The sequence below is a fragment of the Clostridioides sp. LIBA-6622 genome, assembly GCF_056716095.1.
The window spans coordinates 1,805,314-1,862,984 of record NZ_CP196998.1 but is presented as its reverse complement, the minus strand read 5'-3'; the positions used below and the strand labels follow the sequence as shown (position 1 = coordinate 1,862,984).

The window sequence follows — 57,671 nt, the reverse complement described above, 5'->3', positions numbered from 1 at the left end:
AAAATCATGTCCCCATTGAGACACGCAATGTGCCTCATCTATTGCAATTTGGCTTATGTTATTATTGTTTATTAGTTCAATAAACTCATGCGCATCTAATCTCTCTGGAGCAATATAGAGTATTTTATAATTATGTTTTCTAATATTACTTAATATCTCATTAAATTCTTTGCTACTCAGTGAACTATTTATAAATGCAGCATTAATTCCCATAGCCTTTAAAGCATCTACTTGGTCTTTCATAAGAGATATAAGTGGAGAAATTACTATTGTCATTCCATCCAATATCAACGCTGGAAGTTGATAACATATTGATTTACCACCTCCAGTTGGCATTATAGCTAATACGTCTTTCTCGCTCAAAATAGAATTTATTATAGATTCTTGACCTTTTCTAAAACTTGTATATCCATAGTATTTTGATAATATTTCTAAAAGTTTTTCATTCATATATTTCTCTCCTAATTTAAATTAATTAGACCTCTTTCCTGATTATGTTCAAATTTTTATTTTTATATTCACAATCGCAGTATTCCAAAGTTTATAGATGTTCTATATTATATATTAACATATATTTTGAAAAAAATTGTTTGCAAAGTAAAATAATTTATGATACATTCTAAATATAAATTTAATACTTAATCTTCGGGGTAGGGTGAAATTCCCAATCGGCGGTACAGCCCGCGAGCCAAGGTAAAACTTGGTTGATTTGGTTAAATTCCAAAGCCGACAGTAAAGTCTGGATGGAAGAAGATATGTTTAATGAGTTTTTTTGTAGAGCTATTTTATTGTATTCTCATTAAACATTTATTGTAGATTATTCTAAACCCTGAGTTAATTCTCAGGGTTTTTTGTTTGAAAATTATCTAATTAAACAGGAGGTGTATATATCTTGAATTTTGTTAATCAAAAGGAGAAAGACATTTACTATATGAAAAAAGCTCTTGAATTAGCTAAAAAAGGAGAAGGTTTTACAAATCCAAATCCACTGGTTGGGTGTGTAATTGTTAAAGATAGTGAGATAATAGGCAAAGGATATCACAAAAAATTCGGCTCTAATCATGCTGAAGTAAATGCTATAAACAGTACTAAACAAAGTTTAAAAGACGCTACTCTTTATGTCAATTTAGAACCATGCTCTCATTATGGAAAAACACCACCTTGTGTTGATAAGATTATTCAAAATAAAATTAAAAGAGTTGTCATATCCACACTAGACCCAAACCCACTTGTTTGTGGTAATGGAGTAAAAAAATTAAAAGATAACAATATTGATGTTACTGTAGGAATATTAGAAGAAGAAGCAGGAGAATTAAATGAAATATTCTTTTATTACATAAAAAATAAAAGACCTCTTTGTATTGTAAAATCAGCAGTAAGTCTAGATGGTAAAATTGCTACAAAATCACTAGAATCAAAATGGATATCTAATGAGTCATCAAGATACCTAACTCATAAATACAGAAATAAGTATCATAGCATAATGGTTGGTATAAACACAGTTTTAAATGATAATCCCTTACTAACTTGTAGACTTAATCAAGATGAGATATCTAATCCTACAAGAATAGTAATAGATACAAATCTAAAATTACCAATTAATAGTAATTTAGTTAAAGATAAAACTAGCAAAACTATAGTTTTCACATGTTGTGAAGACAATAAAAAATCATCAACATTAAAAGAAAATAATGTTGAAGTCATAATTTCTCCTAAGAAAAATAACTTGGTTGATTTAGAATTTGTAATGTATAAATTAGGAGAATTAAGCATTGATTCTGTACTAGTTGAAGGAGGTTCCACACTTAATGACAGTCTATTTAGAAACAACTTAGTTGATAAGGTCAAATTATTTTTATCACCTAAAATTATAGGTGGTAAAGACGCACCTACATTTGTTTCTGGAGAAGGAATAACTCATCTAGTGGATTCAACACAACTAGTAATTAATAATGTGACTTTAATAGATGGAGATGTCTTGATAGAGTCTGATGTTTTAAAATAAATTTTATGAATACACATATAAAGGAGGTCATAATGTTTACTGGCATAATAGAAGAAGTTGGAATACTTAGAAGAATTACTGCTAATGGCAAAAGCGGACAAGTAACCATACTATCAAACAAAATATTAGATGGTACAAACCTTGGAGATAGTATTGCTGTAAATGGAGTTTGTCTAACCGTTTCAAAGCTAGGAAAAAATGAGTTTACAGCAGATGTTATGATGGAGACAATTCGTTCTACAAATTTAGGCTCCTTAAATGCAAATGACAAAGTAAACCTTGAAAGAGCAATGAGCCTCTCATCAAGATTTGGAGGTCATATAGTAACAGGTCATGTTGATGGTAAAGGTGCTATTTGTAAATTTGAGAAAGATGAAAATGCAGTTCTAGTAAGCATACGACCAGATAAAAAACTTTTGTCATCAATGATACTTAAAGGTTCTGTTGCCATTGATGGTGTGAGTTTAACTATATCATATTTAGATGATGAAATATTCAAAGTTTCTGTTATACCTCATACTAAATTGAACACTACTCTCTTAACAAAAAATATTGGAGACTTTATTAATTTAGAAAGTGATGTAATTGGAAAGTATGTTAATAATTTTATGATTAATAACTACAAGGAATTAAATTCTAATAGTAATGATTATAAATCAAATATAGATAAAGATTTTTTATTTAAAAATGGTTTTTAAAAATAATAAAGGAGTGAATTACATGTTTAATACTATTGAAGAAGCTATAAAAGATATAAAAAATGGGAAAATGATAATCGTTGTTGATGATGAAAGTAGAGAAAACGAAGGAGATTTACTGATGGCAGCTGAGATGGCTACCCCTGAATCAATAAATTTTATGGCTACATATGGTAGAGGTCTAATTTGTTTACCTGCGACTGAAAAAAAATTTAAAAGTTTAAATATACCTCTTATGGTTAGGGAAAATACAGATACATTCCAAACAGCATTTACTGTTACTATAGATGGTGCAGATACGCTAACTGGTATATCTGCCTATGAAAGGGCTGAAACTGTAAAATTATTCTGTGATGAGAATTCTACAAGTAAAGATTTTAAAACTCCTGGACATATTTTTCCTCTAATAGCAAAAACTGGTGGAGTACTTGTTAGAGATGGACATACAGAGGCTTCTGTAGACTTAGCTAGACTTGCGGGTTTTAAAGAAGTTGGCCTTATCTGTGAAATAATGAAAGATGATGGTACAATGGCAAGAGTTGATGATTTAATGATTTTTAAAGAAAAACATAATTTAAAAATCATTACTATAAAAGACCTTATAGAGTATCGTAAAATAAATGAAACTACTATAGAAAAGGTATCTAGTGCTTTCCTTCCAACAAAATATGGTAATTTTGAAATCATAGGATACAAAGATACCTATTCAAATGAAGAACATATTGCCCTTACTTATGGAGATATAAATAAAGAACATACTCTAGTTAGACTTCATTCTGAATGTTTAACAGGCGATGTGTTCCACTCTTTAAAATGTGATTGTGGATTGCAATTAGAATCATCTATGAAGAAAATCGTAGAAAATGGAAATGGTGTTTTAATTTATATGAAGCAAGAAGGTAGAGGTATTGGTCTCTTAAATAAAATTAAAGCTTATAAACTTCAGGAAGAAGGTTATGATACTGTAGAAGCAAATCTAATGCTTGGATTTGAAGAAGATATGAGAGATTTCTATATGGCTGCTCAAATATTAAAAAATCTAAATATAAAAAGTATAAGTCTTTTAAGTAATAACCCTGATAAAATAAATCAGTTAGAGAAATATGGGATAAAAATAGAAAATAGAGTTCCTATTAATGAAGAGATTAATGACTTTAACAAGTTATATCTAAAAACTAAAAAAGATAAAATGGGACATCTGTTGGATATTATATAAGTTATTAATATAAAGTTTTTTTCTACTAAGTAATTATTTGCAATTAATATTAAAGATTTCTATAAATATAAATCTACAACATAAATAAAATTGGAGGAAATAAAAAATGATATATGAAGGAAAACTTATTGGAAAAGATTTAAAAATAGGTATAATAAATTCTCGTTTTAATGAATTTATAACATCAAAACTTTTATCAGGAGCTGAAGATTGCCTTTTAAGACACGATGTTTCTCCAGAAAACATCGAAATAGCTTGGGTACCTGGAGCTTTTGAGATTCCTCTTGTCGCTCAAAAAATGTCTAAAAGTGGTAAGTATGATGCTATAATCTGTTTAGGATGTGTTATAAGAGGAGCTACATCTCATTATGATTATGTATGTAGCGAAGTATCTAAAGGGATAGCAAAAGTATCTTTAGACAATGAATTACCTGTTATATTTGGAATCGTAACTACAGAAAATATTGAACAAGCTATTGAAAGAGCAGGTACAAAGGCTGGAAATAAAGGTTATGATTGTGCTATGAGTGCATTAGAGATGGTAAATTTATTTAAATCGTTAGATTAAATAGTAGTATTTATTAAATATTAAAATCTGTCTAAATAACATAAAATACTAAGTACCAAAAGGACAAAATATATTTGTTCTTTTGGTACTCAATAATTTCAAATATAATATATATCTAAAATCTTACCTATTAGAGTATATAAAACCTGTATACTTTTAGATACTAACAAATTCTATCTTGATGTATTTTTTTCAATATATAGTTTTTTGAAATTATTTATAATATCATCTACCTGAACTATCTTACCAATATTTTCATAATTATTAGAACTTCCCATATTATTCACATATATTTTTAAATCAGAATACACACAATCATTATGTAAGTTTTTAATGATATAAGATAGATTCTTAAAGTCAAATTCATTGTAATCAAAAAAATCTAATGCTTCAGCTCCTCCATTTTTTACATACGAAATAGCAACTGCTCTACTTGTAAAGGATATTGAAATATAATTTTCTTCACAATTACTCAAAACAATATTTTGTTTAGAAAAAATTATTTTTCGACATCCTAATTGCATAAAAAATTCTTGCAATATTTTTATATCTATACTTAATGCATCATCTGGAATTAATATATACAAAGCTGATTTCTTAATAGAAACTTTTGTTTGTATATCCCTAATAAATTTTTCAGTCTCTCCTTCAAATAGATAGTGATAAAAAGGCACATTTGGAATAGGTTGTATTGAAAATGATACACACTCTTTTAAGTCATTATCTTTATTATAAAATACAAAACAATCACGGCATACTACAACAATATATTCCTTCTTATTGAACAATTTACATACCCCCTCCAAACCTCTAAAATATAAATTAATCATCAAGGTTACTTTAAAAATATTAAAATAATTATAAATACGATTCTAAATATAAAATACCACAAAAATATATATATTACTATTGAAGCTATTGTTTTTATTTATAACATATATTAATACTATACTAATTATCTATTTTATTATTTTTTTAATATACAATACAATATAATTAAGAGTAAGTGACAATAAAATATTATGATTTAATATGTGCTTATTAAATATTTATGAGGAGAATAAATTATGAAAACATATTCAATACAAGATTTAACACTAGATAAACGCAACCTTATAAGAAAATATTCTCTTACTTTAAATGAGAATTTGATTTGGGAGTTTAAACATGATAAATATCACACTATAAAATACTTCACACACAAGTTTGCAGTTAAAGAATCTGTCCTGGCTCTTTTGTTCAACATACACAAATTGTGCTACGCTAAAATAAAATACTTTGAATCAAATTTTTCAAAATATGAACCTTACAAGTACAGTTATCAATATGGATTTGTTAAATGTGAACTATATGATATGAGTTTTATGTTGCATAAATATAGTAATATAATGATAGATTTGAGAAATTTACAAGAAATCAAAACAATAGAAGAATTTAGATCATTTTGTAATTACTTAGAAAGTTTTGAAGACAATTTACAAGACTTAATTATATAACATTTTAAAGAAAATAAATCTTAGGATAAAGTTTATAGTAAGTAAACTATTTTAAGAAATAAAAACTTTTGATAAGAAATAAACTATATAACAAAAAAATATTACTGGAATTAAAAATTCCAGTAATATAAATTAATTAAACATTTTATTCATATAACTTACATATATTCTAATCTATCAAAATAGTTTCATGATTTTTATCCTAAATGTTCCTCTGGTAATTCATTGTGCCACTCTGATACATTTTCTAGACCTTCTATTTCATCTGCAATAAATACAGGGTCTTTTATTCCAGATTTTTTTTGACTTGTATAATCTTTTAAAGCAATGAAGGCATACTTTCCTAAAAGCGTGATTGCAATTAAGTTTATTATAGCCATCAATGCCATAAATAAATCTGCTAGATTCCAAACTACTTCTACTTGAGTAAGAGAACCAAATAAAACCATACCAACAACGAAAACTCTAAATATATTAAGTTTAGTCTTACTTCCACTCATAAATTCCATATTTGATTCACCATAATAGTAATTACCTACTATAGAACTAAATGCAAATAAGAATATACAAACTGCTATAAATATGTTCCCCATTGGTCCAATATGATGAGTTAAAGCTTCTTGAGCCAACTCAATTCCAGTTGCTCCACTACTAGCATAATCTGAATATAATAATACCATAAATGCTGTACAGCTACATATGATTATAGTATCAGTAAAAACACCTAAAGATTGAATTAGACCTTGTTTTACTGGATGAGTTACATGTGCTGTTGCAGCAGCATTAGGAGCACTACCCATACCTGCTTCATTAGAGAATAGACCTCTCTTCACTCCAGTCATTACAACTCCCATAAAAGTACCAATTGCCATTCCTTTAAAATCAAATGCACTTTCAACTATCAATGCTATAATTTTTGGTATCTCTGTTATATTCATTCCAACTATAGCTAGAGCGACTAATATATATAATCCTGCAAACACAGGAACTATTATCTCAGAAACTTTTGCAACTCTATGTACTCCACCAAAAATAACTATTGTAGTTAAAATTCCAAGACCTATTCCCATAGCCATTTTACTTATTCCAAATGCATTATTAAATGCAAGCGAAACAGTATTAGCTTGAACTGCATTGAATACAAAACCATAACATATAGTTATAAGTATTGAAAATAAAACACCCATCCATTTCTTATTTAGACCTTGCTCCATATAATATGCTGGTCCACCTCTAAAAGCCTGACCATTTTTAACTTTGTAAATCTGAGCTAATGTACTCTCAACAAAACTTGAAGCAGAGCCAATTAATGCTATAAGCCACATCCAAAATACAGCACCAGGACCACCTGCTACTACTGCAATTGCTATTCCAGCTATATTTCCAGTACCAACTCTTGAAGATGTACTTATACAAAACGCTTGGAATGAAGATATTTTTCCTTCCTTTTTTGCATTTTTATTTGCTGTACCATCACCCAGAAGCCTAAACATTTCTATAAAATATCTGAATTGTACAAAATTTGTTTTAATAGTAAAGTAAATACCAATTACAACCAGCATTATAATTAAAATATAAGACCATAAGTAATTGTTTACAAATACTACCGTATTATTAATACCTGTTAAAATACCATTTAAAAAATCCATTATATTAATTACCCCCTATTTAGTTTTGTTTTCTTAATAAATCTTAAAATCAAAAAAATGAATAATTCCTTGTTAAAAATTCATTAATTTAATTATAATATTTATAAAATCAAATTACAAGGTTTGAAATGAATAATTTTTTTAATATATTGCAGTTTTATATTCAAAATCAAATTTTTTTTATTATTTCTATAATATAGATATATTTAATATTTTATAATTACTATTAAATACAATAAATTCTATCTTTAAGAGTATATTTTTTTGTTTGTCGTTTAATATTATTAGTAATGAAGTTGTTTTAAAATTTATTTAAATAGCAGAAATTTTCTTTAAATTCTGTCAATTTTTCAGAAACTTTGTTAAATAATATACTTTTATGCATCCATTGAAAAAACAATAAAAAAGTAATACTATATATAGTACTAGCATTAGGCACAAAATAATACAAATGGAGGTACTTATATTATGGAATTTCAACAAATAATAGCTATATGTATATTTTTAATAGTTATGGCAGCTATTATTACAGAAAAGGTAAACCGCTCTGTAGCAGCTGTTGGTGGTGCACTATTAATGATAATATTCAATATACTTACACTTGATGAAGGATTGAGCCATATAGATTTCAATACTATTGGTGTATTAGTTGGTATGATGCTATTTGTCGCTGTTGTCAAAAACTCAGGGCTATTTGAATACATAGCTATCTGGACTGCAAAAAAAGCCAAAGGAGACCCGTGGAAAATAATGATTTGTTTTGCTATTATAACAGCTATTTTATCTGCTGTGTTAGATAATGTTACCACTGTCTTACTTATTGGTCCAATGACTATAGTTATTACACAAATATTGGGACTTAATCCAGTTCCTTTTTTAATAACACAAATTTTAGCTTCCAATATAGGAGGAACATCTACTCTTATAGGTGACCCTCCAAACATTATGATTGGTAGTGCTGCTAATCTTAGTTTCATGGATTTTGTAATAAATTTAGGTCCTGCTGTTATAGTAATACTTGTTGTAACTATAATATGCTTCAAATTTATTTATGGCAAACAACTTATTGTAGATGAGAAAGCTAAAAATGCAATATTAAAACTTGATGAAAAAAAATCTGTAAAAGACAAACCATTACTTATAAAAAGTCTTATATTAATAACATTTATACTTTTTGGTTTCATGTTTCACAGCACAATCCACATAGACTCTTCTGTTGTTGCGCTAGCAGGAGCATCTATAATGCTTCTTATAGGAAAACAAGATGTAGATGAAATTATGGCAGGTATTGAATGGTCTACAATTTTATTCTTCATGGGATTGTTTGTAGTAGTTGGTGGATTAGTAGAAGTTGGCATAATAAACAAATTAGCTCAAGCATTGATTGGACTTACAGAAGGCCATATTGTATTTACAATGTTATTAATATTATGGTTATCAGCAATAGTTTCTTCTTTCTTAGATAATATTCCATTTGTTGCAACATTGATTCCTCTTATTTTGACTATGCAAGCTGAAGGAATTGATGTCATGCCATTATGGTGGGCAACATCTCTTGGAGCTTGTCTTGGAGGAAATGGTACACTAATAGGAGCATCTGCTAATGTTGTATTAGCAGGTATAGGTAATAAACATGGGCATCCTATATCTTTTAAAGAGTATTTTAAGATAGGTTTTCCACTTATGATTATATCTATTATTATATCTACTGTTTATTTAATTATAAAATTTTAAAAAATATAGTATAATAATACTAAAGGGGATGTGTATATATGAATATTAATACTGTTCAAGGAGATTCAATTGAAGTTCTTTTAAGGCAACTTGGAGCCACAAAAATATCAAAAGTAAGTAGTACATTGTATTTTATCAAGTTTGATTTAGGAGACGATTGGGAAATATCTTACACTTATAATATTAATGCTAAAGATCAATATTTTTTACAAAGAATTGAACCATATCCTATTGGTAGAGGTCTGTTTAACGATGAATATGAAATAGTATCATTTATATCAAAGGATTTAAACAAATTTTTAAACGCTAAGAATAGTAGTAACTTTAAAACATTTGTTGAAGTTACTAGAAAAGTTAATTCTATCATTGATAATGTAGAGGAACTATTTTTAAACTACAATGTGGATGGTGATGATTTAAAAACTCTTAACAAAGAACTTAATGACATACTAAATGATATTAACTATATAGAACAACATACAAAAAAAATCTAACTTAGTGTACTTATAAATTTTAGAATCTACCAAAAATCATGAGAGCTTAAATTTTAGTATTGAAAATGCAAAACTTTATTTATTAAAAAAAGAAAATGGCTGATGAAGCATATGCTTCATCAGCTATTTTCTTTTTAATGATGTCCACATCCATCATGTGAACAAGTATGATTTGATGGAAACTCTACTAATTTTCCATTTTTAAGTAAGTCTAGATTAGCACTTATAGTATCTGCTTCAGCTCTATAAACTTTGATTCCCATACCATTCAATTTAACTATAGCACCTTGTCCTATTCCTCCAACTACTACTGCATCCACAACTGTACCTGATAATGCTTTTAGAGGTTGACACTTTCCATGCTCATGACCTAAATCTCCATTATCTAGAGATTTAACTTCTCCACTTTCTAAATCACACACAACAAAAATTGGAGCAGAGCCAAAATGACCATATGGTTTACTATCCAATCCTTTATTTTCTTCTACTGGTATACATACTTTCATTATTATTTCTCCCTTCTCTTGCAACATTTTTTAATAGATTTACATTCTTTACTGCATCCTAGATGTATTGTATTCATATCAAATACATCTATAAAGCTTTCACTAGAATTGCTTAACATAGAGTTTATAAAATCTACACATATATTAAATGATTCTTTATTAATGTGATATAAAACGTAGTATCCTTCTTTATGCCCTGTTATTATTCCAACATCCTTTAATATTTTTATATGTTGTGAAACAGCAGAATCTGAAATTCCTAGATATTTAGAAATTCCTTTTTGGCAAATGTTTCTCTTAGATACTAATATAAGTATGTTAAGCCTAGTTTCATCACTCAATGCTTTAAATATTTTAACCAAGTTTTCCATAAATACCTCTTTTTGATTAAGTAATTACTTAATTAAATTATAGTACTCTTAATTAGATTTTTCAACCATTATTTTATAATTTTGGAATTTATTATAAATAACCTAGATATTTACTATTATAACTTTAGAAATTTTTCAAATGAATATACTTAAAAATACATTAAAATAGTTTAAATAGGAGTAATTAACAAACAAAAAACTGTCTTAAAATAATAAAATTATTTTAAGACAGTTTTTATAAATATGTTTAAAAAGTTACTCAATATAAATATTAAATTCTCTTTAATTTATCTAAATAATAAACAGCATTTAAAGCTGCTATTTGTCCTTGACCAGCTGCTTTTATATAAGAATATGGTTTTCCAACACAATCTCCAGCAGCAAAGCATCCATCTATACTAGTCTTCATATTATTGTCAACTTTAATATGGATACCTTCAATTTCTATACCAGGAATCAATGCACTTGGAGCTGTACTATCTTTTATAACAAATACTCCATCAACTTCAATGTGGTTTTCTTTAAAAGATATTTTGTTTACAAGTTTATCTCCATCTATTTGTACTGGTCTGTCATGTATAACTTCAATAGAGTCATCCAAATTATCTGAACCTCTCATAAGATTCTCTTTTTTGTACATAGGTATAAAATAAGTTTTTGAAGTTAGTTCACTTAAAAAATTTGCTTCTTCTTTAGATTCTTCATTATATCCTATAACTGCCACTTTCTTGTTTCTATAAAGTGGTGCATCACATGTAGCACAATACCCTACTCCTCTTCCTAGAAATTCTTCTTCGCCTTTAATTGGTCTAGTGTATTCCACACCAGTGGCAAGAATCACAGTAGTAGCTTCATACATATCATTTCCAGACATTATTGCAAAGTATTCTCCCATAGCATAAATATTATTTATTCTTTTATTTTCAATTGAAATATCCATACTATCTATATGTGATTTAAACTTGTCTTTTAATTCATCTCCACTTATATCATAAAAACCTAAATAATTATCTATTGAAGGAGCTTTAACAAGCTTATTACTTAAATTATCACTACCAAACATGATAATTGTCTTATTTCTTATTTTCGCATTTATAGCAGCAGATAATCCAGCAGGACCACTGCCTATTATAGCTATATCATATCTCATAATATTCACCCATTTTTTATAAATATGATTTTACTTTCATTTCAATTTTGTTCTTTGGCATAAATCCAATTAGTGTTTCTACTGGTTCTCCATCTTTAAATATAATCATAGTTGGTACTGTAGATACACTAAATTGTTGAGCTATTTCTAAACTCTCATCTATATCAACTTTTACAAATCTAGCTTCATTTTTCATTTCTTCACCTAATTCTGCAAATACTGGTCCTAACATGTTACAAGGTCCACACCAAGTTGCAAAGAAATCCACTACAACTACTCCTTTACTACCTTCAACACTACTTCTAAATTCAGATGTATTTATAACTTTTGCCATTTTTTTAATCCTCCTATAAACTTTAATTATCCCTATACAATTATACTATGAAATTCATAAATATAATTTTACTTTTATAGGGTCTTTTTATATTTTATTTTATACTAATTAGTATACCCATTCTTTATTTCTAAAAACAGATTTTTATATTTTTATTATTTTAACTTTTGTGGTATTGATAATTCAAATGTAGTTCCAATGCCTATCTCTGAAGTTACATTTATTTCAATAAACAAATTTAAACTAATCATACGAGCTATCGAAAGACCTATTCCAGAACCTTCCAAGTCTTTATTTCTTACGTTTTCACTTCTGAAAAATCTATCAAATATAAGAGGTATTTCTTCTTTTTTTATTCCTATACCAGTATCACTTATAAGTAAAATAACCTCATCTTCTATATCTTCTTTTAATTCTAATACTATTTCATCACCTTGTCTTGTGTATTTAAAAGCATTATCAATAAAAATTAATATAAGTTGTCTTAATTTATTTTTATCAGTTATTATAACTTTATTCTTAAGTTCAGAGTTAAATATAAATTTCTTTTCCTGAAATTCAGCAATATCAATATAATCTTCTGATATTTCCTCTAGCAATCTTTCTAAATCTACTTCTTCTAAGTTAACTTTAACAATAGAATCTTCTTTAGTAAGAGACAACAAATCTGTTATCATTTTTTTAAGCCTTCTAGTCTCTTTCATTGCAGTGGCTATTGTTTCAACTTCATCATTTACTGTGCTTTCTGGGGATTTTAACATACTTTCTAACTTTGACGAAACTATTGTTATTGGTGTTCTTAATTCATGAGAAGCATCTTGTATAAACTTAGCTTGGTTTCTCCATGCAGTTTCTATTGGAATTAAAGCTTTTCTAGTAAGATATACAGCAACAAAGTAAGTAATTATTACAGAAATCAGTATTCCAATTATAAGAACAGATGTAAGTTGCTTTAAAGAATTCATCTCAGAGTCTATATTTCTAATTATCTGTATTTGATATCGTCCTACATCGACATTTAATTCCCTAAAGGTATATCCATTTTCTGTATATTTAAAAAATGAATTTTTCTTATCCAATCTTCTATTTGGAAGTAACTCATCAAAATACTCATTTTGAGTATAGTAACTTATTCTACCATCTTCATATACATATACCATATCTTTTGGGTCTTTAAGTCTTATTGGATTCAAAAACGAGGTTCTTTTAAATTGAGAAACTATATATTCAAGTTCATCATTTATCTCACTATCAATTCCACTATATGTCAACCCTCTAAAATATGAGTATATAAATATAGAAAATATTATTAAAAAGCTACCTACTACTACAATATACATTTTTATTAGATGATTTTTAGTACTAGTGAATACATTCTTATTTATCATCGAATATATATCCTACCTTACGCTTAGTTTTAATATATTTATCATACCCATATTTACTGAGTTTTTTCCTTAGATTACTTACATATACTTCAACTATCTCAATGGTTGCATCTGAATCAATTCCCCATATTCTATCATAAATCTGTTCTTTTAATAAAATTGAACCCTTGTTTAACACAAAATATTCAAGCAAGTTAAACTGCTTATTTTGTAACTTTATTTCTTCTTTTTCAATATACACTCTTTTTTCTAATGTATCCAAATATAAAGATTTAAATTCTATTCCATTTCTTTCTTTTATTTTTCCATTAGTTCTTAATATAGCATACACTCTTGCTACCAATTCTTCCATATAAAAAGGTTTTGTCAAATAATCGTTAGCTCCTATAGTAAATGCTTCTACTTTATCATCTAATGCTTCTTTGGCTGTCAATATAAGTACAGGTGTATCTATATTATTAACTCTCATCTTCTTTAAAATATCAATTCCATTTATGCTAGGCAGCATTAAATCTAAAATAACTAAATCGTATATATTTTGATTAACTAAGTATAAGGCTTCTTCTCCATCTTCACATTTTTCAGTTTCAAAATGCTTACTAAGTTCTTCTACTACACTTTCTAAAAGTACCTTATTATCTTCAACTACCAAAACCTTCATAAATATCCCCTGCCTTTATTTGTCTATCTTAACTTTATGAGATTTTAAGTCAATATCTACATTGGCTTTTTCTTTTATATCATCATATGTATATCCTACTATCTCAACACTTTTTGCTTTTGTTGAACATAGTATATCTATATCTGTCTCTTCTGAAGCCTTTAAAATTTTATATGATGGTACACGATTTACCACTAAATATTCTCCATTTTCATTAACTTCTGCTGTCTTAAGAATAATATTTCCTAAGTCTTTTGATGATGAATTTTTTACTTTTATTTGATATGTGATTCCTTCTTTTGATTCATTTACTTTTTTAAGTTCTGATGTAGATAATACCTCATACTGACTACTATTTTCTAGCTTAATATTGTTATTTCTTATATCAATAGTATTTTCTTTTAAATTAACATATACAATCTTACCCTCTGCTTCATACTCATATGCATAAACTTCTACACTTTTTGTAAAAGTTTTATGCCCACACTCTACATAAGCAACTTTGCCAGGCATTAAAGTCATATCTAACAAGGCTTTACTGTCTGAGGAAATAATTTTTTTATTCTCATCATATTCATTATATATCAGTTCAACATTTGATATATTAAATGTTGAATTATTTTCTACCTTTGTGGATGTGTCTACTTTATCACCCTCATCTACATCTATAATCTCTGATTTCCCTATATTCAATACTTTTGCATTTGTCTCATCTATTCTTACCTCATTTTTATCTTCAACTTGGATACCAGCTGAATCGTCTTTATCTTCAGATTGAATATCGGCTGAGTCAGATTGTTCATCTTTTTCACATGCTGTAAGTGTAAAAATAAATATTGTTAATATAATCATTAAAAAAATTGATTTTTTTACTATCTTATTCATATTAAGCACCTCATATAGTAATATTTTATAGTAGATTTTTATATTTTTTCATAAATTCTTTCAACGCTTGTGTAAGTATTTGATGTTTTTCAAAATTTGAATTACTACAAAGCCTTTCAAAATCATTCCATATTTCTTTATCTATACGTATTCTTGTTGTTTTTAATTCCTCTATGGATTCATTATCTATATGTACATCTTTTTTATTAGATATTTTTTTTGGCTTTATATTATAATCTTTTACCTCTAAATACCAATCATATACTTCACAAAGCTTATCTAAGTCTTCTTGAGTTATATTTATTTTTCTATCTTTTTTAGGCTTAACATTTTTTTTTGATTTTGTGTTCTTTAAATCAGTTTCATTAAACTTTATTTGTTCAATGTCTTTGTTCAAAACCTTTTCATTAGAATTCTTTTTTTTGGTGCTTACTTTTTTTCTATTACTTATACTTTTTTTATTTTTTTCTTCTTCCAAGTCTATCTTATCCAAATTTTCATTATAATTTAATTCGTCTTTTAATATGTATTTACCTTTTTCTGATTTATATCCTTTTTTATTTAAAAAATTTCTTAAAGTACTTTGACTAATTTTTAGATTTTGAGCTATTTCTGTAAACTCAATTCCCTTGCTTTGAAGCTCTAAAAATTTATCAATTCTTTCCTCGTTGTTATTCATTAATACTCCTCCGTCAATATCTTCTTGTCTTTCTCTTCATACCTCTTATTATATTTTTCTTTTCTGAATCTACTCTAGTAGACTCTATTATTTTTTGCAACATTTTATTATAAGTAAAATCGTCTAAGTTATTGTTTTTTATATAGAAAAATGTTTCTTTTTCATATTTAATAAAACAACTTGATAGCAACCACGCCACACCCATTTTAACATAATATTCTTCACTTTGTATATTATTACAGTATTCAAAGATTTCTTTAATATGTTTATCATCAACATAATATATTAAAAACATAACTAATGCAAATCTAATTTCCCATGGATTTTCTGAATAAACATATTTTTTAAGTATATCATACATGTTTTCTTTATATTTTTTTGTATGTTTCAAACCACAACAAAATCCATCACAAACTGACCAATTATTAATTTTAGGTATAAACCTTTCTATATAATATAGAGTTTCTTCAAAGGTATTATTTATATTACCTATTACCATACCTTGTAATACTGTTTCTTCATAATATGTATCCTCTGCTATATCTAAAAATTCCTTCCAATTTCCCTTACTTATTTCTTTGGATATCTCTCTTAAATTAGGAACCCTGATACCTATTATATTTTCTGCATTTGGTATGAGCTTTTTATTAAAGTCTCTATATTCGCTATCTTGTATAGATTTCATATATTCCAGGAGTTTTTTATAATCTAATTTACTCCATTTTTCCCTACTAAATATCATTTAGTTACTCCTTAATTCCTTTTTTCTTATTGTAACATAAAAATCCATAAAAAAAAGCTTCCAAGTATCAGAAGCCTTTTTAAAAACAAACTAAATTTTTTAAGCTAAAATTTAAACTGAATTAATATTTACTACAATATAACACATTCTTAAAACTTTACTAATCTCCAACACCAAAATCTGTATTGTTGTATAAAATCTCTATATTTGGATTTTCGTCTAAATATTTATACTTATTAGTGAACCACTTAACTAACTCTTCATCTCTTTTAACACTAGAAGAATTATTTATAAAAACATTCACAGTTGCTTTTTCAAACTCATTTAATATAATCTCTATATCTCTATCTATCATCTCTTTTGTTTGCCCTTCAATTCCTACCATAATACAAGGTGAATCAAAATAGTCTTTTACCTCTTGTGGTGTTTTAAATTTTGCATTTTTATTTAAAACAGTATTTCTAAAATCATTGTCAAAGGTCTCAACTCCAATTTTAAATACTATAGGAATTCCAAAATAGTCTCTCATCTCTTTAATCCTATTTTTATAAGACCAATGACTTTCTAAAAACATTTTTTTTATTTTCTTTTCTTTTATAATACATTTTATTTCTGATAGAGTATCTTTAGGTAGCTCAAAACAGCTACCAGAGTTTATAACTTCAAGAACTCCATATTTTCCAGTTATATTTTTCAAAACCGCTATATTTAATCTATTCATTTCTTCTTCCAAGTTAGAATTATCATCTATATAATCGCAAAAAGAACATTTTCCCCACACACAAGGAAATCCTTTAAGCAAAACAATTTCTCTTTGATTTTTATTTGTTATTTCACTATATCTATCCATTTTTCTCCTATCTTCCTCCAGTCAATGATAGTTTCAAAGTTTTTGGAACTGCATTTAATCCCAAATTCACTAAAACAACTGCTACCAATTTATCTGCATAATCGGTGAATACTTGAGTTACAAATACACTAAATACATCTCCTAACCCTAACACTTTTAAAATTTGTACTATATAGGAAGAACCTGATGATGTCATACCACCAAATAGAAACGCTGAAATTATTGAACTTACTATGGATGTTGGAATAGCAAATAACAATACCCCTAATGGAGTTTTTAATCCTGTTAAAAAGTTCTTTTTAAAGGCTATTCCAGCAAGCAAACCTGTTGATATTTGAACTGGCGCAAAGTAAAGAGAATACACATCAAATGTAATTCCACTTATTAAACTTCCAAACACACCTGTAATTACAGCATATTTAGGACCTAAAAGTGATGCTATCATTATAGTTCCTATCGAATCTAAGTATATAGGTAATCTTAATCCCATAGCTATAAATGCCCCTATTATATTTATAGAGATACCAAAAGCTATAAGTGTAATAGTTTTTACACAGATTTTTCTTTTCACACTATATCACTCCTTCCACAGAGTCTATAATGTCTTCATAACCTTTGAAAAGCCTCTTCAAAAACATATACATAAACTTCTTTTCATCAACTTCATTTAGAACAATTGCATTAGGACATTTTTTATAGAAATCAAAAGAATCAACTATAGATTGGCCCATAGCTACACCATCTTCTACAACTTCTACATATGATTCAAACCCTTTACAGATACTTCTATCTATAAAGTAAGCTACTGCTAGAGGGTCATTTATCACACACCCAATTATTCCTTCCTGCTCCCAATGGAAATCAATATAAAATCTAGTTATTTCAATTATATACTTTGCCATTTTTTCATCAAGTCTATTTATAAACTCAATAATATTGGGAGTAAGTACAATTTTTCTAGTTACATCCAAACCTACCATGTGAATTTTTTTAGATAAATTCTTGTAAACATAATCTGCTCCATGTGGGTCTACCCAATAGTTAAACTCTGCTACTGGAGAGCAGTTTCCGTGAATTCTAAATGCTCCTCCCATAGATACAAACTCATCAAGATTTTCAAAAACTTTTTTATCTTTCATAAGTGCCTTGGCTATATTTGTAAGTGGTGCAAGTGCTATTATTGATACTTTTTCATGATTATGTAAAGTATTTATTATAAAATCTACTGCCCCATCTTTTACTTTAGCTTCTGCCACTTTTTGATAAAAGTTTTCTCCGATACCATCTTCTCCATGTGTATCTTGAGCTGTTACAAGTTTTCTTTTTAGTGGTGCTTCCTCTCCTTTATATACTGGTATATTTAGTGAAGAGCACATTTGAAGTGTTTTTAGTGCATTTTCTGCACCTATATTTGCTGGAACATTTCCACAACATGTGGTAATTCCAAGTACTTCTAGCTCTGGTGAATTTAAAGCCAGAAGAATGGCCAAAGAATCATCAATTCCTGGGTCACAATCAATTATTACTTTTCTTTTTTCCATACTTTTATCCTCCTTGATTTGTGGTCGAGGAGAACTACACATCTTTTTTCCACTTTCAAAAAGGTGTGTCTAAGGGTATTAATTATATACTGCCACTATATAATTCCTTAGTTTTTTATACTTGGAGTTCTCGAACAAGTACAGATGTCAAGATTATGAATTTGGTCTATTTATTGTAGACCTCCAAAAAATTTTCATCTGATTTAATAGCTACAAAATACCTTTTGTAGTATAAAAGAATTTATTATATTTTAATGTGTCTTGTTAAAGTTTATTTAAAATTATAATCCAACTTTAACAAAATGTGGCACCTTTAAACCGATTATTATTATACAACAATAGTTGAAATATTACAATTAATAACTTCAATATTTCAGCTACAAAAATCTATTAAATTATATTATTAATAGCTTATTGACAACATTAAATATAAAGCATATAATTACGTTGTAAATTAAATTAACACTGTTAAGTTATGAGGTGATTATATGAGTATTAAAGAAAGACGCAAAAACGAAAAAACAGAAATGAAGAAAAAAATTATGGATGCTAGCATCGAAATTATCAATCAACATGGATATGAAAACTTATCAATAAGAAAAATTGCTTCAAAAATAGATTATTCTCCAACTACAATTTACCTTTACTACAAAGACAAAGCGGAGATTATTAGCGATATGACAAAAAAACTTTATGATACTGTAGAAAGCAATGCTATTGATATTATACATAATTGCTCATCTCTCCCAATAGATAAGCAAATCATAGAAATTATGACTAGCTTTATAGAAACTCTTTCTAGTGAACCAGAAATGTCAAAAGCTATTATGCATAGTAGGATGAATATTATATTTACATCTGAAAATACAAACAGTGAACCTACTAATAATGGGATAAAAATACTTGACGAACTTCTTTCTCTTGGTATTGAACAAGGTATATTTAAACAGAATGTAGATAAAACTTCATGGATGCTTATAAGTGCACTATTAGGATTTGTTTTATGTATTGTTGAGAATCAATTATATTCTTTAGACAATTTTACTCAAATTATAGAGAGTTTCTTAGATATTTTAGTAGGAGGACTTTACAATGAGAAACCACAATGAAACTAATAAGAAAAAAAGACTTTTAATAACTTTTAAACTATCTATCATTCTATTTCTTGTGTTTATATGTATTATTATTTTAATTGTAACTAACTTAAAACCAGAAAAATTAGTAGTAAAAAATATAAGTCCTTCTAATGTGAAAAATGGTATTTATACAGGAAGTGCAGATAATAAGTTAGTAAAAGCTACTGTATCTGTTGAAGTTAATAATGGAAAAATCAAAAATATTAAGATACTAGAGCATGACACTCTTTTAGGTAAACCTGCTGAAAAAATCATAAAAAGTATAGTTGAACAACAATCTTTAAAAGTAGATGCTATAACTTCTGCAACTTATAGCAGTGATACTATAAGAAAAGCTATAGAAAATGCTTTACGAAAGGGAGAATAAATATGAATACTATTATTATATATTCAAGTAAATATGGTTGTACAAAAGACTGTGCAAATATATTAAAAAATAAACTATCAGACAATGTCACTATTATTGACATCAATGATAGTAATACTAAAATTGAATTATCAAAATTTGATACAATTATTATTGGAAGTTCTATATATGTTGGCTCAGTTTCAAAAAAAATTCGTGTATTGTGTAATGATAATATAGAATTATTAAACAAAAAACGAGTTGGTGTATTCCTTTGTTGTGGCTTTTCTGAACAAGCAGATAAATATCTAAAATCAAACTTTCCAGCATCTTTATTAGAAAATGTAAATGCAATTGGAATTTTTGGCAGTGAAGCTCGATTAGAAAGAATGAATTTTTTAGATAAGCTTATTATGAAGTCTGTTGCAAAATGTAATTATGATAGTTTTAAAATATTACAGGATAATATAGATGATTTTTTAAGAAATTTTAATAACTAAAATTATTTATTTCAAATCTCCTTATAAAATAAAAAATTTATCTACAATGTAGTATTATAAATATACTCTAAAATTTATAAATATTGATAAAATAGTTATATACCTATACAATATTATATATTATACAATATTTTCTTATATTTATTCAGACCTATGTATTATATAAGAAAATTCTACTACATTTACTATATTGGAGATGGTATTTATGAAACATATTGAAATCAGAATGGCTAATGAAATGGATGCAGAAGAAATATTAGAAATATATACTCCATATATTACTAATACAGCAATTACCTTTGAATATAGCATTCCAAGTATTGATGATTTTAAAAATAGAATAAAAGAAATTTGTTCAAAATATCCTTACCTAATCTGTTTAATTGATAAAAAAATTGTTGGATATGCTTATGCCCATGAACACAATGAACGAACTGCTTATCAATGGAATGTTGAATTATCAATTTATGTTGATAATAAATTTATTACTCATAAGATAGGAATTGCTCTTTATAATTCAATCATAAACATATTGAAATTACAAAATATTCAAAATTTATATGCCAGTATTACATCACCAAATATAAAAAGTGAAAAACTTCATCAGAAATTTGGTTTCAAACTATGTGGAATTTATCACAATACAGGGTATAAATTTGATTGTTGGCATGATGTTATGTTATTTGAAAAACATATAGGCAATCACTCTACAAATCCTAATTCTATAAAAACAATTAAGCAGGTTAATTCAGAAGAAATAGACGTTATTTTGAATGATAATATTAATTTAATATCACTTTAAATTTAATATAATTCAATCTATAAAATATGAACAAAAGAAAAAATAGGAAAGATGTTTAAAATATTTATTTTGATATTTTAAACATCTTTCCTATTTTTTTCTTAAATTTTATAATAATAGTCTTATTAAAGCAAATACTATAAAAAGAGTTTATCTTTATTTGCTAAGTAAATTTAAATTAAAAATATAAAAAAATGGAAGGAGAATAATATATGATAAAATTAATTGGTATATTGATAGTCGTAATTGGTTTTATACTTAAAATGGATACGCTATTTACTGTATTATTAGCAGGCATAGCAACAGGAATTGTTGCGGGATTAGACTTTAATCAAATTTTTACAATCTTAGGAGACTCTTTCGTTTCAAATAGAGGTGTATCATTATTCATACTAACATTGCCAGTAATTGGTGTATTAGAAAGATATGGATTGAAGCAAAGAGCAGTTTCTCTAATAGAAAAATTAAAGAGACTTACAACAGGAAAAGTACTTACTATATATATGATAGCTAGGCAAATAGCTGGTGCTCTATCTATAAGAATGAGTGGACATCCTCAGTTTGTGAGACCACTTGTTAACCCTATGGCACAAGCTGCTGGTTTAAGCAATAGTGATGAACTAAAAGAATCTGATGAAGAAGCTATAAAAGCATTGTCTGCTGCATCAGAAAACTATGGAAACTTTTATGGTCAAAATCTATTTGCAGGTAGTAGTGGAGTATTACTTATAGCCTCTACGCTGACTCAATTCGGATACAATGTAACTGGGCTTAACATTGTAAAGTCCAATATTATCATGGCAGTAATAGCACTTGTAGTTGCTACAATTCAATTTACTTTATATGATAAAAAATTAAATAAGAGTCACAAGAGATAGATTTATTTAGGAGGAATAAAAATGCAAAATTTTATAAATATATCATTAGAAATTTTTTATGCACTGATGGGTTTTCTGATGGTGGTAATAGCATATAGGTCTTTTACTACAATAGATAACAATAAGAAATATGGTACATCATTATTTTGGATACTGATATCACTACCCTTCATATTTGGTAGACTGATTCCAGCCAATATAATAGGAATAATACTAATATTATCTAGCTTATTGACACTTTCTAAACAAGTTGTATTTGCAAAATATGAAGAACCAAATGAGAATTTTGGAAAAGAACAAGCAGATAAACTTAAAAATAAAATATTTATACCATCATTAATATTAGCATTTGCTGCAGTAGTTGTAGCTATGAGCCTTACTAATTTTGACAATTCTTCACAGTTTGCAATAGGTGTGGGTTCAATAATTGCATTAATATCAGCTCTTATAATAACTAAAGCAAAGCCTACTACTTCAGTTCAAGATGGCTCAAGATTACTTCAACAAATGGGTCCTGCTAGTATGCTACCACAACTTTTAGTCGCATTAGGAGCTCTATTTACTCAAGCTGGGGTTGGTGAAGTTATTTCAAATATGATATCTGGTGTAGTCCCTGCTGATAATAGATTATTTGGTGTTATGGCTTATGTCTTAGGTATGGTTATATTTACTATGATAATGGGAAATGCATTTGCTGCATTTTCAGTCATAACGGCAGGAATTGGAATTCCTTTTGTATTGTCTCAAGGTGGAAATCCTGCTATAATTGGAGCGTTAGCATTAACAGCAGGATATTGTGGAACTTTACTTACTCCAATGGCTGCTAATTTTAATATAGTTCCAGCAGCTTTACTTGAATGCAAAAATGACTACATTGTTATAAAATACCAAGCACCAGTTGCTTTGATATTAATTATAGCTCACATATTAGTAATGTATTTTTTAGGGTTTTAATACAATTAGGAGGTAATATAATGAAAGTTTTATTAACAGGATTTGACCCATTTGGTGGAGAACCAATAAATCCAGCTCAAGAAGCAGTTGAAAGGGTTAATGATAATATAAATGGTGCAGAAATTATAAAAATAACCATACCAACAGTTATGACAAAATCTGTTGAAGCTATAGATAAAGCTATCCAACAACACAATCCAGATATAGTAATATCAGTTGGACAAGCTGGAGGTAGATTTGATATTACACCTGAGAGAGTTGCTATAAATGTAGATGATTTTAGAATAAAAGATAATGAAGGTAATCAGGTTATAGACACTGTTATAAAAGAAGATGGTCAACCTGCATATTTTTCAAAATTACCTGTAAAAGCTATGGTAAAACATATGAATGAAAATAAAATCCCAGCAAGTGTTTCAAACACTGCAGGTACATTTGTTTGTAACCATGTAATGTATGGAATCCTTTACATGATAGACAAAAAATATCCGAATATAAGAGGAGGATTTATACACATACCATATATGACTTCACAGATAATAGACAAAAAAAACACACCATTTATGTCTCTAGAGGAAATAGTTAAAGGCTTAGAATTAGCTATAGAAGCTTGCACTATCTATAAAAATGATATAGAAGAAATTGGTGGTGAAATTTCATAATGACTCTTTTAGCATTTCTATAAATTGGAAATAGGAGTCGTCCAACTAAAGACTGTGAGTAAATTTGTTTAGATAATTTTACTCACAGTCTTTTTATAATACATACAAATATAAAATTAAATTCTATTATTCTCTCCCCACTCACACATTGCATCTAAAATTGGAATCAAAGATTTTCCTCTTTCTGATAGGCTATATTCTACCTTAGGAGGTATTTGAGGATATTCAGTGCGAATAATCAAGTTATCTGCCTCTAATTCTTTCAATGATAAACTCAAGGTTTTATAAGAAATGGTATTTATGTAACGCTTTAATGCATTATATCTGACAACCTTAAATTCTACAAGACAATAAAGAATTATCATTTTATATTTGCCATTAATTAATGAAAGTGTATAACTAAATCCTGTTTCACTTAAATCTGTATTTGATATATAATCTATACCCATATGTTACACTCTCCTTCTGGTTAGTACTGAACAAAAATGTGCGTACTTGTTTTTAAGATAATTTATAATAAAATTATAGTGTAAGAATAATTGAAAGTCAATTTGATAATAGGAGGTGTAATATATAGGCAAAAACCTATTAAATAAAGTTTATTGGAGGAAATTTATGATGAAAGTTTTATTGATTAATGGTAGCCCAAACCAATATGGATGTACTTATACAGCATTAACTGAGATTACTAAAGTATTAAATAAACATGATATTGAAACAGAAATACTGTATTTAGGTAAAAAAGCAATCCCAGGATGTATTGCCTGTTCATCTTGTTTTGAAACTGGAAAATGTATTTGTAATGATAAGGTTAATGAATTAATTGAAGAACTTGATAATATTGATGGTATTATTATTGGTTCTCCTGTTTATTTTGCTAGTGCAAGTGGCCAATTAACTTCGTTTCTTGACCGTCTATTTTTCGTAGCTGGAAGTCGCATGTCTACAAAATTAGGTGCTTCAATTGTATCCTGTAGACGTGGTGGTGCAACTGCAACATTTGACCAACTAAACAAATATTTTTCAATCAGTAATATGCCTATTGTATCATCACAGTATTGGAATCAAGTACATGGTTTTACGCCAGAGGATGTTATGAAAGACGAAGAAGGCTTACAAACCATGCGAACTTTGGGCGAAAACATGGCATGGCTTCTTAAATGTATTTCAGCGGGTAATAAAGCTGGAATTAAAAAACCACAATATGAAGAGAAAGTTATGACCAATTTTATAAAATAGATAATGAAAATACAATGGAATCTGTTAAAATGAAAGTACTAATCTATAAATAAAAATATGTATTACAAAAAAATAATAAAACAGAGTTATTAGGTATATATATATCAAATCTCTGTTTTATTATTTTTTCTTAAAAAGTTTCAAGTTCCAGTGATATTGTACTTATATTCAATGCTATTTTTTAACACAAGTGTTTTACTACACACATTTTATATTTTAAAATTATATTAAATATATCCCTAAAATATACAACACATATATATGGACTGGATAGTATAAATAAAATAAATATTTCATACTCTTACCTTTTTCTCTATTGTAAAGCAGCATGAAAGGTAGAGAAGCAACCATCATCCATTGGTAATTTTGTAAAGTAGAATTTTTTAAACTAAAATCTCCATTTGCCATTGTTATAAATATAAATATACACATTAAAATATAGCAAATACTTAAATTAAGCTTCTTCTCCCTGCACAAATAAAAAATAATTCCAAGTGTAATAAGAATTGGTCCACCTTCTACTAAAAACGGAACTGGTACTAATGTCATAAATAAAGCGAGAATCCTATTAGCTGATTTGAAAAGTATAGTTATTGCGAATATTCCTAATATTATAGGGGCTATTATCATCAATAATCCTATAATAAGATATTTTACTTCTCTTTCTTTTTTAAATTTCTTTATAAATTCTATTGCTTGTAAATAAATTGCTGTCAAAAATAATGTTGCAAAAATATTATTTATAATTATTAGCCCTTCTGGATGTGGAAATACATTATTAATTATTTGATTTCCTATTGCCATAATAACAGACCAAATATACAATCTAGTTATGTACTTTTTCCTGTTACTAGTATGATAAAATCCTTCCACTGCCATAAATGTAAATAAAGGTGCTGATATTCTACCTATCCAATGAAACCAAATAGGTATTTGCATTGTTTCTGGCATAAATGCTGCTATATGGTCAAATGTCATAAATATTAATGCCAATATCTTAATAGTAAACCCATTTATACCTTTTTTAAAAAAATCCATATTATATCTCCTTATTTTGATTTATTTCTATAATAATTTCTGTTCCTACTCCAATTTTACTATTTACATAAATATTTCCCTTATGAATCTCTATTATCTCCTTAGAAATGGCCATTCCAAGCCCTGAACCTTTATGCAATTCGCCTGTATTGGTACCCCTATAATATTTTTCAAAAATATGTTTTAAATCATTTTCACTTATCCCAACTCCACTATCTTTTATTATAATTTCTACATTATCCTTTTTTGCAACTTCTATCTTTATTAAAGTGTCTTCACTATTATGAACTATTGAATTAAATATAAGATTGGTTATAGCTCTTCTTAATAAAATTGAGTCTGCACATACTTCTATTGAATCTTCATAGTATTCAAACTCAATATACCTATTTTTATATCTACTATCATTTAAAATGTCTACTATTATATTTCTAACCAAACCAACTAAATTTATTTTTTTCTTATTCAAAACTATATTATTATTTTTTAATCTAGTAGATAAATTTAGGTCATCCACCAAATCTTTTATATACTTAGACTTATTATATATAATTTCTGCATACTCTCGCAACTCATCTTCTACAAACTCATAATCTTTATCATTGATTATTTCTGCATATCCTTGTATAGATGCTAGAGGAGTTTTTATGTCATGTGTTATATTTGCTAACCATTCCTCCCTCAATTTTTCATTTTCTTTTCTCTCTGCTTCATTTATCCTTAAAGTATCAGCCAACATATTGATATTTGCAAAAACTTCTTCATAGATACCTCTATCTTTAAGATATAAACTATAATTTCCATTAGCCATATTCTCAATACTCCATAGTACACTTGATATTGGTTTTGTAAGTTTTCTACTAAATAAGTAACCTATTCCTAAAGCGACCATACCATCAATTACAAGAGTTATAATAATGATTTTATTTAAAATTTCTTTAATACTATCTTTAGAATAAGTTAAAATTGTTCTTGATGTATCTCTACTAGGTATACCAATTATTATATTTAAATGTTTTTTGTTTAAAGACTTTTCTAAAACAAAATTAATGTAATTTGTTTCTCTATACTTGTAGTTGTTAACCATTTGAAAGGGGGTATATTTTTTAGGAGTATCTTTTGGTACATTTATTCCATATACTTCCTCCCCCGAATCATTTAAAACTTGTAACCAAGAATTTGATTTTGCTAATTTATCAAGTCCGCCCTTTGATAACCTAAGCTCTCCATCATTTTCATATAAATCTTTTTCAAAAGAACGTACAAATCCTTCAGGATTATTTTTAGAATCCATAACTTTAAAAAAACTATTTGTTGAAACAACATACAATATAGAAATAATATTTATAATAACTACTGATATAACCACAAATACGATTGTAAGCATAAAGTTTCTAGTAATCTTCCATCCCATATTCTAATCTTCCTTTACTGCTAATTTATATCCAAGACCTTTTATTGTCAGAATATATTCTGGTTTTGAAGGATTATCCTCTAATTTTTCTCTAATTTTCCTTATATGAACCATTATAGTATTATCAAAACCAACATAATCTTCTCCCCACACCTTATCCCACAATCTCTCTTTACTTATAATTTGATTTTGATTATGTGCAAATAAAGATAATATTTTTAATTCCTTCGCAGATAATCCAATAGACTTTCCATCTTTTATAAGCTCTGCTCTACTTTCATTTAATTTATATGGTCCAAATGATACAATTTTTTCTTTATTGTTGTCTAAATCCATACTTTCATTTTGACCTTCGTTAAAATAACTTAATCTTCTTAAGTGGGCTTTAACCCTAAAAGCTACTTCCTTAGGGCTAAATGGTTTTGTAACATAATCATCTCCTCCAATTGCAAGCCCAAGTAATTTATCTAGTTCTTCAGTTTTAGCTGATAAAAACATTATTGGAGAATTAGAAGTTTGTCTTATTTCTTTACAAATATCATAACCTTCTCCATCAGGCAACATAATATCTAGTATAATCAAATCAGGGTTAATGTCTTTAAATATTTCTAACCCTTCTCTTCTAGTTTTTGCTGTATATATGTTCTTAAAACCTTCTTTTTTTAATACTGTTTCTAAAAGTTTTAATATTTCTACCTCATCATCTATTATTAAAATACTATTTTCCATAAATAACCTCCTATGATAATTTACCTATATATTAGCATACATTTTCCTAAAAATTAATTTATATTATTTAAAAGTAAACTAATATATAAAGAAAGATACTATTATTTTTGGTTAAAATCTCTTACTTGATGTAAAATTTTTATATGTTATTTTAGTTAATATTATCATTAATGTAATTGAGATTAGTATGGATAAACCTATCAATATATTTGGTACATTATATCTAACAATTTGTTGGCTCATCATAATCCAGTTTGGAGTTATTGACATAAATTTTATAGCTTTCTCTGGAATAAAACCTACGCTGAAATATGGGATTGCCATTATTAATCCTCCTAATATAAATGGCATTATAGAGGATTTAGATATAGATGAAAGTGTTAAACCTATTTGTGCAAATATAAAAGAAGCAAAAACATTAGTTACTATGACAATAAGATACATTTGGATTACTGTAATATTTAAATTACTATTTCCAAAATACCATAAATTTTTAATCGGCTCATTCAAATGTTGAAAATCAAAAAAACTAAATCCTCTAATTCCTACTAATAGTATAAAAGAAATATTAATCATAGATAAAACTAGGCCATTAGCTATTATTTTTGATAATACTACTGATTTTTTACCATTTTTAGTTGTATTTATTAAACCAGTCATATTAGAATCATATTCTTTTGTATAATTTCCAGAAGTTATCATAAACATTACCAAACCTATTAAAGGTATAGAACCTTCTATCTTATAAAATATATCTGCATACGTATCTAAAACATCAAACTTTCTAATCAGAATAAAGCCAAAAAGTAGTAGAAACACCCAAACCAACAGAATACTTTTTGATTTTAATATTTTTATCATCTCAGATTTAACTAAATATATCATTTATACTATACCTCCTTTGCATCTTCTAAATCAAAGTAAAACATATATACATCTTCAAATTTCGCCTGAACTGGTTGTGTATTAGTTTCAGTTGGCATATCATCTGAAACTATTCTAAGCACTATTGAATCAACATCACTTTGAATACTTATAACCTTATACTTAGATTGAATTTTATCAATTTCACACTCATTTTCAACTCGAATATTATATACTTTGTTTTCCATATGATTTAATATTTCTTTGTGCGTTCCTTTCACTAGAAGCTTACCTTTTTTAATCATTATTGTTTCTTTTGCAACTGATTCTATATCTGAAATTATATGAGTAGAAAGAATTATTATCTTATCTCTAGATATTTTAGCTATTAAGTTTCTAAATCTGGCTCTTTCTTGTGGGTCAAGACCTGCTGTTGGTTCATCAAGGACTATGATTTTTGGATTATTTAGTAAAACTTGCGCTATACCAACTCTTCTCTTCATACCTCCAGAAAATTTTCCTATAGCCTTATTTCTTACATCATATAGTCCTACTAATTCTAATAATTCATCTATCTTACTCTTTAAATCTTTTTCCTTTAAGCCTTTTAATGCTCCAATATACTGTAAAAATTGTTTTGCTGTAAAGTTTTTATAAACTCCAAATTCTTGTGGTAGATATCCTAAAATATTTCTATAATCATCATCCATATTAAATATATCCTTACCATTATATAGAATTTGACCATTGTCAGGTTTTATCAACGTTGTTATTTGTTTCATTAAAGTGGATTTTCCTGCTCCATTAGGTCCTAAAAGACCATAAACTCCGTTTTCTAGAGTTATTGTAATATTATCATTTACTACTTTCTTACCATATATCTTTGAAAGGTTTTTTATTTCTAACTTATTCATCTTAACTCTCCTTTATTTACTTATATAATCTGACTTTATTACTAAAAAACATAATGACATAACACATATGAATATTGCTACCAAAACCCATATTGATAGACTAGCAATATCTATATGCATTTTAAATATCATAATCTCTCCTAAATAATTTCCTATTATTTTATTAAATCCGAATATCAAATCATAATAATTTACAGTAGAAATAACTAGAAGTAATTTTTTAGGTAATATACGAATTACTGACATTATCTTAGTTATAGCTATAATAACTATAAAAAAACTTATTGATGCTATTGAAGATTTACTTATAAATGAACCTAATATGGCTATCATAGCCCATCCTTCAAACATTAAAAGTTCGATACCTATATTTGATATTACGTAATTTGTTATGCTTAAATTGGATTTCAAAGTAACTATGTTATCTACTATTCTAAAAGCCTCTAAGTCTCCATTAGTTGGCATACCTTGTTGCATACATGTTATGATGAATATTCCAATTAAATAAACAGAATAAATTATCAGTGGAACTAAGAAAGCAATAGCTATTTTTGACTTTAATGCTTTCTTCTTCTCTTTTGATGATAGTATTATATCTCTTACTGAAGAAATCACTTCATCTATATAAATATTTGATATAATTATAGCAATAGTAATTAATATTCCTACATTTATAAGTGGATTTGTAGCTCTATAATTAAATACCCTCCAAAAATTAACATCTTTATATTCATTAACACTTAAATTATAAAGTTTATTATTTGATATTGCTTTAATTTTTTTAGAAAATACGTCTGTCCCTTTTTGATTTGAAAGTTGTTTTAAAACATTAATCTTATTTTGAAATTTATAATTACCTATATCTTCACTACTTCTTGTATCCTCTATACGCCCTTTTTCCTTATCTATATAATAATTTTCTGTCTCTAAAACAGGTTTAATAAAGATATTGATTGATAGTATTAACATTAATATCCCTAAAGATATAAACATGCTTTTAGATTTAATCAATTTTTTCATTTCCCAATTTACCAATGTACTAATCCTCCTAAATTATTTTGATTACACCTATATATTAAAACTTAAATCTTATATCAATATAGTCTTAACCTTAAATAAAGCTTAAATTGTTTGATTTATTGAAACTCATTAAAAATATGCTTTTAAATTTACTATTTTAGAAAATAGTTTGTAATATGTTTATAATTTATTGTAATCTTTTAGTTTATCTTTTTTATAAGATACTTGCTATACTTTTATTAGTAAGATTAAATTTAAAATAAGTTGGTGATTATATGAGAAATATAGATATTTATACAAAATTGAGAATAAGTTTTTTAGCATCCATAGGCATGTTTGTCATTGCAGCTGCATTTATTATTTTTATGAGAAACTATGCATTTTCAATCATTTTTATTCTTTTGGGTATTTTTATTGAATGGAAATTTTATCGTTGTCCAAACTGTAATCATTGTTTAGATTCAAGGATGGAACTTTTAAAGAATGGTTCTTACTGTCCTTATTGTGGAAAGATTATTAAATAGTAATTCTTTTATTCAGTTTATTTAATGTTAATTAATAAAATTTATTCTATATATATTTTTATATTTCTTGTTAATTTATAAAATTTTTAAATATGTTAAAAAGATATAAAGAACTGTTATGCATAGTTCTCTATATCTTTTGGTGTTTATAAATACTTTATATAATTTTTTATTACATACACCTTAAAAATTTTTACTAATATTAAAATAAGCTTTCTATTTTATTATTTTATTTATAATATTTTATCTAACTCATTTTTACATTTACCTATTTGAAATAAAACTAGTTAATTTAAAATCACAATTTTTAATCTAAATAATTGCATATAAACTTATTTATCACTAATTTTTCTTTTCAAAACAACAAGTATAATTTCATAATATTTTTCATTTTCAAACAAGCATGTTGAATAATAGAGCATCTTCTAGTATTATATATTTGTAGAATAAAACTAAATTGGTAAATCTAGGAAAATTTGGTTTTATAGAGTTATAGGAACTAGTACTAAAAAATTTTATGAGTTTTGTTATTTTGTTACTAAAATACAATTTTTACTTTTACTAAATTTTTTAGGGGGATGAATAATATGTTTATTGGAGAAATAGACAAATGTACACATATATTAACTGCTTATATAAGTAGTTCATATGATTATTGTAATTTTTTAGATACACAATTAGATGATTTTATATCAGAATATGGAGAAACTGTAGTTGAAACATGCTTACATCAAGTTTTATTATTAGTGAGTCGATATAATTAAAATTAAGTTTTTCCTAGGAAAGCCTTTTTGGATTTACCTACCTTAATAAATATATAATTTTTTTGTACTTTATAAGTAACTATAACTTCTGCTAAAGTAAAGATGTATTGGGAGTACATCTTTACTTTTTCATTAAAACAGTTAAAAGCATACACATAAAAATGAATTATCCAATACAAATTATACATTTCATATATCTAACTTAATGTATGAGCATTATTCTATACATATATTCTGTAATTTCATCAAATATAGCTCTAAATTTTTACTATTTTATACATTCTCTATAAATCATACAAATAACATCTATAAAATCCCCCTTGTATGTTTAAACCACCTATAAAATAACACCAATATTTAGAATATTCAATATCAACTGCGTAACTGGTCAATAAAAATGTATAACTAGACAAAATTCTTATATTTTCTTTATGTTTATTTATTGTTTTTATGAAATCATCTATTTATAATTCGTTTAAAACAATTTCTCTTAAAGACTTTATTAATTAATTTTTTGAATATGTAGGATAACTTGACATAACTAGTGTTTGAGTTTAAGTTAAAATAAATACTAGTGTTCACATTAAGTGTATAAGGTGTAAGCTGACAAATCAAACTTTTGGGAGGTAAATATTATGATGAAAGAAAACAACAACTAGCAGAATTATTTTCTAACAATCGTAAGAGTTACACAGATGGCAAGCAAGAACGGATTAATATTTTATTAAAAGAAGCACAGCTTTGGAGAATGAGTTTATTCTATTGATAAAAAATAAATTTGATAATTATAATAAAAAAATAATTACTCCTATTTTTTGAGTGATTTTAATATGTATTTATATGTGTCTCTAATAAATTATAATATATCTTACATTTTAGTATGGTAGTTTTCGTTAGTTTTATCATTACAATTTTTTCTATAGTTTTATGTATTTTATTATTAATATAGATAATTAATTTTTATATAAAATTTAATTTTAGTATTGCATAGTTGCCATAAAATGTTATATATTCTTCACAAGAAGTTAAAAATACATCACATTTTGTGACATAGGAGGAATTATTAATGAAAGATTTTAAAGAATTAAATAAACTTGGATTTTTAGGATTCTTAGGTTTTCTAGGATTAATTGGTATATTGTATACTGGTAAAGTACATACAATTAGCTTCTGTTCGTTTTTTATTTTCTTCAGATATTTTAATATCATGCCAGATGAGTTATTTAAAGAAAATTTAAGAAAAGCAGCAACTCCAGCGTTTTTCTTAACACTTACATCATTATCAGCATCTATGGTTATATCAATTGTTTCAGGTAAAACTTCTAATATAGAAAATGGACTAGGAATTAGCTTTTCTATAGCAATGATTAGTTTCATAGGAGTTTTTGCATACCTACAACATAGAGAAGGAAAAGGATTAGAATAATGATAATTCGTTCAAAAACTAAGGAATACAGGGCAAGATATAATATGAATCAAGAGGAACTTGCATCACTAGTAGGAGTAAGAAGAGAAACTATAGGTAACTTGGAAAATGGAAAATATAATCCTTCATTAAAATTAGCATTTGATATTGCTAATGTATTCAATGTAAGTATAGAAGAAATATTTGAATATATAAAAGATTAGTAAGCATATCAAAAAATCATAACTATTTTCTACTAATAACAAAAAAACATATATAAATAAAATAAAAATTATATTTGTCAAATTTGATATATTATAGTCTTTCATGCTTATTTAACCCTCCTCCTAAATAGAAACACTATCCTAAATGTTAGTATTCTACTTAAAAGTAAGTACTTGTTTAAACATAAAATAGAACATATACTTATATAAACAAATATATAAGGAGATGACTTTTATGAAAAAATGTAAGATAGAAGTTATAAAAACTACATTCCATCAAGATTTAGCGGATGAATATGGATGTGAAGGTATTGGAAAATGTCCTATGCATAAAGTAGGGGAAGTATTTTTCGGAGATTTTGCGAAACCTGAGAAATTATGTGATGAAGCATGGAAGGCAATGTATCAGTATGTATTTGCCTTATCTCATGGTAGTGAATTGTTTTACTATGGTGATTGGATAGATAAAGAAGGAATTGCTATATGTTCTTGTAATGATGGTATTCGTCCTGTTATTTTTAAAGTTGAGAGAACAGATGAAGAATCTGAAATATAATATAAACTTGTTATATAAAAACTATAATTTATAACTACTACATCATCATTATAGTGTCAGTCTATTATTTTTTATGATTATATATTGTAATATAAAATACACTTATACTAATAATTTATTCTATTATTTAATAAAAAGAGATATTATAGTCCTAATAATATCTCTTTTTATTAAATGAAACACACATAAAAAAGTAAATAATCATTAATATCTATATAAACTCACATTAATTTATTAACTTAATTATTTTATAAGTCTTTTATCTAGTCAAATTTATATACCTTCATGTTTTCAAAGTATAAATTTAATTTCAGAATTCAATTTCTTTCAAAAACTAATTTTCATCTACAAGATTACTTTTTTTAATTAGCTATATAAAAATCTTTTTGATAAGTTTTTTAGCTTAATCTTTACACCAATGTTTATCATTGTTGTCCTTTTCTCAAGTTCTAGCTATTTCATAAAAATCTAAACATAAGCATAAATAGATAAAACTTACTGAATAAGAATAGCTTTCTATATTTATACTTATATCTAACCTTATGCAATCTAAGAAAATAGTTACAGTATATGCACTCTTGCATATTGATTCACTTTCCACTATTTTTATTATTACACCTATAACATTCTATGGTTATAAAATAAAAAGCATCTCTTTTATAATTTTCAAAAACTACATTGAGATACTTTTTATAATTTAAATCTATATATTTAATTTAAGAAACAATATATCATAGTTCTAATATTATTATAATTCTTCATATAAATCAGTACTTAAGTATTTTAGACCACTGTCATTAAGAGTCAAGACTATATTCTTCCCTTTTTCTGTACTTTGTAATAACTTGATTGCTGCACATACATTTGCACCAGAAGAAAAACCTGCAAAGACACCCTCTAATTTAGCTAATTTTCTTGCTACGTCAGTTGCTTCATCATCTGTAACTTGAATGTATCCATCAATAAGTTTTTTGTCTACTAGTGGCAAATCCATAGAATAACCTCCACCTTGTATTTTATGCCCTTGGTCAGTTATTTCTTTTCCTGAATAAATTGCTGCTGTTGCAGGTTCAACCACATAGCATTTAATAGAAGGTTTATGTTTTTTAAGTGTTTTTGAACAACCAGCAAAAGTACTACCACTTCCAAGAAAATCTACAAATACATCAATGTTCCCATCTAATTGCTCCCACATTTCTTCTGCTGTATAACATTCATGTGCATGATTACAAGCTTCTAGATTGAATTGGTCTGCTCTAAATGCATTTCTTTCTTCTGCTATTTTTTGAGCCTCAACTTCTACAAGTGCTAAATCTTCACCAGATACTTGTCCATGAACTGAATTTGGCATTTGGTCTACAAGCACCACTTCTGCCCCTAAAGCTTTCATCATTCTTGCTCTTTCCATAGAATTTCCTTTTGACATACATGCAATAAATTTATAACCTTTACATGCACAAGCTATTGCTAATCCTGTTCCTGTATTGCCACTTGTTAATTCCACAACTGCTTGACCTGGAACTAATAGCCCTGCATTTTCTGCTTCTGTAATCATTTGTAATGCTACACGGTCCTTTTTACTGAATCCGGGATTTAAATATTCCATCTTTGCATAAATATTACCTTCAACTCCAAATTCCTTTGCTATTTTAGATAAACATAACATATGAGTATTGCCTATAGCTTCTGTAACATTATTAAGTACACGCATTACAATTCCCCCTTAATCTCTCAACTAACATCCATTGAAAAACAATCCTTTATGAAGTATAATTTATATTACGGATGTACAGTATATTTAACGTTAATTATATTATACCTTTGTAAATTATAAATATCGTTAAATAAATTATACATTCGTAAATTATATTTGTCAATATTTTACATTTTAAGGAGTTAATATGAGTATTAATACTATTATTGCTAAAAATTTAAATAGATTACGTAATGAACGTAACCTAAGTCTAGGTCAACTTGCAGAATTATCTGGTGTAAGCAAAGTCATGCTATCACAGATTGAAAAAGGTGACTCTAATCCAACAGTAAATACAATTTGGAAAATTGCAAGTGGACTAAATGTCCCATATACTGCAATACTTGACCAACCTAAAAATGAAACTTTTATTGTTTCAAAAGCTGATATAGATGTACAAGTTTCAGAAAACGAAGATTATCGTCTTTATTGTTACTACCCTAATACACCAACTAGGAACTTCGAGTTATTTCAAATGGAATTAGAAGAAGGTCATAGTTATACATCTGTTGGCCATTCTGAAAAATCCCAAGAATACATTATGATTCTAGAAGGACAATTAAAATTAGAAGTAAGTGATTGTATTTATCAACTTAAAGAGAATGACTCTATTTGTTTTTCAGCTGAATCATCACATACATACCATAATCAAGGAGAAAAAACATTAAAAACGGTAATAATAAATTATTATCCAGTTTAAAAATGTTATTTAGGAATAGAATAATTATTTCTTATACAAAAAGATAAATCCTTTAAACTAGGATTTATCTTTTTACCTTTAACTTTACAAATTTATTATATATCTTTACACTTTTATTAATTATGTTATAATAACCTTATATGAAAGTTTTATATTTTTGACAAATGGAGTATGAGTTACTCCTTTTTTCTTTTATGTTACTCTGATAAACATCTAGTTAACATTAATATATTATCATGTAATATAAACAAAAAATGTCTTTTATATGTACATTTTTCATTGTTTCAATAATGATTTTATGTATATATTTCTCACAATTGGAGTGCTTTTGCACTCTTTTTTAATATTTTTTATTATAACTTATTAAATATTTCGTTACCCTTTTAAGCTTTTAAAGTGGAGCTTAACTGACAAAATATATAACTCGTTCAAGATTATTAGTTTAGAAAATTTTGATATTACTGCCATAGCTATCAAAAATACTCAATAAATCTAATACATTTTGCTTTTTAATTCTTTTAGATATTCTATATGAATGTTTTGCATAGTGTTTATGTATCTTTAATTTATTTACAACATCTAATATTGTGTTGTCATATATCAGTATTAAGTTTTTAATATCCTTATTGTTTGATGTTAGACTATTATTCACAAAAATAAAAGGTAGCATCTATCACTAAATAATCACTACCTTTTGTGTATATTTGTTATATTTTCCCAAGCTTTTATACAATCTTGTAATTCTTCTATTTTATCTACTGTTATTTCTTTTTCTTCATGCGAACTTGAAATTAAACCTGAAAGAGGATTATTATTTAAATTTCTAAAGATTCTTTTCTCCTCTAATTTTAAATTAGGGAATAATAGTAAATAACTGTATTTCACCACTATTTACTATTATATAATAGAATTTATATCTCAAATTTGATATAATACATGTACCAAATATATTTCTGTAAATGTTCATTTTTCAATGTTTTAAACTTATTTATTCTTGTTTCGTCAGTTAGATGTCAGTAAAATATATTATCCACAATTTTTACATGACTTTTCCACAGTAATAAAAAGGTAGCACTTATATTAGTAGCTACCTTTCACTTATTAATCTTCATCCTTCCAACTTTTTATCCAGTCCCCTATTTCTGTTATTTTATCTTCTGTTATTTCTTCTCCATCGTGTAATTTTGAAATCAGTTCTGATAGAGGATTGTTATGTAAACCTCCAAAAATTCTTTTACCTTCCAGTTTTAGATATTCTTTTTCTTTCACCAATACTGTATAGTGCACATGTTTTCCAATTCTTTGAGAGATTAAAAAACCTTTTTTAGTTAGTCTAGTTAAAAGTGTAATTGTAGTTGTATGTTTCCAGCCATATATTTTTTCTATCTCATCTGCAACATCCTTCGATGTTACAGTTTTATAACCTGAGTTCCAAATAAACTTCATGATTTTTAGTTCTGTATCTGGTAATTTCTTATTTATCATAATATATCCCTTCTTTCTATAAAACTCAAACTTGTCTTTTTATCATATCTTTTATATCTGTTATGAATTTTTCAAATTTTTCTTCTATCATTTGATTTCCTTTATGTATAGTTGTAAATATTCGAGCAAAAAAATCATCATCTATATTTATATTTCTTTCTTCTCTTATAGCATTTAAATATTCTTTTTTAGTTACTAGCACCTCATAATCAGATTTAAAACTCACTATTTTCTTTTTTAACACTTTCATCTTTACTAATCTTTTTAGAAGAATCTTTGTTGTACTTTTCCTCCACTTATATCTATTTTTCATTGTTTCTATTATTTCTTTTTTATATAGAATAGACTTTTTCCTCCATAAATATTCCATCAGCATTAACTCGCCCCTACGCAATTTGCTAATTATTATTTCTTCTTTCAATTTATGTCACTTCCTCAATGTGTTTAACTTAAACTAATAATAGGAGCTTTTTAACACAAAAACTACAGGTAAAATTTACCATATATTCTACTTATTTAGTTTGTTTTTATATATAAAAAATGTTATTCATATCTATAAACTTATTCAATTTTCAAATACATACGTTGAATAATAACTAGTCGTATTGCATTGTTTTAATTGTAGAATAGAAGTAAATTGGCAAAATTAGAGAAATTTAATGGAATAAATATTTATTAAATAAGACTCGTAAGATGAGTCATAAGTTATATTGGTAAGTTATTAAAAACATATACTCTTTTGTTTTTGTGAAAGTTTTTTATGTGGGCAATAATATATATATTTAAAAATAAATTGTATGGATATACACATATATTGACTGCTTATACTGGTTTTAATATTATTATTATTATAATTTTATAGATACACACTTAGATTATTCTATACTATAGTATAATGAATTAGAATCTTATTCACATCAAGTGATAGTATTAGTAGGGATAATCAAATAGATTTTGTTTTATAGAGAATCCTTTTTAGCTTTATCTACATTCGTATCAATCTATAGCAATACAAAAGTCTTAAATATATTTTCAATATTAAGAATAAGCATAAATGTTAACTAAAAAATATAATTAAGTAGACATTTCTATTAATCTATGATACAATAGTATTTGTGTTAATGCACAATTAAATCAAGTATATCTTGATACAGGTTAATAGGAGTATTTTTAATGAATAATGGAATAGTGAAATGGTTTAATAATGAAAAAGGATTTGGTTTTATAACAGTAGAAGGTGGAGATGATGTATTTGCTCATTTCTCAGCTATACAAACTTCAGGATTTAAATCACTAGAAGAAGGTCAAAAAGTAAGCTTTGATATAGTTAAAGGCGCTAGAGGTCATCAAGCAGAAAACATAACTATATTATAATATATAGATTTTTCGGGAAAGACTCTTTTTAGGGTCTTTTTTTATTGTTAGTATATATAAGATAATTATTGATGAAGTAAACAACATTGTTTGGAGAAATGAAAAAAGCACTCTCTGACATGAGAATGCTTAGTTACAGATATAGAAGTGTACTGTGAATACATTTCTATTTTTTTATTCAGACAATCGTGTAAATCCGACTTATAGGATTGCATAACTGCTTGTATGGGACGCTGTAAAACCGCATGAAATGCGCGAGATTTCTGTCTTACTCTCCATCTGGTAAATAATGTACCTATGGAACGTTAGAAGCTCATTTTTGAGATGTTTTGTATCGTACATTCACTTTATCATTTTGAGTGTCATAACGCCCGCGTATGCTCCTCAAGTGTATGCAGCGCCCACAAGGACATGTATCCGCAGCCCTTGCTGGTGAGGCTGGTGAGCTCCTTGACAAGCAGTTTAAACAGTTTTCACAAAGCGGAAAATAAGCAGACGCGCAACAGTGTGTATCATTGTGCCCTGCTTGCCAATATTGAAAATAGCAAAATAAGAAATGCGCCTTTTACCAATAGGGGGCATTTCAACCAGCCAACAAACTAATAGTTTGAAGTCTAAACTATACCCAAAAGTGTACAATTTTATACTTCCTTTCGTGTCAAGAAAACTCCAGAGATTGCCCCGATAAGAATAATAGGTGCTAACCTAACAAACAGCCATTCAAATATGTGAAAAGCTGCTCCGAAAACTGCTGTTTCAGGATCACTATAATTCCAACCCAAGTAAGGACTATTTATTGCTATTAGAACCGCAGAAATTATTACTATGACCACACACAATGAGATAAGTAGCCAATGAACCATTTTTTGTTTCATGATCTTCCTTTGTGCAAATTGCAAGTTTATAACCTCCAGTTTTTCGGAAATCGCTTTTAAGCCATCAACCTTAGACTCAATAACATTTTCTCCAAGCAAAGTGCTTACAGGTGTTTCTAGCACTTCCGATATAGAGATTAACATATCAGAGTCAGGAACGGACAGTCCCTTCTCCCATTTAGAAATTGTTTGTCGCACTATATTCAACTTGATAGCAAGTTCTTCTTGCGAAAGCCCTTTTGATTTTCTGATTGCTTTAATGTTTTCACTTAACATTAGTGATAACCTCCTTTCTTTTAGTGTCACCACTATTGTATGAGGAAGTGCCCGTTGCTACAAGCAACGCATATTAACATTTAACTTTTAATAGGAAAATTGGGATTTAGCGAGTACGCCTTCTATGCCAAAGGCGAACACTTTTCCTTCTTTTACTCTAAATTCAAACGTTGGATCTGTCAAGTTATTCTGCGCATCCTTATATCGTGTTTCAAGTCTTTATAAAATCCTGGCAGGAATTGGGCGGGATTCTAGGTAATTCATACTTTGCAAACATCTCAAAAATACAAGTTAGAAAAACGTTAAATTACCTATTCATTGGTGTTCCTAGCATTGTTGCGCCTTTAATAAAGCCGAAAAAAAATTTGAACCCAATATAATTTTTTATTACATTATAAAAAAAGGTACTTGAATTGATTTTTAAAATATATATTTGCCAATTAACTATTATTACAAAAGTGACTTTTGTATCCAACAATGGTAAAATATAGGTCGTGACGATATATCAATGTTATAATTTTATATATTATCTGTTTTAATAATAAGGAGGCTGAATAAATGAAGAATAAAAGATGGAAAAGCAAAAGAGGATTTACCCTGGTGGAATTATTGGTGGTAGTTGCTATAATAGGTATCTTAGCAATAATAGCTCTCCCAGCTTTATTTAAAAATATAGAAAAGGCTAAAATAGCTAAATTAGAGTCTGATGTAACTGCAATAAAAAGTGCATCACTTAGTTATTATGCTGATGAATCTAAGTTTACTGATGGAAATGTGATTTCATGGACGAAAAAAGATGGAAAGATAGTAGTAAATGGTGGTCTTAAAGTTGACCCTCTAGCTCATAACATAGAAGGTTTAGGTATGCCTTATAATGGCTCATATACATTGATGTCTAGCGGTGGAGAAAAAGAGTTCTTATAGCTAATTATAATTCCTGATGGAGAAATAAGCCAAAGTGGTGTAGAAAAATTAAAAAATGATTATGGAAATTCAATAGAGATAGAATATCCTCAAGGTAAAATAAATATAATTATAACTTTACTTAACAATGAACCCAAATCTTAAACATAACAATATTAATTTAATAATTATTGATTAAACAAATAATATTGTTTGGAAAAAGATAAAAATTATTCTCACAATATGAAAAGGCTTAATTACAACTATAGAAGTGTATTTACAGTGCACTTCTATTTTTATATTTACCCTATGAAAAAGACCTATTTAAATCGATTTTAAGGTGTGTTGAGTAAGGTTATGGATGTCTATCAAAAAAGAAGCACTCCTATAAAAAGAGTGCTTTGGTGTATGTTAATGTATATATCTAATACAATTATAACATGACCTATGTTTAGTATGATAATTTTCATTCGTTTTATTATTACAACTTCTACTATAATTTTATGTATCATGTTAATATTTGTAATATTTTAGATACTCTTTATACTTATATTGCTGATATACTTTGATTAAGAAAATTAACTCTATTTTGCTAAATTATGAAGGAGGTATCCTACTATGAATTTTGAGAATATCAATCTTATACTTATTGGATTGGGAATTATAGTATTAACTACAATAATATCTTTAATTAAACCTAAAACTAGGTTTTGCAGTGAAAAATATTTTAATAAATTAGAATCAATGTATGGAAATATAGATAGGAAAAGAACTGTTAAACTGGAAGTGCTTTATCGCTATGTAATAGGCTTTGAATATATAGCTATAGGTTTATTAGATATTACAATAATAGCAATTATCTTAATAGTTATTATAACAACAATCTTATATTATTTAATTAGAAAGAAATATATAACTATATAAACTATTTATAAAATACTAATAGAATTGCTAATCAAAAGAAGGTAATAGGATTACCCTATCATCTTCTTTTGATTTGTCTAATATTGTATTGATTTCATACTGTTTTTGTCAACCAATATAACTAAATAGTTATGAGAAAATACTATAAAAAATTATTATAACGTTTAACAATCTCCATAATATTCAGCAAAATATAAAGGATTTTTCTTAGTGACCTTATAATTTCTCAAGTATGATTCTGTAGCTTTCTCAATTGGAGGTTTAGTTAATGTATAACATTTTGCATTTTCTTTTGACAACTTTTCTTTATCTATTTTGTTATGCAACTCATCATCAACTATTCCTGTAGTAATAGCTTCTTTGAAATATCCATTGAAAAATACATGAGTCTTTAGTGCTAGTGCAGGCGTTGAATGTAATATTAGAAACATTGCAATAATAGATAATGCTGTTGTTAATACTAACTTTATCCTCTTCATAATTAATCTCCTCACATTAATAATATATCTCCAGCTTATTATATAAGTTAACATATACCAATATTTTTTAGACACAAGTATGGTAGTAACTAGAGTTAATTGCTCCCTTCTATTCTATTTCAAATAGTCTTTTAGATAGAATATTTCTTCGCTTTGATAATTCCATATATTTTTCCATGATATTACATATTTGAAATTTCCAATTATATCTTTTAATTCTTTATCATTAGCGTTTTCTAAGTATACTTCAAGGGTTTCAGTATGTTTTTTATTATATGTTACAATACTATCTCCCAACATCCTAACTTTTTCATTATCCCTCAGAAAATCATAAAAACCATCTGAATTAAATTTTATATCTTTTATTAATATATTTGGTGATTTAGCTTTAACTTGAATATCAACATGTTTTAAACGCTTAATATCTACATTTATTGGTAAACCCTGCTCCTCTTTTTTTATTCTCTTATAATCCTCAGTAGTGATACCATTTATTTTAGCTGAGAAATTTATTGTAGGCTTTATAAATGTTGTAAGATATATACACAACATTAAGCATATTCCTACTAAAATATATCGTATTTTATATTTCATAGTATCATCCCCTTTATTAGAATTTTTCTACATACAACTTATATCTATATTATAACTTATTTATTAAGATGTTTACTAGAATATAAGTATTAAATCTATAGTTTGGCTTTTACAAACTCTCTAGCCCTATCCATTGTTAACCATAAATCATCAGAATAAATCTCTGTGAATTTTTCTCATGTAGTCTTGCTCTATTTTCATCTAAAAATCGTTCGACAAATTGCTGATATAAGTTCTTAAATATGCTATAAATTAAAGTATATTATATAACAATCTAGGAGGAATAGTATGGATTTTGGAGAGGTTAAACAAGATTTAAGTAACAAATATCTTGAAGATAACAAAGAAAACTTAAATAAGTATAAAAAATATTATTTAAAGGTTTATAAGCATTATAGTGAAATGGATTCTATAAAAAGTATTCGAGATATAGAAATGGAACAAGCTAGACTTAAGGGGCAATTACAAAAAAATAATAATCCTATATTCGCTTTGTATATATCTATAATGGCTGTTGTTTTTTCTACAATAATTAATTTAACGTTTGATTTATCGGATATAGCTAATTATTTTATTAAATCAGCGATGACCTTTGCACTTATTGTGATTCTTACTATTTTAGTTAATAAAGGAATAGTTCCAATAGCTATACCTTATAGAAATAATATACAATTTTATACAACAGCTTTAGAAGTACTAGAAAGTATGAAAAATGAAAAACTTAGAGAAAGAAAGCATAAAAAAAGAAGGTAACAACTAGCTAGTTGCTACCTTCTAATCTATTTAACTAAGTTTTCTACTTCACTAAATGCTTTCTCATTTCCATTTCCACCAATTTGAGTTATATTTTTAAACTTTTTATTCTTAATTAACTCTTTTTGTCTATTATCTAATCCATTTCCAACTAATACTACTGGAGATTCCGTTTTACCTGCAAGTACTCCTACCGATAAAGCATCTACTAAGTCATCTTGTTTATTCATTCCATTCTTAGCTATATACAAGTCATTAAGTGTATCTTTACTATAGAAATGATTTATTACTTTTGAGTTAGTTTCTGTTCTATCAGAACCTGCTATTTTAGTTACAGATGGTAATGTATTACTCACTTCTTTACTATTAAATAAAGATTCTCCACCTATTACATATGATTTTGATATGTCTTTATCATCTATTAAGTCTTTTATATCTTTCATATCATCATTTTGATTAGTAAGAAGAATTGGCATTTCCTCTTTTGCTGATATAGCTCCCATACTTACTGCATCAGCTAGTCCCTTTTCTCCATTTACCACTACTACTTTTGACAACTTAGAATTTTTATCTAATTCTTTTGCAAGTTTTATTGATGTTTCGTATCTATCATTTCCAGATATCCTAATTACATTTAATCCCTTTTCCTTTAAATCAGATACTACTTTTTCATCAACAGACTTTAATCCACCTACTATGTAAACATTTTTTGCTTCTAACCTATTTATTTCTTTTTCTGTTAATTTATTTAAGTTATTATTTTTAGTAAGTAGTATTGGTGCATCTTTAGACTTAGCAAATGGTGTTGCTGATAAGGCATCAGATATACTAGAATCATTTATTAACACTATATTATCAGCTTTATTCCATCCTTTTTGACTTATTTTTACTGATGTTTCATTTCTATCTACACCTGTTATTTTTTCCTTAGATGGTGCCATATTAAAATCTTCTTTACTTGAAGTTCCACCAGAAGAACCACTTGATCCTGTTGATTTTCTTTTATAAGTAGCTATAAAATCAATACTATCATCAAAAACTAATTTACTTACTTGCTCTGATGTATATATTTTTTCATTTTTATTGTTTCTCCAACCACTAAACTCATAGTTTTCTCTTTGTGGATTAATTTGAATTTCATTTATACTGGAATTATCTGATATTTCTTTTCCATTAATTATACTTCCATCATAATCTATGTATCTGATTCTACATTTCACTATTTTATCTATTGATATATTTACATCCATAGTCTCTACATCATTTACTGGACCATATTCATATTCCAAACTATAACTTATGTCATTTGGAAAGTCAGAAATATTTTTCCATGTTAGAAAACCTGTTGAGATATTATAATTTTGTGGATATAATTCCTTTAATTTTGAATTTTCACTTCCTATATCTACAACTATATTTTCACCACTTTTTATAATACTTTTTTCTATGTATTGACCACTACATTCTAGTGAATTTAATTCTTTATTTTTACTTATATCTATTTTTGTTAAACCATTTTTTCCACAAAACAAAGAATCTAATTTTATATTTGTAGATACATCCAAATCTTGTAATTTATTCTTAGCACATCCCAAATACTCAAGACTTGTAAGTCCTTTTATATTTAATTTACTTAGGTTATTACCTGAACAACTTAAATTTTCCAAAAAAATATTGTTACTTAAATTAAGAGATTCAAGTTTATTGTTAGTACAATTTAGAGATTTCAACTTTTTATTATGGCTTAAATCTATACTTTTTAAATTATTATTAAGAAATTGTAAATTTTCTAAGTTTACATTATTACTTAAATCTATCTCTGTTAATTCATCACTAGTAAAAAATAAATTTACCAGATTTTTATTATTTTTAAGATCTAAACTTGATAATTTATTTGAATCACAATGTAATTCATTAATAAAATTATTGTTTTTTAAATCAATGTTTAATATTTTATTTCCACTAATATCTAGATATTTTAATTTTATATTTTTACTTAAATCTACATTTTCTAGATTGTTTGAACTACAATCAAGTTTTTCTAGATTTTTAAAATTTTCTATCCCCTCTAAATTATCTATTTTTTTTGGATTGGAAACATCTGGATTTTTATGTAAATTTAACTCTAAACAGCTCTCGATTTTGTTTAAATCACTTTCATATATTTTATAGTTATCTTTTGATGCAACTTCATTTGTTAATGGATCCTCTCTATTCTCTAATACCTTTTCAACAATATCTCTTCTAAAAGATTCGTCGACAAATTTATTGGTTATATCAACTTCCTTTATATTCTTTCTTTTATAAGACTGTAGGTCACTGTTACTCTCTAAATCTAATGCATTTACCAATAATATTGATTTGCTCATTATCAATGTAACACTAGCAACTATTAGTAATGATTTTATATATTTCTTAAGTGTCATAATCTACCCCCATACCTATTAATAATAAATAATCTTTATCTAAATATTACCATATTTATAATTCTCAAGAAATACTAAAATGTTTTATATAATCTATCAATAAAATATAATGCTTTATAAAGTGTATCAAATCTATCATTTCCCTTTATCATAGTGCATCTCTCTTTAGTTATAGAACCTATCTTATTACATGCTCCTCCACCGACAACATATAAGTTCTCTGTCTGACCTGGTACATAATCTTTTATATCACATATTAATATTTTGCCATCATTATAACCCCAACCAACTACAGTTGCAGGGATTTTGTCAACCTCTCCATCATAAACTATTGTATATTTATACATCTTACTCACTCCCCCACTATTTTTTATCTTATCTTTAAAATCTACCCACAATTTCGGATTATCAAGCATCTTACGAGGACAATATTTTTTCTTAGCATCATAATGTCTAATTACTTTATCTGCACTAATATTTAAATCTCTCATTAACTTTTTAGTTAAGTCTATTGCATTTTGTCTTGCTTTTGTATAATTACCATCTTTATTTACACATATTTCTATGTTTATACTATTATAGTTTGTAACTCCTGCAACTAATGCAGTTCCATAACTTTTACCAACCGCCCAAGCTCCATCAGAATGAGATAGTGTTTGATATATTACTTTATCATCTACATAGTAATGTACACTTGCTTCTAAGTTACCATTATTGAGTGCTTGTGCATGTCTTTTAGCATCTGCTCCCTTGTCCTCGTTGTCAGTTTCATGAATTACTATAAACTTTGCATTATTCTTGTTTGGATAACACTTTTTCTTTGTTAACATCTTTATTATATCTACCATTACTTATTTTCCTCCTTTAACTGTTTGTAAGTTTGATTTATACCTATTGATATACCCCAACAAATTACACCTTGTAAGACTGCATCAGCATTTAATCCTAGCATCCATACTGAAAAACCTATCCCAAGTATCAATAGCACTACTGGAATATACTTGTTATCTAACTGTTTATACTTCTTACAACCTGCTCCTATAACATAAAGAGCAGCTACTAAAATTAGTAACTGCTCTGGTATAAAACTTATTAAATTATCCATTTATTTAGCCTCCTAATTAAAATATTCCTCTCTGTATGGCAAATATAAAGAATCCTACAAGTGTTGTAATCATTGTCCCAATCAACCACTTTAGCATACTTGTAAGAGAATTTAAATTCTCACATAGTGCTTTTAACTCTGCTTTAGACTCTATATTTGCTACTTTTAATTCGTCTATTTCATCATTATGTTTATTTATTGTTACTTCATGTCGTTTCAAATGGTCTTTGAAAAGTTCTTCATTCATGAAAACCTCCTTATTAATTGAAATAAAAAAAAGAACCTATTTTGTTGGTTCTACTGGTGTTTCTTCTTTATTTAATAAACCTGTTAATTCTAAATATTGTTCCTCTGTAATCCTATTTACTGCATAGAATACATCCATCTTGTGTTGTAAATCCTCTTTGGTACTATAGTTCTTTTGTTCTATCATTAATTTTAATAAGTTGTACATGTTAATTCCTCCTATAAATTGTTATTTAATTTCATATTTACTACTTCAAAGGCTGTGTTTACTATCTCACTATCTCTATTTTTATTTTCTTCTTTTAACATACTTAGTTCTTCTTCTAATGCTTTCAATCTCTTTTGTTCATCTGTCAAAACAATTTCTATATCTTTGGCAATAGGTTCTTTTGTAACTGGATTTATTGATTCTATATACTGTTTACTATAGTCTATACTACCAAATTCAATATCTAAGTAATGTAGTTCTGTTATTGTATCATGTTCTAGTACATTACCTGTTGCTTCACCTGTTTGAAATATTATTTTCCCATCTTGATTATAAATTATTCTATTGCATCTTTTCATTTAAATTACCACCTTTCTTTTTCTATTCATAAGCATACCAAGTAAAACTTTCTCCAGCTTTACAACGATATTCTCTTTGACCACCTTCATAACTATTTTTACGATAAGTACTTAAAGTAAAACTTTTACTACTAATATCTTTAATACACATAAAAGCAGATAGAAAAAAATCATTTCCAGTTTGAACATAACCAATGCTAGATAGAATATTCAAGTTATTAATAGCATAAAAAATTTGTTCATATGAACCATTAGTTTCATACATACTAAACCTATCAATAATAATAAGGTTGGGTACAAAATTTAAATTCATAGGAATACTAAGAGTTTTAGGAATATTACTAGAAGAATAATACGAATAAAAACTATTAACATTAGTATTTGTAAAAGTATAAGTGCCTTTAGCCCACTTTTTGCGTTGACTTAACTGATTATTCAAATTAGTAATTTGATTTTGAAGTTGTTCAACATTAGCATCTGAGCTATCAAAAAATGTTTTTATCTTCTCAGAAAAATCAACTAATGTATTATCTAAACTAGCAGAAACGTTTTTAAGTGCTAAAGTATTTACAATACTAGTCTTACCATTTTTAAAAGCAGTACCAATCTCTTTCCATTTATTCGTAACTTCTTCGCTAGATGAACCAGTTGGAAGTGGTGCAATTCCTTTACTAACTGTAAAAATTTGTTTTGCTGTAACATTATTACTGTCTGTAACAACTATTTTAATTGTGTGTAGTGCATTATCTTTTAATGTATAGTTAATTGTTTTCTCCATTGTTAAATCTGTTGTGATAGTTTCTTTTAACACATCATCTAAAAACCATTCAATTTTAGTTAATATTGACGGAATCGTGTGTTCTGCTTTAAATGTTGCTTGCGTAGAATTGTAAGATGATACGGTCAAAAATGGCAATGCTTGTAGTAATGTAAATTTAACAAAACCATCTTGTGTAGATTCATTTTTACCAGCTATACAAGTAACAGTATTAAAATAATATTTAGATGTTGGAATATACCCAGGCGGTTTATAACTATCTTTAGTAAGGATATAACTACTACCACCACCGAACTCAACATAATGACTACCTGCACCACAATACCAACCACCACCACCACCAACACCATTAATTCCATCACCAACACCACTTACACCAAAAGAACCATTATAGAGACTATTAAAAGTTGAACCACCTTGAAATTGACTTCCACCACCTGAAAAACATTTATTTGAATTAGTAATACCATTTTTACCATCTAAGCCACCACCATGACCAAGTGAAGAATAACCAGTTCCATAAGCACCACCTGCACCACCTGCAACCATTATACGTGATAATAAACCTTGTGGATTATCCCAAGCACCACCAACAAGTCTTATATCTGTTGAACCACCACCTGCAAGACTGTAACAACCATCAGATTTACTAGTATAACAATTAATGCCACCTGCACCATTAAAACCGCTTCTGCGAGTTTCAATACCATTAGCACCTTTAGCATAACCACCTTGACCAACATAAATATAAAATTTAGTACTTTCTTTTAATGTAAGAATACCAGCAGAATAACCACCTTTTGCACAAGATTTAAAATCTGGAAAATTACCACCACAAGCCCCCCAACACTCCATTACATATTTACCAGGAGATAATGTGAATGATTGCTCTGTACCAGTATAATTAAAAATCCATTCTGTAGCCATTTTTCACTCTCCTTTCTAAATAGGCAACATACTATTTTGTATCTTTATGTTTTCATCGTTAAATTTTTCTATCTTTGCAACGACTTCATCTATTGCCCCTTGAACATTTGTAGCAGTAAGATTACTTGTTGCATTATTATAACTTGTTTTTTCTGCTGTTGTTTCTATGCTATCTACACTAGTTTTTACCTCATTTAATGCACTAACTATATTTGTTTTATCTGTTGTAGTAAGTAGTGTTGTATCTCCTATTTTTCCATTTAACTCTGTCTTAGCAGTTTCTATGTTGCTTGTTAACTCTGTTTTAGTTGTATCTATTTTAGCATTAATAGTGTCTATTTTAGTATCTAATTCTTGTATATCTTTGAGCGTAGCAAAAATTATTGTAGGGTCAATTTTAAGTTCTATATTATTTACATTAGATACAATGAGCACAGTCTTAACCTTCATGTCAACTACTGCCCCTTGCTCTATAGAAGGTTTATAACATTCTTTATATTTAGAGATTGCAATTAGATTATTTTCATCATCTAAATATCCTATTTCTCTTATCATAAACCCACCTACACTTGATGGTATTAAACTCTCTAATATTATGCAGTTTGGCGCAGTTTCATCTGTGGTTGTATTTCCGATGTTGCCTTCCCATACCACATTTTTAAGTTCTGTCTGACTTTCAGTAGGAGTATACTCACTTCCTCCACCATCTCCAAGTTGAATTTTTACAAACCCTACTTTGTTACCTGTAACACTTGCATTTGCTATCTTTGCCTTTCCTACATTTGTAATTATAGTGTAATAACTTTTATCTATAGCCATCTTATCACCTCCTAAAATATTGTTATCTCTTGGTATCCAACTCCATTTCCTGTTAATATATCAATTTCTCCATACGTTTCTATGTTTGGTGGACTCCAAGGATATATAGTTATTTCTTGACCCATTAAGGTGGTTATTCCAAAATTCATATAATTATCTTTACTTATAAGTATTCTAGTGTAGTCAAAACTCATGTTGCAAGGTTTGATGCTGCTTACAAAAGAATGAACTTCCTCAAACCAGTCTTAATTCCTTGCGTCACTCTCTAAATGAATGTTATAAGTAGCATTATTTATAGTTAATTCATAATTACCTTCTCCAACAATTGAATTTAACCAGTTTCTTAAAAATCTCTCTGAATAGGGTAATTTACTTATATATTTACTAAAAATCCTAAACCTTCTATCTTCTAAAGTTTCATTACTTTTGGGAATTATAGACATTATTTTTTCCCATCTTTTTATGCCAAAAAGCGTTAAATCCTCTAAAAACTGGTCATTTAAGACATCATCTAATTTATCATGTAGTATCTTTATTTCTTTGTTATCTGCATTAAACGCTTTTATATATTCTTCTTTATCCTGTAAAATCTGCGGCAAGTAACTTATTAGATTTATCTCTTTATCCAACTACCTCACCTCTCGTTACTATGCTATTACTATCTATTGTTAGATTAGATTTTGCATCATTTATCATTGTGTTTGCAATGTCTAATACTCCATCAATACTTAGCAATCTAGTTTCAATTTGAGATATACGAACTATTAAGTTTTCTTCATCTTCCCAGCTCATGTTAAGTTCATTTAAGTAGTCGTCAATTGCTTCTTCTGTTACAGTCTTTATATTCTCCCAAGCGTATCCACTCTTGTATGTTATTGTAGTACTTACATTTATAGTTGTGCTCACAACTGCTGAGACAGTAACTCTATGACCTATCGGTGCTAAACCTAATCCTTTTCCTTGGTGCTCAATTGGGTCAATTTCTTCTTGGACTAAATTAACTAAATCAGCAGATGGTACTTTAAAATTAGAATTAATTATTACTAACTTAACAGTTCCTCCACCGTCCCAAACTGGATATACTTTAACTCCCCCAACGTCAGGCAATTTATTAACTTCATCCTTATAATTTTGTATATTTCCACCAAATGACTGAGAATTTAAACTATCATAGTATCTTTGTCTTAAACTGTCCTCAGATTCTTCATCTTCTCCATTAATTAGTATTTCTGTTAACTCAGCAGTTTCAAGACCATCTATATATTCAATTGTAATCAACTGACCAAGTTCAAATACAGGTCCAGCAGTTTCGCATTTCATCTTATATATACCTTCGCTAATCCTTTCAGTTGCAATATAATTGTATTCTCCTAGATTGAATCTTGAATCAAGAGGAATATCTATATTAAAGACTCCTTTTGCAATTGTATTAGTGGCTTCAAGTGGTGTAATTCCTCTTTCTTTACATCTTTTCTCTAAATAATAGTAACTAGCAGTATCAACAAATGTTTGGTCTAACATTTCATCCATGGCAATGTAGGTCTCTGTAAGTTCTATAGCGACTGGTGCCAAGGCATTATATATTATAGAACCCTCTCGTTTGTCAAACGTGTCAGGTACACTATCTAACATTCTTTTAATTATATTTTCAAATGTCATTAATTCAAACACTAAATACTCACCACCTTCTCTGCATTTAAATTCCCATACTTTGTATGAACTATAAACTTACAATGTACTTTTCCTTTTTGATTTTCAAACTGAAAATTATCTACATTTTCAATCCTATCATCTTGAATTAGTGATTCTTTGATTCGTCTTTCAAGTTCGGGTATTACATATGAGACAGGTTCTCCGATAAGGTCGTTCAACTCGACCCCATAATTCCAAGAATAAATAAGGTGCTCATATCTTTCAGTATTTAAAATTAAAAAGATGGTCTGTTTTAATGCTTCTACATCATCACAAATACCATCTACTTTATTTCTCTCCATATTCAGTTTAAATGTTTTACTTGGTTCTTGCCTTACATCAAAGTTTATAATTGATACATCTTCTATATCATAATCTACGCTATCTGTTGGTATCACTTCATCACATCCTATCTAAAATCAAGTATTGTTGCCCTCCTTGCATACGAATTAAAACTAATTTGTCTCCTACTTTTTTATCTGTATATCTTTTAAATGTATCTGTCTGTATTAAAAAAAATTCTTCAAAGGATACTTTTTGTTCTATCTTAACTTTTAGAGGATTAACACTTTCTATAGTTCCAAATGCAAGAGTCATTGGATTACTTGTCTCTACTGCATCCATTGCTGCCTTTTTAATTATTTGCAATAATTCTTGACTCATATTATCACCTCACTTAAAAGAATCTTCTAGCTCTTGCAAAATCATGATTCTTATTTTGTCTACCACTTAAACTACTTATTTTGACTACATCACCAGTCTTTGGTGAATGTATGAACTGCTCATTTCCTATACATAGTCCAACATGATGTACCTTTCCTTTTCCTTGATTGTGTGCAAAGAATACTAAATCCCCAGCTTTTACATCATTTATGTTGCATAATAGTTTTCCTCTACTATCTTTTGATTGGTCTGCTGAAACTCTAGGTAGATTTATTCCTGCACCTCTCTTAAATGCCCAAATCATAAGTCCGCTACAATCAAAACTTTTAGGACCATTACCACCCCAAGCATATGGCTTACCAAGCTGATTTTTTGCTTCTTGAATAACTTTACTTACTTTACTATTATTGTTTGTTGATGTATTAGCAGTGCTATTATTTTGAACTTGATAAGTTGTATCTTTTAAATTCTTTTCTGCTTCTTCGTTGCTTCCAATTCCTGTACCACTTGAATTATCGTAATTACTCCCTGTTATCTGCTTATAAAATGCACCTACACATTTTACCCATTCTTTATCTGAACTTGAAGAATACTTATTTCTGATACTTTCTAATGTTTTTCTACCTTGATAGATATAGTTTCTTGATAAATTACTTATACCTCTTTTTATTCCTTCATCAGTACTTGAAAAACTTAAATACTTTCCATCTATTCTCATTCCAAAGAAATTATTTTTAGTATTTGCAATATTTGAAGTTCCTCTAGCTGATTCGTGCATTGATATAGCCGCCATTAAAGCAGCATTAACTTTATAAGCATTTGAATATTTAACAAATATATTTCCTGTATTTGATAATTTACCTTTAAGTAGTTTATTGATTTTATTAGCCATCTCAGAATCTTCTTTACTTGTAGTACTTTGTGCAGGACCATTTTTCTTTTCATCTTTATTATTAGTATTTCCACTACTATATGAGCTTGAAGAATAAGAAGCAAATTCATCTCCATCAACAAGAGTCAAATCCATGAAATGTGAATTATTTTCAAATGTATGTTTTACTTTCTCAACTAACATATAATTTTGTAACTCTATATCTCCTAAATCTAAAAAAACAGGTACTAAACAACCTGCTCTTACTCTAATATCTCCTAAAACATTTTTTAAACTTAGTGACTTAGTTTTCTTATTATATAGTTTTAAAAGTATATCACATTTTTGTTTTATCTCTGCTTCACTCATGTTCTTGTCTACTGTATCAAACATTTGAAGTATTCCCCAACTTCTCATATGCGTAGAATCTTGTGCAATATAAACATCTCTTTTTCCTGTATCTTCATTATCTCTCACAAGTTTAATTTTTGTATAAGTATCACTATCTATTGATGAATTATAGTCAAAATCCTCGATTACATCATTATTCATAACAGTATCAAGTTTCATTGATGCAATATTTTTTAATGTTATTCTTCCAAAGTCATCATACAAGGTAAACATTTCTTTTTTTTCTCTTAAAGTGTCATCTAGTGCAGTCAATATCATATCAAATAAAGTTTTGTTTTCTTCTATTCTAGATATTTTATATTTTGTATCTTCTATGACATTGTATTTTAATTTAAAATCTTTAGCTAACATCTTTACAAGTTCACTTGCTGTTTTATTACTATATACATAAGTATCTTTATTCTTAAAATATCTCAACTGGTCATATGCAACAATTTTAATATGATTTTCTTTGTCTCTTTTCTTCTGAAATATATATCCATAAAAGATTCCAATACCCTTGTAATACAGTCTTACAGAGTTACCTTCGCAAAACTGTAGTATATCATCCATAACTATTGTAAATTCTAACTTTGAAGGTGTTCCTCTTCTTTCTATCTCCCATGTTATTCCATCTAAAACTACAGGTTCATAGAAGTCTTCCCAGTGTGCAATAACTAACCTTATATCTCTATCATTTGCTAATACTAATTCATTAGACAAGCCTCAACACCTGCCCTTTATAGATGGTATATTTAGGTGCTTTTTTACCCTTGTTAGCTTTATCCATCATAGATTTATTTAACTCATATACTTTTTTATATAGTGACCCATTTCCTAACTGCTTTTGACAGATTGACCAAAGAGAATCACCCGATTTGACTGTGTATGTTTTACCACTTGGGGCATTAACAGAATCAACTCGTTTAGGCTCTATCTTTACATTAGGTCTACCAGTATCACTTTTAGGTGCAGCAGGAACTAATTTTTTAGTTGAGTAATCTCTATATTGTTTTAATTTAATAGAAACTTTCGTATCTGAGCCATTGTCGGCGTCTTCTAAGATTGTATATTCCTCAAGGGATACTTTCATATTAGTATTAAATAGTACTTTATTCCCAAGTTGTCGAGACACAATAAATTGAAATGGCTTACAATCTGTTTTTAGTAGCTCTAGTTTACTTAAAAAGAATTGTACATCCCTAAAAGTCCCTCTGTAAAACGGTAGTTTATTATGTGTAAATTCTGCTTCAAAACTTATTTCAGATAGACCAGGAGTCTTTAATATGTTTACTTCTCCATCATTTATTAAATCAACTGTCTTATTTTTGTTTATTATCTTTACTTCTAATTTTCCAGGTGTAATTGGTAATTGTAATCCATCCAAATAAAAATCATAAGCCATTTAAACACCTCCTTCCTAAACTATTCCCTCAGCAGATACAACCATAGCGTCATTTAATTTTTCAGTTAGTACATTTACTATTCCATCTAAGTCAGTATCTTTACTTATGTTATTTGTGTTGTTCATGTCTATTTTAATGTTTACTCCTGTGAATCTATTGATTACCTCCTGTTCTGCGATGTCTCTAAGATATTTTAAGTCCTCTTGACTTTTATCCATTGTCTTTGCCATTTTGGCAGTATTTCCTGCAGTATCTTTTACGTTTTTTGCTGCGTCATTTAAAGGTGAGTTTAATCCTGCTGAACCAATTCCGTCTCCTAATCCATATTTTTTGTCCCAAAGGTCGTCTAATCCTAATTTTTTCTTTGCATCTTCTGCTATTTTATTGATGTCAAAAGCGTCTTTCAATTTATTTTCTAAATTTTGACCTACTTCATACCCTTTTTTGTAAGAGTCAAATGGATTTTTGATTTCTGCATATGGAGCTTTCCAATCTGCTGGTTTAACAGGCTCTTTCAATGTCTTTTGATAATCTTTATATTGTTTTACAAAAGAATCTATTTTGTCTAGACTTCCTATTGTCTTTATATTTACACCTGGGATTAGGTTTAGCGCTTTTATAACTCCATTAATCCCTTTTATTGCTATGTTTGCTGCACTTACAAAAGCGTTGGCTAAAGCTGTAGCGCAGTTGTCAAAGCTTCCACCTACATCTCCCATTGCATTTATC

71 protein-coding genes, 1 pseudogene and 2 riboswitches (2 of these 74 only partly in view) are annotated in these 57,671 nt (G+C 27.4%); of the genes and pseudogenes, 25 read left to right on the top strand and 47 right to left on the bottom strand.

What is annotated here, in order from left to right; genetic code table 11:
* Nucleotides 1-450: the 5' portion of a DNA helicase RecQ gene (recQ, locus tag ACTG47_RS09015; RefSeq protein WP_479926903.1), read on the bottom strand. It extends 2,034 nt beyond the left edge of the window; only the first 450 of its 2,484 coding nucleotides appear in the window; its start codon is at nt 448-450; the stop codon falls past the left edge of the window.
* A 187-nt stretch (nt 451-637) separates the two neighbouring features.
* Nucleotides 638-759, top strand: a riboswitch (FMN riboswitch).
* A 133-nt stretch (nt 760-892) separates the two neighbouring features.
* Here recQ and ribD point away from each other — a divergent pair.
* From ribD to ribH, 4 genes are all read left to right on the top strand, one after another.
* On the top strand, nt 893-2,005 hold the full coding sequence (gene ribD / locus ACTG47_RS09010; protein ID WP_479926902.1) for a bifunctional diaminohydroxyphosphoribosylaminopyrimidine deaminase/5-amino-6-(5-phosphoribosylamino)uracil reductase RibD: 1,113 nt from the start codon (nt 893-895) through the stop codon (nt 2,003-2,005).
* A gap of 32 nt (nt 2,006-2,037) precedes the next feature.
* Nucleotides 2,038-2,703, top strand: coding sequence for a riboflavin synthase (locus ACTG47_RS09005; protein WP_479926901.1), 666 nt, complete (start codon nt 2,038-2,040; stop codon nt 2,701-2,703).
* Nucleotides 2,704-2,725: 22 nt separating this feature from the next.
* Nucleotides 2,726-3,919, top strand: a complete 1,194-nt coding sequence (locus tag ACTG47_RS09000; RefSeq protein WP_479926900.1) for a bifunctional 3,4-dihydroxy-2-butanone-4-phosphate synthase/GTP cyclohydrolase II — start codon at nt 2,726-2,728, stop codon at nt 3,917-3,919.
* Nucleotides 3,920-4,025: 106 nt separating this feature from the next.
* Nucleotides 4,026-4,487: a 6,7-dimethyl-8-ribityllumazine synthase gene (ribH, locus tag ACTG47_RS08995; protein WP_021384489.1), complete on the top strand. Its 462-nt coding sequence runs from the start codon at nt 4,026-4,028 to the stop codon at nt 4,485-4,487.
* A 173-nt stretch (nt 4,488-4,660) separates the two neighbouring features.
* Here ribH and ACTG47_RS08990 read toward each other — a convergent pair whose 3' ends face one another.
* The gene (locus ACTG47_RS08990; protein ID WP_479926899.1) at nt 4,661-5,275 is read right to left on the bottom strand and encodes a hypothetical protein; all 615 of its coding nucleotides are present in this window, start codon (nt 5,273-5,275) and stop codon (nt 4,661-4,663) included.
* 279 nt (nt 5,276-5,554) lie between these two features.
* Between ACTG47_RS08990 and ACTG47_RS08985 the strand changes: the two genes are divergently transcribed.
* Complete coding sequence (locus tag ACTG47_RS08985; RefSeq protein ID WP_479926898.1) at nt 5,555-5,983, top strand: hypothetical protein; 429 nt, start codon at nt 5,555-5,557, stop codon at nt 5,981-5,983.
* 197 nt (nt 5,984-6,180) lie between these two features.
* Here ACTG47_RS08985 and ACTG47_RS08980 read toward each other — a convergent pair whose 3' ends face one another.
* Complete coding sequence (locus ACTG47_RS08980; RefSeq protein ID WP_479926897.1) at nt 6,181-7,632, bottom strand: alanine/glycine:cation symporter family protein; 1,452 nt, start codon at nt 7,630-7,632, stop codon at nt 6,181-6,183.
* Nucleotides 7,633-8,100: 468 nt separating this feature from the next.
* On the opposite strand from ACTG47_RS08980, the gene ACTG47_RS08975 reads away from it, so the two are divergent.
* The gene (locus ACTG47_RS08975; protein WP_479926896.1) at nt 8,101-9,366 is read left to right on the top strand and encodes an ArsB/NhaD family transporter; all 1,266 of its coding nucleotides are present in this window, start codon (nt 8,101-8,103) and stop codon (nt 9,364-9,366) included.
* Between the two features lie 38 nt (nt 9,367-9,404).
* Nucleotides 9,405-9,860: a hypothetical protein gene (locus ACTG47_RS08970; protein WP_169470102.1), complete on the top strand. Its 456-nt coding sequence runs from the start codon at nt 9,405-9,407 to the stop codon at nt 9,858-9,860.
* A gap of 134 nt (nt 9,861-9,994) precedes the next feature.
* On the opposite strand, the gene ACTG47_RS08965 is transcribed toward ACTG47_RS08970, so the two are convergent.
* The 12 genes from ACTG47_RS08965 to ACTG47_RS08910 form a co-directional block, all read right to left on the bottom strand.
* Nucleotides 9,995-10,366, bottom strand: coding sequence for a NifB/NifX family molybdenum-iron cluster-binding protein (locus ACTG47_RS08965; RefSeq protein ID WP_054270176.1), 372 nt, complete (start codon nt 10,364-10,366; stop codon nt 9,995-9,997).
* Between the two features lie 2 nt (nt 10,367-10,368).
* On the bottom strand, nt 10,369-10,737 hold the full coding sequence (locus tag ACTG47_RS08960; protein WP_479926895.1) for an ArsR/SmtB family transcription factor: 369 nt from the start codon (nt 10,735-10,737) through the stop codon (nt 10,369-10,371).
* A 271-nt stretch (nt 10,738-11,008) separates the two neighbouring features.
* A complete protein-coding gene (locus ACTG47_RS08955; RefSeq protein WP_479926894.1) occupies nt 11,009-11,887 on the bottom strand; it encodes an NAD(P)/FAD-dependent oxidoreductase in 879 nt (292 codons plus the stop codon).
* A 16-nt stretch (nt 11,888-11,903) separates the two neighbouring features.
* A complete protein-coding gene (gene trxA / locus ACTG47_RS08950; protein WP_021384467.1) occupies nt 11,904-12,221 on the bottom strand; it encodes a thioredoxin in 318 nt (105 codons plus the stop codon).
* A 155-nt stretch (nt 12,222-12,376) separates the two neighbouring features.
* On the bottom strand, nt 12,377-13,609 hold the full coding sequence (locus ACTG47_RS08945) for a sensor histidine kinase (RefSeq protein WP_169470099.1): 1,233 nt from the start codon (nt 13,607-13,609) through the stop codon (nt 12,377-12,379).
* Entirely contained in the window at nt 13,599-14,270 is a 672-nt protein-coding gene (locus ACTG47_RS08940) for a response regulator transcription factor (RefSeq protein ID WP_169470098.1), read from the bottom strand. Before ACTG47_RS08940 ends, ACTG47_RS08945 begins: the two co-directional genes overlap by 11 nt.
* A 15-nt stretch (nt 14,271-14,285) precedes the next feature.
* A complete protein-coding gene (locus ACTG47_RS08935; protein WP_479926893.1) occupies nt 14,286-15,155 on the bottom strand; it encodes a hypothetical protein in 870 nt (289 codons plus the stop codon).
* A gap of 25 nt (nt 15,156-15,180) precedes the next feature.
* Nucleotides 15,181-15,834 carry a DNA-binding protein gene (locus ACTG47_RS08930; RefSeq protein WP_479926892.1) on the bottom strand — a complete coding sequence of 218 codons (654 nt, stop codon included), beginning with the start codon at nt 15,832-15,834 and terminating at the stop codon, nt 15,181-15,183.
* Between the two features lie 13 nt (nt 15,835-15,847).
* Nucleotides 15,848-16,576: a DNA alkylation repair protein gene (locus ACTG47_RS08925; protein ID WP_479926891.1), complete on the bottom strand. Its 729-nt coding sequence runs from the start codon at nt 16,574-16,576 to the stop codon at nt 15,848-15,850.
* A 160-nt stretch (nt 16,577-16,736) separates the two neighbouring features.
* The gene (locus tag ACTG47_RS08920) at nt 16,737-17,426 is read right to left on the bottom strand and encodes a radical SAM protein (protein WP_479926890.1); all 690 of its coding nucleotides are present in this window, start codon (nt 17,424-17,426) and stop codon (nt 16,737-16,739) included.
* Between the two features lie 7 nt (nt 17,427-17,433).
* Nucleotides 17,434-17,997 (bottom strand): ECF transporter S component, encoded by a 564-nt coding sequence (locus tag ACTG47_RS08915; protein WP_479926889.1) that lies wholly within the window; start codon nt 17,995-17,997, stop codon nt 17,434-17,436.
* 1 nt (nt 17,998) lies between these two features.
* Entirely contained in the window at nt 17,999-18,967 is a 969-nt protein-coding gene (locus tag ACTG47_RS08910; protein WP_479926888.1) for a nucleoside hydrolase, read from the bottom strand.
* Between the two features lie 101 nt (nt 18,968-19,068).
* Nucleotides 19,069-19,112, bottom strand: a riboswitch (PreQ1 riboswitch).
* Between the two features lie 343 nt (nt 19,113-19,455).
* Here ACTG47_RS08910 and ACTG47_RS08905 point away from each other — a divergent pair.
* From ACTG47_RS08905 to pcp, 7 genes are all read left to right on the top strand, one after another.
* Nucleotides 19,456-20,076, top strand: coding sequence for a TetR/AcrR family transcriptional regulator (locus tag ACTG47_RS08905; protein WP_479926887.1), 621 nt, complete (start codon nt 19,456-19,458; stop codon nt 20,074-20,076).
* Nucleotides 20,060-20,470, top strand: a complete 411-nt coding sequence (locus ACTG47_RS08900) for an FMN-binding protein (RefSeq protein WP_479926886.1) — start codon at nt 20,060-20,062, stop codon at nt 20,468-20,470. The genes ACTG47_RS08905 and ACTG47_RS08900 overlap by 17 nt, the downstream gene beginning before the upstream one ends.
* Before the next feature lie 2 nt (nt 20,471-20,472).
* Complete coding sequence (locus ACTG47_RS08895; protein ID WP_479926885.1) at nt 20,473-20,949, top strand: flavodoxin domain-containing protein; 477 nt, start codon at nt 20,473-20,475, stop codon at nt 20,947-20,949.
* 205 nt (nt 20,950-21,154) lie between these two features.
* Entirely contained in the window at nt 21,155-21,751 is a 597-nt protein-coding gene (locus ACTG47_RS08890; protein WP_479926884.1) for an N-acetyltransferase family protein, read from the top strand.
* A 212-nt stretch (nt 21,752-21,963) separates the two neighbouring features.
* A complete protein-coding gene (locus tag ACTG47_RS08885) occupies nt 21,964-22,629 on the top strand; it encodes a DUF969 domain-containing protein (RefSeq protein ID WP_479926883.1) in 666 nt (221 codons plus the stop codon).
* Nucleotides 22,630-22,650: 21 nt separating this feature from the next.
* Nucleotides 22,651-23,583, top strand: a complete 933-nt coding sequence (locus tag ACTG47_RS08880; RefSeq protein ID WP_169470086.1) for a DUF979 domain-containing protein — start codon at nt 22,651-22,653, stop codon at nt 23,581-23,583.
* Between the two features lie 20 nt (nt 23,584-23,603).
* The gene (gene pcp, locus ACTG47_RS08875; protein WP_479926882.1) at nt 23,604-24,245 is read left to right on the top strand and encodes a pyroglutamyl-peptidase I; all 642 of its coding nucleotides are present in this window, start codon (nt 23,604-23,606) and stop codon (nt 24,243-24,245) included.
* A 116-nt stretch (nt 24,246-24,361) separates the two neighbouring features.
* Here pcp and ACTG47_RS08870 read toward each other — a convergent pair whose 3' ends face one another.
* Nucleotides 24,362-24,694, bottom strand: coding sequence for a winged helix-turn-helix transcriptional regulator (locus ACTG47_RS08870; RefSeq protein ID WP_479926881.1), 333 nt, complete (start codon nt 24,692-24,694; stop codon nt 24,362-24,364).
* A gap of 166 nt (nt 24,695-24,860) precedes the next feature.
* On the opposite strand from ACTG47_RS08870, the gene ACTG47_RS08865 reads away from it, so the two are divergent.
* On the top strand, nt 24,861-25,484 hold the full coding sequence (locus ACTG47_RS08865) for a flavodoxin family protein (RefSeq protein ID WP_479926880.1): 624 nt from the start codon (nt 24,861-24,863) through the stop codon (nt 25,482-25,484).
* 222 nt (nt 25,485-25,706) lie between these two features.
* On the opposite strand, the gene ACTG47_RS08860 is transcribed toward ACTG47_RS08865, so the two are convergent.
* From ACTG47_RS08860 to ACTG47_RS08835, 6 genes are all read right to left on the bottom strand, one after another.
* Nucleotides 25,707-26,522: a TraX family protein gene (locus ACTG47_RS08860; protein ID WP_479926879.1), complete on the bottom strand. Its 816-nt coding sequence runs from the start codon at nt 26,520-26,522 to the stop codon at nt 25,707-25,709.
* A 1-nt stretch (nt 26,523) separates the two neighbouring features.
* Nucleotides 26,524-27,936, bottom strand: a complete 1,413-nt coding sequence (locus ACTG47_RS08855; RefSeq protein WP_479926878.1) for a sensor histidine kinase — start codon at nt 27,934-27,936, stop codon at nt 26,524-26,526.
* A gap of 3 nt (nt 27,937-27,939) precedes the next feature.
* Nucleotides 27,940-28,665: a response regulator transcription factor gene (locus tag ACTG47_RS08850; protein WP_479926877.1), complete on the bottom strand. Its 726-nt coding sequence runs from the start codon at nt 28,663-28,665 to the stop codon at nt 27,940-27,942.
* A 111-nt stretch (nt 28,666-28,776) separates the two neighbouring features.
* Nucleotides 28,777-29,550, bottom strand: a complete 774-nt coding sequence (locus ACTG47_RS08845) for an ABC transporter permease family protein (RefSeq protein WP_479926876.1) — start codon at nt 29,548-29,550, stop codon at nt 28,777-28,779.
* A 5-nt stretch (nt 29,551-29,555) separates the two neighbouring features.
* A complete protein-coding gene (locus tag ACTG47_RS08840; RefSeq protein ID WP_479926875.1) occupies nt 29,556-30,443 on the bottom strand; it encodes an ABC transporter ATP-binding protein in 888 nt (295 codons plus the stop codon).
* 12 nt (nt 30,444-30,455) lie between these two features.
* A complete protein-coding gene (locus ACTG47_RS08835) occupies nt 30,456-31,478 on the bottom strand; it encodes a hypothetical protein (protein WP_479926874.1) in 1,023 nt (340 codons plus the stop codon).
* A gap of 260 nt (nt 31,479-31,738) precedes the next feature.
* Here ACTG47_RS08835 and ACTG47_RS08830 point away from each other — a divergent pair, with 260 nt between their 5' ends.
* The 5 genes from ACTG47_RS08830 (at nt 31,739) to ACTG47_RS08810 (ending at nt 34,936) form a co-directional block, all read left to right on the top strand.
* Entirely contained in the window at nt 31,739-31,987 is a 249-nt protein-coding gene (locus ACTG47_RS08830; protein WP_479926873.1) for a hypothetical protein, read from the top strand.
* Nucleotides 31,988-32,574: 587 nt separating this feature from the next.
* The gene (locus tag ACTG47_RS08825) at nt 32,575-32,751 is read left to right on the top strand and encodes a hypothetical protein (RefSeq protein ID WP_009889562.1); all 177 of its coding nucleotides are present in this window, start codon (nt 32,575-32,577) and stop codon (nt 32,749-32,751) included.
* A gap of 1,066 nt (nt 32,752-33,817) precedes the next feature.
* Entirely contained in the window at nt 33,818-34,177 is a 360-nt protein-coding gene (locus tag ACTG47_RS08820) for a DUF3796 domain-containing protein (RefSeq protein WP_169470076.1), read from the top strand.
* On the top strand, nt 34,177-34,380 hold the full coding sequence (locus tag ACTG47_RS08815) for a helix-turn-helix transcriptional regulator (protein ID WP_021384460.1): 204 nt from the start codon (nt 34,177-34,179) through the stop codon (nt 34,378-34,380). Before ACTG47_RS08820 ends, ACTG47_RS08815 begins: the two co-directional genes overlap by 1 nt.
* A 235-nt stretch (nt 34,381-34,615) precedes the next feature.
* Nucleotides 34,616-34,936, top strand: coding sequence for a TIGR04076 family protein (locus ACTG47_RS08810; RefSeq protein WP_479926872.1), 321 nt, complete (start codon nt 34,616-34,618; stop codon nt 34,934-34,936).
* 442 nt (nt 34,937-35,378) lie between these two features.
* Here ACTG47_RS08810 and ACTG47_RS08805 read toward each other — a convergent pair whose 3' ends face one another.
* Both ACTG47_RS08805 and ACTG47_RS08800 read right to left on the bottom strand, forming a co-directional pair.
* Nucleotides 35,379-35,537 carry a hypothetical protein gene (locus tag ACTG47_RS08805; RefSeq protein WP_479926871.1) on the bottom strand — a complete coding sequence of 53 codons (159 nt, stop codon included), beginning with the start codon at nt 35,535-35,537 and terminating at the stop codon, nt 35,379-35,381.
* A 147-nt stretch (nt 35,538-35,684) separates the two neighbouring features.
* A complete protein-coding gene (locus tag ACTG47_RS08800; protein WP_479926870.1) occupies nt 35,685-36,647 on the bottom strand; it encodes a PLP-dependent cysteine synthase family protein in 963 nt (320 codons plus the stop codon).
* A 190-nt stretch (nt 36,648-36,837) separates the two neighbouring features.
* Between ACTG47_RS08800 and ACTG47_RS08795 the strand changes: the two genes are divergently transcribed.
* On the top strand, nt 36,838-37,389 hold the full coding sequence (locus tag ACTG47_RS08795; RefSeq protein WP_479926869.1) for a helix-turn-helix domain-containing protein: 552 nt from the start codon (nt 36,838-36,840) through the stop codon (nt 37,387-37,389).
* 442 nt (nt 37,390-37,831) lie between these two features.
* Here ACTG47_RS08795 and ACTG47_RS08790 read toward each other — a convergent pair whose 3' ends face one another.
* From ACTG47_RS08790 to ACTG47_RS08775, 4 genes are all read right to left on the bottom strand, one after another.
* Nucleotides 37,832-38,041: a hypothetical protein gene (locus ACTG47_RS08790; protein WP_479926868.1), complete on the bottom strand. Its 210-nt coding sequence runs from the start codon at nt 38,039-38,041 to the stop codon at nt 37,832-37,834.
* A 35-nt stretch (nt 38,042-38,076) separates the two neighbouring features.
* Nucleotides 38,077-38,274, bottom strand: coding sequence for a hypothetical protein (locus ACTG47_RS08785; RefSeq protein WP_479926867.1), 198 nt, complete (start codon nt 38,272-38,274; stop codon nt 38,077-38,079).
* A 216-nt stretch (nt 38,275-38,490) separates the two neighbouring features.
* Nucleotides 38,491-38,874: a BlaI/MecI/CopY family transcriptional regulator gene (locus ACTG47_RS08780; protein WP_479926866.1), complete on the bottom strand. Its 384-nt coding sequence runs from the start codon at nt 38,872-38,874 to the stop codon at nt 38,491-38,493.
* Nucleotides 38,875-38,899: 25 nt separating this feature from the next.
* Nucleotides 38,900-39,295, bottom strand: coding sequence for a BlaI/MecI/CopY family transcriptional regulator (locus tag ACTG47_RS08775; protein ID WP_479926865.1), 396 nt, complete (start codon nt 39,293-39,295; stop codon nt 38,900-38,902).
* Nucleotides 39,296-40,047: 752 nt separating this feature from the next.
* Here ACTG47_RS08775 and ACTG47_RS08770 point away from each other — a divergent pair.
* Complete coding sequence (locus ACTG47_RS08770; protein ID WP_107619400.1) at nt 40,048-40,248, top strand: cold-shock protein; 201 nt, start codon at nt 40,048-40,050, stop codon at nt 40,246-40,248.
* A 641-nt stretch (nt 40,249-40,889) separates the two neighbouring features.
* Here the strand turns inward: ACTG47_RS08770 and ACTG47_RS08765 are convergent.
* Entirely contained in the window at nt 40,890-41,399 is a 510-nt protein-coding gene (locus ACTG47_RS08765; RefSeq protein ID WP_479926864.1) for a helix-turn-helix domain-containing protein, read from the bottom strand.
* Nucleotides 41,400-41,957: 558 nt separating this feature from the next.
* Between ACTG47_RS08765 and ACTG47_RS08760 the strand changes: the two are divergent.
* Nucleotides 41,958-42,467: pseudogene (locus ACTG47_RS08760) on the top strand (prepilin-type N-terminal cleavage/methylation domain-containing protein).
* Between the two features lie 453 nt (nt 42,468-42,920).
* Nucleotides 42,921-43,226: a hypothetical protein gene (locus ACTG47_RS08755; RefSeq protein ID WP_479926863.1), complete on the top strand. Its 306-nt coding sequence runs from the start codon at nt 42,921-42,923 to the stop codon at nt 43,224-43,226.
* A 164-nt stretch (nt 43,227-43,390) separates the two neighbouring features.
* Here ACTG47_RS08755 and ACTG47_RS08750 read toward each other — a convergent pair whose 3' ends face one another.
* Nucleotides 43,391-43,705, bottom strand: coding sequence for a hypothetical protein (locus tag ACTG47_RS08750; protein WP_479926862.1), 315 nt, complete (start codon nt 43,703-43,705; stop codon nt 43,391-43,393).
* A gap of 114 nt (nt 43,706-43,819) precedes the next feature.
* Nucleotides 43,820-44,299, bottom strand: coding sequence for a hypothetical protein (locus ACTG47_RS08745; protein ID WP_479926861.1), 480 nt, complete (start codon nt 44,297-44,299; stop codon nt 43,820-43,822).
* A gap of 288 nt (nt 44,300-44,587) precedes the next feature.
* Here ACTG47_RS08745 and ACTG47_RS08740 point away from each other — a divergent pair, with 288 nt between their 5' ends.
* Nucleotides 44,588-45,052 (top strand): hypothetical protein, encoded by a 465-nt coding sequence (locus ACTG47_RS08740; protein ID WP_227830983.1) that lies wholly within the window; start codon nt 44,588-44,590, stop codon nt 45,050-45,052.
* Between the two features lie 26 nt (nt 45,053-45,078).
* Here ACTG47_RS08740 and ACTG47_RS08735 read toward each other — a convergent pair whose 3' ends face one another.
* The 16 genes from ACTG47_RS08735 to ACTG47_RS08660 form a co-directional block, all read right to left on the bottom strand.
* Nucleotides 45,079-47,478, bottom strand: coding sequence for a cell wall-binding repeat-containing protein (locus ACTG47_RS08735; protein ID WP_479926860.1), 2,400 nt, complete (start codon nt 47,476-47,478; stop codon nt 45,079-45,081).
* Nucleotides 47,479-47,552: 74 nt separating this feature from the next.
* The gene (locus ACTG47_RS08730) at nt 47,553-48,326 is read right to left on the bottom strand and encodes a peptidoglycan recognition protein family protein (RefSeq protein ID WP_479926859.1); all 774 of its coding nucleotides are present in this window, start codon (nt 48,324-48,326) and stop codon (nt 47,553-47,555) included.
* Entirely contained in the window at nt 48,326-48,583 is a 258-nt protein-coding gene (locus ACTG47_RS08725; protein ID WP_074076059.1) for a phage holin family protein, read from the bottom strand. Before ACTG47_RS08725 ends, ACTG47_RS08730 begins: the two co-directional genes overlap by 1 nt.
* A 16-nt stretch (nt 48,584-48,599) precedes the next feature.
* Nucleotides 48,600-48,830, bottom strand: coding sequence for a hemolysin XhlA family protein (locus ACTG47_RS08720; protein WP_054271786.1), 231 nt, complete (start codon nt 48,828-48,830; stop codon nt 48,600-48,602).
* Between the two features lie 36 nt (nt 48,831-48,866).
* Nucleotides 48,867-49,037 carry a hypothetical protein gene (locus ACTG47_RS08715; RefSeq protein WP_479926858.1) on the bottom strand — a complete coding sequence of 57 codons (171 nt, stop codon included), beginning with the start codon at nt 49,035-49,037 and terminating at the stop codon, nt 48,867-48,869.
* Between the two features lie 11 nt (nt 49,038-49,048).
* Nucleotides 49,049-49,396: a hypothetical protein gene (locus ACTG47_RS08710; protein WP_479926857.1), complete on the bottom strand. Its 348-nt coding sequence runs from the start codon at nt 49,394-49,396 to the stop codon at nt 49,049-49,051.
* Between the two features lie 22 nt (nt 49,397-49,418).
* Nucleotides 49,419-51,101, bottom strand: a complete 1,683-nt coding sequence (locus ACTG47_RS08705; protein WP_479926856.1) for a glycine rich domain-containing protein — start codon at nt 51,099-51,101, stop codon at nt 49,419-49,421.
* 15 nt (nt 51,102-51,116) lie between these two features.
* Nucleotides 51,117-51,920, bottom strand: a complete 804-nt coding sequence (locus ACTG47_RS08700) for a phage tail protein (protein ID WP_479926855.1) — start codon at nt 51,918-51,920, stop codon at nt 51,117-51,119.
* Nucleotides 51,921-51,931: 11 nt separating this feature from the next.
* The gene (locus ACTG47_RS08695; RefSeq protein ID WP_479926854.1) at nt 51,932-52,114 is read right to left on the bottom strand and encodes a hypothetical protein; all 183 of its coding nucleotides are present in this window, start codon (nt 52,112-52,114) and stop codon (nt 51,932-51,934) included.
* Nucleotides 52,115-52,165: 51 nt separating this feature from the next.
* Entirely contained in the window at nt 52,166-52,549 is a 384-nt protein-coding gene (locus ACTG47_RS08690; RefSeq protein ID WP_479926853.1) for a putative phage tail protein, read from the bottom strand.
* The gene (locus tag ACTG47_RS08685; protein WP_479926852.1) at nt 52,542-53,591 is read right to left on the bottom strand and encodes a baseplate J/gp47 family protein; all 1,050 of its coding nucleotides are present in this window, start codon (nt 53,589-53,591) and stop codon (nt 52,542-52,544) included. Before ACTG47_RS08685 ends, ACTG47_RS08690 begins: the two co-directional genes overlap by 8 nt.
* Nucleotides 53,591-54,010, bottom strand: a complete 420-nt coding sequence (locus ACTG47_RS08680; protein WP_479926851.1) for a DUF2634 domain-containing protein — start codon at nt 54,008-54,010, stop codon at nt 53,591-53,593. Before ACTG47_RS08680 ends, ACTG47_RS08685 begins: the two co-directional genes overlap by 1 nt.
* Nucleotides 54,011-54,014: 4 nt before the next feature.
* Nucleotides 54,015-54,275 carry a DUF2577 domain-containing protein gene (locus ACTG47_RS08675; protein WP_479926850.1) on the bottom strand — a complete coding sequence of 87 codons (261 nt, stop codon included), beginning with the start codon at nt 54,273-54,275 and terminating at the stop codon, nt 54,015-54,017.
* A 13-nt stretch (nt 54,276-54,288) separates the two neighbouring features.
* Nucleotides 54,289-56,259 (bottom strand): C40 family peptidase, encoded by a 1,971-nt coding sequence (locus ACTG47_RS08670; protein ID WP_479926849.1) that lies wholly within the window; start codon nt 56,257-56,259, stop codon nt 54,289-54,291.
* Nucleotides 56,252-56,941, bottom strand: a complete 690-nt coding sequence (locus ACTG47_RS08665; RefSeq protein WP_479926848.1) for a LysM peptidoglycan-binding domain-containing protein — start codon at nt 56,939-56,941, stop codon at nt 56,252-56,254. The genes ACTG47_RS08670 and ACTG47_RS08665 overlap by 8 nt, the downstream gene beginning before the upstream one ends.
* 15 nt (nt 56,942-56,956) lie before the next feature.
* Nucleotides 56,957-57,671, bottom strand: partial view of a tape measure protein gene (locus tag ACTG47_RS08660; RefSeq protein WP_479926847.1) — the 3' end only. The gene runs 1,637 nt beyond the window's last position; 715 of the gene's 2,352 nt are visible here — the last part of the coding sequence; its start codon lies off the right edge, out of view; the stop codon is at nt 56,957-56,959.

What these genes read in the sequence shown, in the direction of transcription:
- ACTG47_RS09005 (WP_479926901.1), top strand. Translation starts at nt 2,038, where the DNA reads ATGTTTACTGGCATAATAGAAGAAGTTGGAATACTTAGAAGAATTACT.
- ACTG47_RS09000 (WP_479926900.1), top strand. Translation starts at nt 2,726, where the DNA reads ATGTTTAATACTATTGAAGAAGCTATAAAAGATATAAAAAATGGGAAA.
- ribH (WP_021384489.1), top strand. Translation starts at nt 4,026, where the DNA reads ATGATATATGAAGGAAAACTTATTGGAAAAGATTTAAAAATAGGTATA.
- ACTG47_RS08985 (WP_479926898.1), top strand. Translation starts at nt 5,555, where the DNA reads ATGAAAACATATTCAATACAAGATTTAACACTAGATAAACGCAACCTT.
- ACTG47_RS08980 (WP_479926897.1), bottom strand. Translation starts at nt 7,632, where the DNA reads ATGGATTTTTTAAATGGTATTTTAACAGGTATTAATAATACGGTAGTA.
- ACTG47_RS08975 (WP_479926896.1), top strand. Translation starts at nt 8,101, where the DNA reads ATGGAATTTCAACAAATAATAGCTATATGTATATTTTTAATAGTTATG.
- ACTG47_RS08970 (WP_169470102.1), top strand. Translation starts at nt 9,405, where the DNA reads ATGAATATTAATACTGTTCAAGGAGATTCAATTGAAGTTCTTTTAAGG.
- ACTG47_RS08965 (WP_054270176.1), bottom strand. Translation starts at nt 10,366, where the DNA reads ATGAAAGTATGTATACCAGTAGAAGAAAATAAAGGATTGGATAGTAAA.
- ACTG47_RS08960 (WP_479926895.1), bottom strand. Translation starts at nt 10,737, where the DNA reads ATGGAAAACTTGGTTAAAATATTTAAAGCATTGAGTGATGAAACTAGG.
- ACTG47_RS08955 (WP_479926894.1), bottom strand. Translation starts at nt 11,887, where the DNA reads ATGAGATATGATATAGCTATAATAGGCAGTGGTCCTGCTGGATTATCT.
- trxA (WP_021384467.1), bottom strand. Translation starts at nt 12,221, where the DNA reads ATGGCAAAAGTTATAAATACATCTGAATTTAGAAGTAGTGTTGAAGGT.
- ACTG47_RS08945 (WP_169470099.1), bottom strand. Translation starts at nt 13,609, where the DNA reads ATGATAAATAAGAATGTATTCACTAGTACTAAAAATCATCTAATAAAA.
- ACTG47_RS08940 (WP_169470098.1), bottom strand. Translation starts at nt 14,270, where the DNA reads ATGAAGGTTTTGGTAGTTGAAGATAATAAGGTACTTTTAGAAAGTGTA.
- ACTG47_RS08935 (WP_479926893.1), bottom strand. Translation starts at nt 15,155, where the DNA reads ATGAATAAGATAGTAAAAAAATCAATTTTTTTAATGATTATATTAACA.
- ACTG47_RS08930 (WP_479926892.1), bottom strand. Translation starts at nt 15,834, where the DNA reads ATGAATAACAACGAGGAAAGAATTGATAAATTTTTAGAGCTTCAAAGC.
- ACTG47_RS08925 (WP_479926891.1), bottom strand. Translation starts at nt 16,576, where the DNA reads ATGATATTTAGTAGGGAAAAATGGAGTAAATTAGATTATAAAAAACTC.
- ACTG47_RS08920 (WP_479926890.1), bottom strand. Translation starts at nt 17,426, where the DNA reads ATGGATAGATATAGTGAAATAACAAATAAAAATCAAAGAGAAATTGTT.
- ACTG47_RS08910 (WP_479926888.1), bottom strand. Translation starts at nt 18,967, where the DNA reads ATGGAAAAAAGAAAAGTAATAATTGATTGTGACCCAGGAATTGATGAT.
- ACTG47_RS08905 (WP_479926887.1), top strand. Translation starts at nt 19,456, where the DNA reads ATGAGTATTAAAGAAAGACGCAAAAACGAAAAAACAGAAATGAAGAAA.
- ACTG47_RS08900 (WP_479926886.1), top strand. Translation starts at nt 20,060, where the DNA reads ATGAGAAACCACAATGAAACTAATAAGAAAAAAAGACTTTTAATAACT.
- ACTG47_RS08895 (WP_479926885.1), top strand. Translation starts at nt 20,473, where the DNA reads ATGAATACTATTATTATATATTCAAGTAAATATGGTTGTACAAAAGAC.
- ACTG47_RS08890 (WP_479926884.1), top strand. Translation starts at nt 21,155, where the DNA reads ATGAAACATATTGAAATCAGAATGGCTAATGAAATGGATGCAGAAGAA.
- ACTG47_RS08885 (WP_479926883.1), top strand. Translation starts at nt 21,964, where the DNA reads ATGATAAAATTAATTGGTATATTGATAGTCGTAATTGGTTTTATACTT.
- ACTG47_RS08880 (WP_169470086.1), top strand. Translation starts at nt 22,651, where the DNA reads ATGCAAAATTTTATAAATATATCATTAGAAATTTTTTATGCACTGATG.
- pcp (WP_479926882.1), top strand. Translation starts at nt 23,604, where the DNA reads ATGAAAGTTTTATTAACAGGATTTGACCCATTTGGTGGAGAACCAATA.
- ACTG47_RS08870 (WP_479926881.1), bottom strand. Translation starts at nt 24,694, where the DNA reads ATGGGTATAGATTATATATCAAATACAGATTTAAGTGAAACAGGATTT.
- ACTG47_RS08865 (WP_479926880.1), top strand. Translation starts at nt 24,861, where the DNA reads ATGATGAAAGTTTTATTGATTAATGGTAGCCCAAACCAATATGGATGT.
- ACTG47_RS08860 (WP_479926879.1), bottom strand. Translation starts at nt 26,522, where the DNA reads ATGGATTTTTTTAAAAAAGGTATAAATGGGTTTACTATTAAGATATTG.
- ACTG47_RS08855 (WP_479926878.1), bottom strand. Translation starts at nt 27,936, where the DNA reads ATGGGATGGAAGATTACTAGAAACTTTATGCTTACAATCGTATTTGTG.
- ACTG47_RS08850 (WP_479926877.1), bottom strand. Translation starts at nt 28,665, where the DNA reads ATGGAAAATAGTATTTTAATAATAGATGATGAGGTAGAAATATTAAAA.
- ACTG47_RS08845 (WP_479926876.1), bottom strand. Translation starts at nt 29,550, where the DNA reads ATGATATATTTAGTTAAATCTGAGATGATAAAAATATTAAAATCAAAA.
- ACTG47_RS08840 (WP_479926875.1), bottom strand. Translation starts at nt 30,443, where the DNA reads ATGAATAAGTTAGAAATAAAAAACCTTTCAAAGATATATGGTAAGAAA.
- ACTG47_RS08830 (WP_479926873.1), top strand. Translation starts at nt 31,739, where the DNA reads ATGAGAAATATAGATATTTATACAAAATTGAGAATAAGTTTTTTAGCA.
- ACTG47_RS08825 (WP_009889562.1), top strand. Translation starts at nt 32,575, where the DNA reads ATGTTTATTGGAGAAATAGACAAATGTACACATATATTAACTGCTTAT.
- ACTG47_RS08820 (WP_169470076.1), top strand. Translation starts at nt 33,818, where the DNA reads ATGAAAGATTTTAAAGAATTAAATAAACTTGGATTTTTAGGATTCTTA.
- ACTG47_RS08815 (WP_021384460.1), top strand. Translation starts at nt 34,177, where the DNA reads ATGATAATTCGTTCAAAAACTAAGGAATACAGGGCAAGATATAATATG.
- ACTG47_RS08810 (WP_479926872.1), top strand. Translation starts at nt 34,616, where the DNA reads ATGAAAAAATGTAAGATAGAAGTTATAAAAACTACATTCCATCAAGAT.
- ACTG47_RS08800 (WP_479926870.1), bottom strand. Translation starts at nt 36,647, where the DNA reads ATGCGTGTACTTAATAATGTTACAGAAGCTATAGGCAATACTCATATG.
- ACTG47_RS08795 (WP_479926869.1), top strand. Translation starts at nt 36,838, where the DNA reads ATGAGTATTAATACTATTATTGCTAAAAATTTAAATAGATTACGTAAT.
- ACTG47_RS08780 (WP_479926866.1), bottom strand. Translation starts at nt 38,874, where the DNA reads ATGATAAATAAGAAATTACCAGATACAGAACTAAAAATCATGAAGTTT.
- ACTG47_RS08770 (WP_107619400.1), top strand. Translation starts at nt 40,048, where the DNA reads ATGAATAATGGAATAGTGAAATGGTTTAATAATGAAAAAGGATTTGGT.
- ACTG47_RS08765 (WP_479926864.1), bottom strand. Translation starts at nt 41,399, where the DNA reads ATGTTAAGTGAAAACATTAAAGCAATCAGAAAATCAAAAGGGCTTTCG.
- ACTG47_RS08755 (WP_479926863.1), top strand. Translation starts at nt 42,921, where the DNA reads ATGAATTTTGAGAATATCAATCTTATACTTATTGGATTGGGAATTATA.
- ACTG47_RS08750 (WP_479926862.1), bottom strand. Translation starts at nt 43,705, where the DNA reads ATGAAGAGGATAAAGTTAGTATTAACAACAGCATTATCTATTATTGCA.
- ACTG47_RS08745 (WP_479926861.1), bottom strand. Translation starts at nt 44,299, where the DNA reads ATGAAATATAAAATACGATATATTTTAGTAGGAATATGCTTAATGTTG.
- ACTG47_RS08740 (WP_227830983.1), top strand. Translation starts at nt 44,588, where the DNA reads ATGGATTTTGGAGAGGTTAAACAAGATTTAAGTAACAAATATCTTGAA.
- ACTG47_RS08735 (WP_479926860.1), bottom strand. Translation starts at nt 47,478, where the DNA reads ATGACACTTAAGAAATATATAAAATCATTACTAATAGTTGCTAGTGTT.
- ACTG47_RS08730 (WP_479926859.1), bottom strand. Translation starts at nt 48,326, where the DNA reads ATGGTAGATATAATAAAGATGTTAACAAAGAAAAAGTGTTATCCAAAC.
- ACTG47_RS08725 (WP_074076059.1), bottom strand. Translation starts at nt 48,583, where the DNA reads ATGGATAATTTAATAAGTTTTATACCAGAGCAGTTACTAATTTTAGTA.
- ACTG47_RS08720 (WP_054271786.1), bottom strand. Translation starts at nt 48,830, where the DNA reads ATGAATGAAGAACTTTTCAAAGACCATTTGAAACGACATGAAGTAACA.
- ACTG47_RS08715 (WP_479926858.1), bottom strand. Translation starts at nt 49,037, where the DNA reads ATGTACAACTTATTAAAATTAATGATAGAACAAAAGAACTATAGTACC.
- ACTG47_RS08710 (WP_479926857.1), bottom strand. Translation starts at nt 49,396, where the DNA reads ATGAAAAGATGCAATAGAATAATTTATAATCAAGATGGGAAAATAATA.
- ACTG47_RS08705 (WP_479926856.1), bottom strand. Translation starts at nt 51,101, where the DNA reads ATGGCTACAGAATGGATTTTTAATTATACTGGTACAGAGCAATCATTC.
- ACTG47_RS08700 (WP_479926855.1), bottom strand. Translation starts at nt 51,920, where the DNA reads ATGGCTATAGATAAAAGTTATTACACTATAATTACAAATGTAGGAAAG.
- ACTG47_RS08695 (WP_479926854.1), bottom strand. Translation starts at nt 52,114, where the DNA reads ATGAGTTTTGACTACACTAGAATACTTATAAGTAAAGATAATTATATG.
- ACTG47_RS08675 (WP_479926850.1), bottom strand. Translation starts at nt 54,275, where the DNA reads ATGAGTCAAGAATTATTGCAAATAATTAAAAAGGCAGCAATGGATGCA.
- ACTG47_RS08665 (WP_479926848.1), bottom strand. Translation starts at nt 56,941, where the DNA reads ATGGCTTATGATTTTTATTTGGATGGATTACAATTACCAATTACACCT.